This window comes from Streptomyces sp. NPDC058812, assembly GCF_042744565.1.
In the GTDB taxonomy this organism is placed as follows: domain Bacteria; phylum Actinomycetota; class Actinomycetes; order Streptomycetales; family Streptomycetaceae; genus Streptomyces; species Streptomyces thinghirensis.
This window is the reverse complement of the sequence record NZ_JBHYOB010000002.1, coordinates 225,822-280,027: the sequence shown is the minus strand read 5'-3', so window position 1 is coordinate 280,027 and position 54,206 is coordinate 225,822. Positions and strand designations below refer to the sequence as shown.

56 protein-coding genes and 2 pseudogenes (3 of these 58 running past the window's edge) are annotated in these 54,206 nt (G+C 73.0%); 29 read left to right on the top strand and 29 right to left on the bottom strand.

Annotation, left to right across the window (positions count from 1 at the left end; genetic code table 11):
* Positions 1 to 1,279: the 5' portion of a hypothetical protein gene (locus ACFW48_RS05365; protein WP_386310659.1), read on the bottom strand. The gene continues 1,121 nt to the left of window position 1, outside the view; only the first 1,279 of its 2,400 coding nucleotides appear in the window; the start codon lies at positions 1,277 to 1,279; its stop codon lies off the left edge, out of view.
* 285 nt (positions 1,280 to 1,564) lie between these two features.
* On the opposite strand from ACFW48_RS05365, the gene ACFW48_RS05360 reads away from it, so the two are divergent.
* Both ACFW48_RS05360 and ACFW48_RS05355 read left to right on the top strand, forming a co-directional pair.
* Positions 1,565 to 2,386 (top strand): DeoR/GlpR family DNA-binding transcription regulator, encoded by an 822-nt coding sequence (locus ACFW48_RS05360; protein WP_210959353.1) that lies wholly within the window; start codon positions 1,565 to 1,567, stop codon positions 2,384 to 2,386.
* 118 nt (positions 2,387 to 2,504) lie between these two features.
* Positions 2,505 to 2,978, top strand: coding sequence for an SRPBCC family protein (locus tag ACFW48_RS05355; RefSeq protein WP_386310657.1), 474 nt, complete (start codon positions 2,505 to 2,507; stop codon positions 2,976 to 2,978).
* 50 nt (positions 2,979 to 3,028) lie between these two features.
* Here the strand turns inward: ACFW48_RS05355 and ACFW48_RS05350 are convergent, their stop codons facing one another.
* A complete protein-coding gene (locus ACFW48_RS05350) occupies positions 3,029 to 4,168 on the bottom strand; it encodes a PLP-dependent cysteine synthase family protein (RefSeq protein ID WP_386310656.1) in 1,140 nt (379 codons plus the stop codon).
* 349 nt (positions 4,169 to 4,517) lie between these two features.
* Between ACFW48_RS05350 and ACFW48_RS05345 the strand changes: the two genes are divergently transcribed.
* Together ACFW48_RS05345 and ACFW48_RS05340 are read left to right on the top strand one after the other, a co-directional pair.
* Positions 4,518 to 4,841: a hypothetical protein gene (locus ACFW48_RS05345; protein WP_386310654.1), complete on the top strand. Its 324-nt coding sequence runs from the start codon at positions 4,518 to 4,520 to the stop codon at positions 4,839 to 4,841.
* A gap of 184 nt (positions 4,842 to 5,025) precedes the next feature.
* Positions 5,026 to 5,574, top strand: coding sequence for an ATP-binding protein (locus ACFW48_RS05340; protein ID WP_386310652.1), 549 nt, complete (start codon positions 5,026 to 5,028; stop codon positions 5,572 to 5,574).
* Between the two features lie 246 nt (positions 5,575 to 5,820).
* Here the strand turns inward: ACFW48_RS05340 and ACFW48_RS05335 are convergent.
* Positions 5,821 to 6,042, bottom strand: a pseudogene (locus ACFW48_RS05335) (ABC transporter ATP-binding protein); the annotation flags it as partial.
* Entirely contained in the window at positions 6,039 to 6,323 is a 285-nt protein-coding gene (locus ACFW48_RS05330; protein WP_386310650.1) for an SHOCT domain-containing protein, read from the bottom strand. The gene ACFW48_RS05330 and the pseudogene ACFW48_RS05335, both read right to left, overlap by 4 nt.
* A gap of 224 nt (positions 6,324 to 6,547) precedes the next feature.
* Between ACFW48_RS05330 and ACFW48_RS05325 the strand changes: the two genes are divergently transcribed.
* The 5 genes from ACFW48_RS05325 to ACFW48_RS05305 are packed head-to-tail and all read left to right on the top strand — an operon-like array spanning position 6,548 to position 9,482.
* The gene (locus ACFW48_RS05325) at positions 6,548 to 7,120 is read left to right on the top strand and encodes a TetR/AcrR family transcriptional regulator (RefSeq protein ID WP_386310648.1); all 573 of its coding nucleotides are present in this window, start codon (positions 6,548 to 6,550) and stop codon (positions 7,118 to 7,120) included.
* 31 nt (positions 7,121 to 7,151) lie between these two features.
* Positions 7,152 to 7,739 carry a DUF4865 family protein gene (locus ACFW48_RS05320; RefSeq protein ID WP_386310646.1) on the top strand — a complete coding sequence of 196 codons (588 nt, stop codon included), beginning with the start codon at positions 7,152 to 7,154 and terminating at the stop codon, positions 7,737 to 7,739.
* On the top strand, positions 7,736 to 8,644 hold the full coding sequence (locus ACFW48_RS05315; protein ID WP_386310645.1) for a phosphotriesterase: 909 nt from the start codon (positions 7,736 to 7,738) through the stop codon (positions 8,642 to 8,644). The genes ACFW48_RS05320 and ACFW48_RS05315 overlap by 4 nt, the downstream gene beginning before the upstream one ends.
* A gap of 50 nt (positions 8,645 to 8,694) precedes the next feature.
* Positions 8,695 to 9,090, top strand: coding sequence for a tautomerase family protein (locus tag ACFW48_RS05310; protein ID WP_386310643.1), 396 nt, complete (start codon positions 8,695 to 8,697; stop codon positions 9,088 to 9,090).
* Positions 9,084 to 9,482, top strand: a complete 399-nt coding sequence (locus ACFW48_RS05305) for a VOC family protein (RefSeq protein WP_386310641.1) — start codon at positions 9,084 to 9,086, stop codon at positions 9,480 to 9,482. Before ACFW48_RS05310 ends, ACFW48_RS05305 begins: the two co-directional genes overlap by 7 nt.
* 28 nt (positions 9,483 to 9,510) lie before the next feature.
* Here the strand turns inward: ACFW48_RS05305 and ACFW48_RS05300 are convergent, their stop codons facing one another.
* Positions 9,511 to 10,749 (bottom strand): ROK family protein, encoded by a 1,239-nt coding sequence (locus ACFW48_RS05300; protein ID WP_386310639.1) that lies wholly within the window; start codon positions 10,747 to 10,749, stop codon positions 9,511 to 9,513.
* 237 nt (positions 10,750 to 10,986) lie between these two features.
* A complete protein-coding gene (locus ACFW48_RS05295) occupies positions 10,987 to 11,637 on the bottom strand; it encodes an alpha-ketoglutarate-dependent dioxygenase AlkB family protein (RefSeq protein ID WP_386310637.1) in 651 nt (216 codons plus the stop codon).
* Between the two features lie 98 nt (positions 11,638 to 11,735).
* Here ACFW48_RS05295 and ACFW48_RS05290 point away from each other — a divergent pair, with 98 nt between their 5' ends.
* On the top strand, positions 11,736 to 12,869 hold the full coding sequence (locus ACFW48_RS05290; RefSeq protein WP_386311111.1) for a methyltransferase: 1,134 nt from the start codon (positions 11,736 to 11,738) through the stop codon (positions 12,867 to 12,869).
* Positions 12,870 to 12,946: 77 nt separating this feature from the next.
* Here ACFW48_RS05290 and ACFW48_RS05285 read toward each other — a convergent pair whose 3' ends face one another.
* Both ACFW48_RS05285 and ACFW48_RS05280 read right to left on the bottom strand, forming a co-directional pair.
* Positions 12,947 to 13,807, bottom strand: a complete 861-nt coding sequence (locus tag ACFW48_RS05285; RefSeq protein WP_386310635.1) for a ketose-bisphosphate aldolase — start codon at positions 13,805 to 13,807, stop codon at positions 12,947 to 12,949.
* A 102-nt stretch (positions 13,808 to 13,909) separates the two neighbouring features.
* Entirely contained in the window at positions 13,910 to 14,791 is an 882-nt protein-coding gene (locus ACFW48_RS05280; protein WP_386310633.1) for an SIS domain-containing protein, read from the bottom strand.
* Positions 14,792 to 14,955: 164 nt separating this feature from the next.
* On the opposite strand from ACFW48_RS05280, the gene ACFW48_RS05275 reads away from it, so the two are divergent.
* A complete protein-coding gene (locus ACFW48_RS05275) occupies positions 14,956 to 15,735 on the top strand; it encodes a DeoR/GlpR family DNA-binding transcription regulator (protein WP_210959367.1) in 780 nt (259 codons plus the stop codon).
* A 75-nt stretch (positions 15,736 to 15,810) separates the two neighbouring features.
* Here the strand turns inward: ACFW48_RS05275 and ACFW48_RS05270 are convergent, their stop codons facing one another.
* Positions 15,811 to 16,794 (bottom strand): hypothetical protein, encoded by a 984-nt coding sequence (locus ACFW48_RS05270; protein ID WP_386310631.1) that lies wholly within the window; start codon positions 16,792 to 16,794, stop codon positions 15,811 to 15,813.
* Positions 16,795 to 16,981: 187 nt separating this feature from the next.
* Between ACFW48_RS05270 and ACFW48_RS05265 the strand changes: the two genes are divergently transcribed.
* From ACFW48_RS05265 to ACFW48_RS05255, 3 genes are all read left to right on the top strand, one after another.
* Complete coding sequence (locus tag ACFW48_RS05265; protein ID WP_386310629.1) at positions 16,982 to 17,227, top strand: heavy-metal-associated domain-containing protein; 246 nt, start codon at positions 16,982 to 16,984, stop codon at positions 17,225 to 17,227.
* 76 nt (positions 17,228 to 17,303) lie between these two features.
* The gene (locus ACFW48_RS05260) at positions 17,304 to 19,568 is read left to right on the top strand and encodes a heavy metal translocating P-type ATPase (protein WP_386310628.1); all 2,265 of its coding nucleotides are present in this window, start codon (positions 17,304 to 17,306) and stop codon (positions 19,566 to 19,568) included.
* 550 nt (positions 19,569 to 20,118) lie between these two features.
* Positions 20,119 to 20,802, top strand: a complete 684-nt coding sequence (locus ACFW48_RS05255; protein WP_386310626.1) for a phosphatase PAP2 family protein — start codon at positions 20,119 to 20,121, stop codon at positions 20,800 to 20,802.
* A 19-nt stretch (positions 20,803 to 20,821) separates the two neighbouring features.
* On the opposite strand, the gene ACFW48_RS05250 is transcribed toward ACFW48_RS05255, so the two are convergent.
* From ACFW48_RS05250 to ACFW48_RS05215, 8 genes are all read right to left on the bottom strand, one after another.
* Complete coding sequence (locus ACFW48_RS05250; protein WP_386310624.1) at positions 20,822 to 21,274, bottom strand: phospholipase; 453 nt, start codon at positions 21,272 to 21,274, stop codon at positions 20,822 to 20,824.
* A 168-nt stretch (positions 21,275 to 21,442) separates the two neighbouring features.
* Entirely contained in the window at positions 21,443 to 22,036 is a 594-nt protein-coding gene (locus ACFW48_RS05245; RefSeq protein ID WP_386310622.1) for a hypothetical protein, read from the bottom strand.
* Between the two features lie 5 nt (positions 22,037 to 22,041).
* On the bottom strand, positions 22,042 to 22,902 hold the full coding sequence (locus ACFW48_RS05240) for a carbohydrate ABC transporter permease (RefSeq protein WP_386310620.1): 861 nt from the start codon (positions 22,900 to 22,902) through the stop codon (positions 22,042 to 22,044).
* Positions 22,899 to 23,846 carry a carbohydrate ABC transporter permease gene (locus ACFW48_RS05235; RefSeq protein ID WP_386310619.1) on the bottom strand — a complete coding sequence of 316 codons (948 nt, stop codon included), beginning with the start codon at positions 23,844 to 23,846 and terminating at the stop codon, positions 22,899 to 22,901. Before ACFW48_RS05235 ends, ACFW48_RS05240 begins: the two co-directional genes overlap by 4 nt.
* Entirely contained in the window at positions 23,843 to 25,126 is a 1,284-nt protein-coding gene (locus ACFW48_RS05230; protein ID WP_386310617.1) for an ABC transporter substrate-binding protein, read from the bottom strand. The genes ACFW48_RS05235 and ACFW48_RS05230 overlap by 4 nt, the downstream gene beginning before the upstream one ends.
* An 88-nt stretch (positions 25,127 to 25,214) precedes the next feature.
* The gene (locus ACFW48_RS05225) at positions 25,215 to 25,976 is read right to left on the bottom strand and encodes a cupin domain-containing protein (protein WP_386310615.1); all 762 of its coding nucleotides are present in this window, start codon (positions 25,974 to 25,976) and stop codon (positions 25,215 to 25,217) included.
* Positions 25,970 to 26,899, bottom strand: coding sequence for a PmoA family protein (locus ACFW48_RS05220; protein WP_386310613.1), 930 nt, complete (start codon positions 26,897 to 26,899; stop codon positions 25,970 to 25,972). The genes ACFW48_RS05225 and ACFW48_RS05220 overlap by 7 nt, the downstream gene beginning before the upstream one ends.
* Positions 26,896 to 28,011: a Gfo/Idh/MocA family protein gene (locus tag ACFW48_RS05215; RefSeq protein ID WP_386310611.1), complete on the bottom strand. Its 1,116-nt coding sequence runs from the start codon at positions 28,009 to 28,011 to the stop codon at positions 26,896 to 26,898. Before ACFW48_RS05215 ends, ACFW48_RS05220 begins: the two co-directional genes overlap by 4 nt.
* A 211-nt stretch (positions 28,012 to 28,222) precedes the next feature.
* Here ACFW48_RS05215 and ACFW48_RS05210 point away from each other — a divergent pair, with 211 nt between their 5' ends.
* The 3 genes from ACFW48_RS05210 to ACFW48_RS05200 all read left to right on the top strand — a co-directional run bounded on the left by ACFW48_RS05210 (position 28,223) and on the right by ACFW48_RS05200 (position 31,336).
* Positions 28,223 to 28,816, top strand: coding sequence for a Dps family protein (locus ACFW48_RS05210; RefSeq protein WP_121750497.1), 594 nt, complete (start codon positions 28,223 to 28,225; stop codon positions 28,814 to 28,816).
* Between the two features lie 114 nt (positions 28,817 to 28,930).
* Positions 28,931 to 29,995, top strand: coding sequence for an ABC transporter permease (locus tag ACFW48_RS05205; protein WP_386310609.1), 1,065 nt, complete (start codon positions 28,931 to 28,933; stop codon positions 29,993 to 29,995).
* 138 nt (positions 29,996 to 30,133) lie between these two features.
* The gene (locus tag ACFW48_RS05200) at positions 30,134 to 31,336 is read left to right on the top strand and encodes a cysteine desulfurase-like protein (RefSeq protein WP_386310608.1); all 1,203 of its coding nucleotides are present in this window, start codon (positions 30,134 to 30,136) and stop codon (positions 31,334 to 31,336) included.
* Between the two features lie 61 nt (positions 31,337 to 31,397).
* On the opposite strand, the gene yicI is transcribed toward ACFW48_RS05200, so the two are convergent.
* On the bottom strand, positions 31,398 to 33,668 hold the full coding sequence (gene yicI, locus ACFW48_RS05195) for an alpha-xylosidase (protein ID WP_386310606.1): 2,271 nt from the start codon (positions 33,666 to 33,668) through the stop codon (positions 31,398 to 31,400).
* Positions 33,669 to 33,951: 283 nt separating this feature from the next.
* On the opposite strand from yicI, the gene ACFW48_RS05190 reads away from it, so the two are divergent.
* Genes ACFW48_RS05190 through ACFW48_RS05175 form a run of 4 tightly spaced genes read left to right on the top strand, consistent with a single transcriptional unit; the run spans position 33,952 to position 38,448 of the window.
* Positions 33,952 to 35,238 carry an ABC transporter substrate-binding protein gene (locus tag ACFW48_RS05190; RefSeq protein WP_386310604.1) on the top strand — a complete coding sequence of 429 codons (1,287 nt, stop codon included), beginning with the start codon at positions 33,952 to 33,954 and terminating at the stop codon, positions 35,236 to 35,238.
* Between the two features lie 11 nt (positions 35,239 to 35,249).
* Positions 35,250 to 36,203, top strand: a complete 954-nt coding sequence (locus tag ACFW48_RS05185) for a carbohydrate ABC transporter permease (RefSeq protein WP_386310602.1) — start codon at positions 35,250 to 35,252, stop codon at positions 36,201 to 36,203.
* A gap of 6 nt (positions 36,204 to 36,209) precedes the next feature.
* Positions 36,210 to 37,037 (top strand): carbohydrate ABC transporter permease, encoded by an 828-nt coding sequence (locus tag ACFW48_RS05180; RefSeq protein ID WP_386310601.1) that lies wholly within the window; start codon positions 36,210 to 36,212, stop codon positions 37,035 to 37,037.
* Positions 37,038 to 37,068: 31 nt separating this feature from the next.
* Complete coding sequence (locus ACFW48_RS05175) at positions 37,069 to 38,448, top strand: GH1 family beta-glucosidase (RefSeq protein WP_386310599.1); 1,380 nt, start codon at positions 37,069 to 37,071, stop codon at positions 38,446 to 38,448.
* A 38-nt stretch (positions 38,449 to 38,486) separates the two neighbouring features.
* On the opposite strand, the gene ACFW48_RS05170 is transcribed toward ACFW48_RS05175, so the two are convergent.
* On the bottom strand, positions 38,487 to 39,728 hold the full coding sequence (locus ACFW48_RS05170) for an ROK family protein (RefSeq protein WP_386310597.1): 1,242 nt from the start codon (positions 39,726 to 39,728) through the stop codon (positions 38,487 to 38,489).
* 138 nt (positions 39,729 to 39,866) lie between these two features.
* Between ACFW48_RS05170 and ACFW48_RS05165 the strand changes: the two genes are divergently transcribed.
* The 4 genes from ACFW48_RS05165 to ACFW48_RS05150 all read left to right on the top strand — a co-directional run bounded on the left by ACFW48_RS05165 (position 39,867) and on the right by ACFW48_RS05150 (position 42,777).
* Positions 39,867 to 41,063 (top strand): MFS transporter, encoded by a 1,197-nt coding sequence (locus tag ACFW48_RS05165; protein WP_386310595.1) that lies wholly within the window; start codon positions 39,867 to 39,869, stop codon positions 41,061 to 41,063.
* Positions 41,064 to 41,139: 76 nt separating this feature from the next.
* Entirely contained in the window at positions 41,140 to 41,535 is a 396-nt protein-coding gene (locus ACFW48_RS05160; protein ID WP_386310593.1) for a VOC family protein, read from the top strand.
* Positions 41,536 to 41,644: 109 nt separating this feature from the next.
* Positions 41,645 to 42,385, top strand: coding sequence for a maleylpyruvate isomerase family mycothiol-dependent enzyme (locus ACFW48_RS05155; RefSeq protein ID WP_386310592.1), 741 nt, complete (start codon positions 41,645 to 41,647; stop codon positions 42,383 to 42,385).
* Between the two features lie 107 nt (positions 42,386 to 42,492).
* Positions 42,493 to 42,777 (top strand): DUF6332 family protein, encoded by a 285-nt coding sequence (locus tag ACFW48_RS05150; RefSeq protein ID WP_386310590.1) that lies wholly within the window; start codon positions 42,493 to 42,495, stop codon positions 42,775 to 42,777.
* On the opposite strand, the gene ACFW48_RS05145 is transcribed toward ACFW48_RS05150, so the two are convergent.
* The 6 genes and pseudogenes from ACFW48_RS05145 to ACFW48_RS05120 all read right to left on the bottom strand — a co-directional run bounded on the left by ACFW48_RS05145 (position 42,738) and on the right by ACFW48_RS05120 (position 47,005).
* Positions 42,738 to 43,403 carry a response regulator gene (locus ACFW48_RS05145; RefSeq protein ID WP_386310589.1) on the bottom strand — a complete coding sequence of 222 codons (666 nt, stop codon included), beginning with the start codon at positions 43,401 to 43,403 and terminating at the stop codon, positions 42,738 to 42,740. The two genes, ACFW48_RS05150 and ACFW48_RS05145, sit on opposite strands and share 40 nt — an antisense overlap.
* The gene (locus ACFW48_RS05140; protein ID WP_386310588.1) at positions 43,400 to 44,701 is read right to left on the bottom strand and encodes a histidine kinase; all 1,302 of its coding nucleotides are present in this window, start codon (positions 44,699 to 44,701) and stop codon (positions 43,400 to 43,402) included. Before ACFW48_RS05140 ends, ACFW48_RS05145 begins: the two co-directional genes overlap by 4 nt.
* A 53-nt stretch (positions 44,702 to 44,754) precedes the next feature.
* A complete protein-coding gene (locus ACFW48_RS05135; RefSeq protein WP_386310586.1) occupies positions 44,755 to 45,000 on the bottom strand; it encodes a hypothetical protein in 246 nt (81 codons plus the stop codon).
* On the bottom strand, positions 44,964 to 45,251 hold the full coding sequence (locus ACFW48_RS05130) for an MMPL family transporter (protein ID WP_386310584.1): 288 nt from the start codon (positions 45,249 to 45,251) through the stop codon (positions 44,964 to 44,966). Before ACFW48_RS05130 ends, ACFW48_RS05135 begins: the two co-directional genes overlap by 37 nt.
* Positions 45,230 to 45,666, bottom strand: a pseudogene (locus tag ACFW48_RS05125) (TetR-like C-terminal domain-containing protein); the annotation flags it as partial. The pseudogene ACFW48_RS05125 and the gene ACFW48_RS05130, both read right to left, overlap by 22 nt.
* 61 nt (positions 45,667 to 45,727) lie before the next feature.
* Positions 45,728 to 47,005, bottom strand: a complete 1,278-nt coding sequence (locus tag ACFW48_RS05120; protein WP_386310582.1) for a geranylgeranyl reductase family protein — start codon at positions 47,003 to 47,005, stop codon at positions 45,728 to 45,730.
* 163 nt (positions 47,006 to 47,168) lie between these two features.
* On the opposite strand from ACFW48_RS05120, the gene ACFW48_RS05115 reads away from it, so the two are divergent.
* Positions 47,169 to 48,524: a dipeptidase gene (locus tag ACFW48_RS05115; RefSeq protein ID WP_386310581.1), complete on the top strand. Its 1,356-nt coding sequence runs from the start codon at positions 47,169 to 47,171 to the stop codon at positions 48,522 to 48,524.
* A gap of 73 nt (positions 48,525 to 48,597) precedes the next feature.
* On the top strand, positions 48,598 to 49,305 hold the full coding sequence (locus ACFW48_RS05110; RefSeq protein WP_386310579.1) for an MBL fold metallo-hydrolase: 708 nt from the start codon (positions 48,598 to 48,600) through the stop codon (positions 49,303 to 49,305).
* A gap of 2 nt (positions 49,306 to 49,307) precedes the next feature.
* On the opposite strand, the gene ACFW48_RS05105 is transcribed toward ACFW48_RS05110, so the two are convergent.
* From ACFW48_RS05105 to ACFW48_RS05095, 3 genes are all read right to left on the bottom strand, one after another.
* Complete coding sequence (locus ACFW48_RS05105; RefSeq protein ID WP_386310577.1) at positions 49,308 to 50,351, bottom strand: NUDIX domain-containing protein; 1,044 nt, start codon at positions 50,349 to 50,351, stop codon at positions 49,308 to 49,310.
* Between the two features lie 156 nt (positions 50,352 to 50,507).
* Positions 50,508 to 50,702 (bottom strand): hypothetical protein, encoded by a 195-nt coding sequence (locus ACFW48_RS05100; RefSeq protein WP_386310575.1) that lies wholly within the window; start codon positions 50,700 to 50,702, stop codon positions 50,508 to 50,510.
* Between the two features lie 356 nt (positions 50,703 to 51,058).
* The gene (locus tag ACFW48_RS05095) at positions 51,059 to 52,012 is read right to left on the bottom strand and encodes an ROK family protein (RefSeq protein ID WP_386310573.1); all 954 of its coding nucleotides are present in this window, start codon (positions 52,010 to 52,012) and stop codon (positions 51,059 to 51,061) included.
* Positions 52,013 to 52,231: 219 nt separating this feature from the next.
* Here ACFW48_RS05095 and ACFW48_RS05090 point away from each other — a divergent pair, with 219 nt between their 5' ends.
* Positions 52,232 to 53,308 carry a LacI family DNA-binding transcriptional regulator gene (locus tag ACFW48_RS05090; protein ID WP_386310571.1) on the top strand — a complete coding sequence of 359 codons (1,077 nt, stop codon included), beginning with the start codon at positions 52,232 to 52,234 and terminating at the stop codon, positions 53,306 to 53,308.
* A 100-nt stretch (positions 53,309 to 53,408) separates the two neighbouring features.
* A protein-coding gene (locus tag ACFW48_RS05085) for a hypothetical protein (protein WP_386311110.1) crosses the window boundary here: on the top strand, positions 53,409 to 54,206 show its 5' portion. It continues 6 nt past the right edge of the window; only the first 798 of its 804 coding nucleotides appear in the window; its start codon is at positions 53,409 to 53,411; its stop codon lies off the right edge, out of view.
* Positions 54,193 to 54,206, bottom strand: the end of a protein-coding gene (locus ACFW48_RS05080) for a DUF6986 family protein (protein ID WP_386310569.1). Its footprint extends 1,285 nt past the window's final position; 14 of the gene's 1,299 nt are visible here — the last part of the coding sequence; the start codon falls outside the window, past its right edge — the gene reads right to left on this strand; it ends in the stop codon at positions 54,193 to 54,195. The two genes, ACFW48_RS05085 and ACFW48_RS05080, sit on opposite strands and share 20 nt — an antisense overlap.

Below are 54,206 nucleotides of genomic sequence, written 5' to 3'. Positions count from 1 at the left end.
CGCCGGACATGACGCCGCCCAGCGCGCAGGCCAGCATGGCGACGGCGGGGCCGCCGAGGCCGCCGATCGCGGCGCGGGCGTCGGGGAGGCCGCGGTGGAGGATGTGGGCGACCACGGCGAGGGCGATGACCAGCAGGCCCTGGACCAGGGCGATGCCGCCGAAGGTCATGTCCCCCGGCAGCCGGCCGGCCGACGTCCACCCCGGGCGGGTCCAGCCGCTGTACAGCAGGGCGAGGACGAACAGGACGAGGGCGGCGAGCGGCAGGCGTCGTACGAGGTGCTCGTCGAGTTTCCGGTCGAGGCGGTTCTCGCTGCGGCCCCGGCGGCAGACCACCGCGACCACGGCGACCGCGCCGGTGACGAGGGCCGCCTCCAGGAGCCAGCCCAGCGTGTCGAGCAGCGCGGGTCCGCCCGGCCGGCGGTCGAAGCGGGCCGCCGGCGCGCCGACCGCCGCGGCGACCGTCAGCAGGGCGGCGGCGGTGTGCGCGGCGCGCAGCCGGGCCACCAGGCGGCGCCCGTACCAGAACCCGGGCCGGCCGAGGGCGGTGCGGGCGGGGTCCTCCTCGGAGTCGGACTCGCGGTCCATCGGCTGCTGGGACTCGTACGCCCGCCAGGTGCGCAGCGACAGGTACCACAGCAGGCCGGTGAGCGCGGCGGGCACCGCGGCCGCGAGGGCGAGCCTGCGGCCGGGCGTGCTCCACCAGCCGCCGTCCGACATCACCGGCGACAGGAAGCCCAGCCAGGAGTGCCGCTCGGCGCACGCGCGCGTACCCGCGCACTGCCAGGCGACGAGGTCGAGGGCGACCTCGCAGGCCCCGGCGATCAGCAGCACCGTCAGGGTCAGACCCGCCAGCCGTACCAGCAGCCCGTACAGGCGGACCGTGCGGGTCCGGCCGTGCGCGGTGGGCCGCATCCAGTGGGCGAGGTTGACCACCATGAACGGCAGGAGCAGCAGCCACAGGGCGCGGGTGCCGTTGCCGGAGGTGAGGTTGCACCAGACGTACGCCTCCGGCACCGGCCGGCCCCGGTAGTCCTCGGGCCGGGACTCGGCGTCGGCGTCCTCGGTGCGGCGGAAGACGGCCGCGATGTGGTCGCCGGTGATCCGCACGGTCCGCGGGTCGTCCAGCATCTCGGCGGGTGTCGTGCCGCCCACTCCGTGGACCAGGAGCTCCAGGGCGGTGCCGGTTCTCGCGTCCGTCCCGTCCGCTCCGTCTGTTCCGTCGCGCGGTCCGGGGGCGTCCTGTCCGCCCGTCCCGGCCCGTTCCTGCGCCTGTTCCACTGTCCGCACTCCCCCGTGACGCGCCGTCGGCTCTGTCCGTGCGGGCACAAGGATCTCCGCTGAGCGGGCGGCGTACACCCCTCGGCACCGAATCTCCCCGAACCGTGTGACAGCTGATACCGGGATGGGGCGGAAGTGACATGTGCGCGGCGGACAGGTGGTGGCGCGGCCCATGGCGGGGCGTGCGAGGATGGGACGTCCACGCACCGGAGCGGGGGAACTCCTCGTCGGAGCAGGTGCGCCGGGCGTGTCGGGCGGTTTCGCGGCGAAAGGACCGAAGCGTACGTGAGTGAGAATCCGAACCTCCTCGCGGAGCAGCGGCGCGCCCTGATCCTCGACGAGGTGCGCCGCCGGGGCGGAGTCCGGGTCAACGAGCTGACCCGCAAGCTCGGCGTGTCGGACATGACGGTCCGCCGCGACCTCGACGCGCTGGCCCGGCAGGGTGTGCTGGAGAAGGTGCACGGCGGCGCGGTCCCGGTGGTCGAGGCGAGCACGCACGAGCCGGGGTTCGAGGCGAAGTCGGGTCTGGAGCCGACCGCCAAGGAGGACATCGCGCGGGCCGCGGCGGAACTGGTCGCGCCGGGCGCGGCGATCGCCCTGTCGGGCGGTACGACCACGTACGCGCTGGCGCACCGGCTGCTGGACGTGCCGGACCTGACGGTGGTCACCAACTCGGTGCGGGTGGCCGACGTGTTCCACGTGGCGCAGCGCACCTCGGGGGCGCGGCAGGGCGCGGCCACGGTGGTGCTCACGGGCGGTGTGCGCACTCCCTCGGACTCGCTGGTGGGCCCGGTCGCCGACCAGGCGATCGCGACGCTCCACTTCGACGTGCTGTTCCTCGGTGTGCACGGGATATCGGCCGAGGCCGGCCTGTCGACGCCGAACCTCGCGGAGGCCGAGACCAACCGGCGGCTGGTGCAGTCGGCGCGGCGTGTCGTGGTGGTCGCCGACCACACCAAGTGGGGTGTGGTGGGCTTGAGTTCGTTCGCGGCACTGGAGCAGGTGGACACTCTGGTGACCGACGCCGGCCTGCCGGCGGACGCCCGCGCGGAGATCTCGGAGCACCTGGGGCTGGTCGTGGCGGGCGAGCCGGAGACGGCCGACTGACCTCGGCGGACGCCGGCGCGCGCCCCTGGTCCCGCTGACACCCGGCGTACCTCCGGCTATCGTGGCGCCTCCTGGCCGATCGTCCGCATCCGCGGCTTCGCTCAAGGGGGTTGCGACCATGGCTCGCCGTCTGCGTCCGGTGGGTCTCGATTTCGTCGGGACGGCTCCGGTACGCCTGGTCTTCGCGCGGGAGATCTCCGCCGCCCCGGACGCGGTCTTCCGTGCGCTGGCCGAGGACGTACCGGGCTGGACCGCTTGGTTCTCGGCGGTGACGTTCGCCCGGCCCATCGGTGGGGGCGCGGGTCGCGAGATCCGGCTCAAGGGCGGTACACGCTTCGTGGAGGCGGTGCTGACCGCCGAGCGGCCCGAGGTGTACGCCTATCGCGTCGACGTCACCAACGCGCCCGGCGCCCGGGCCGTGGTCGAGGAGTGGCGGCTGGCGCCGGCCGGGACCGGTACGCGCGTGCAGTGGACGTTCGCCGCGGACGGTACGGTGCCGTTCCGGTTCGTGCTGAACCGCGCGCGTCCAGGTCTGGGGCGGGCCTTCCGGGACGCGGTCACCTCGCTGGACCGGCGGCTCACCCGCCCGTAGCGCGCGGCCGAACCGCTCGCTGCGCGCGGCCCACGCCTCGTCGCCCAGGGTCAGCCGGGCCAGTTGCCCGTGTGCAGCAGGGACTCGATCGCCGCCGTGTACGGGCCGATGTCGAGGCCCTGTTCGGCGAGCCAGCTGTCCGAGTAGTACTTGTCGAGGTACCGGTCCCCCGGGTCGCAGAGCAGCGTCACCACGCTGCCCCGGCGCCCCTCGGCCACCATCTCGGCGACGATCTTCAGCGCGCTCCACAGACCGGTGCCCGTCGAGCCGCCCGCCTTGCGGCCGATGGCCTGTTCCAGGGCGCGGACGGCCGCCACGCTCGCCGCGTCCGGCACCTTCATCATGCGGTCGATGGCGCCGGGCACGAAGCTGGGCTCCATCCGGGGCCTGCCGATGCCCTCGATCCGGGAGCCGCGGTCGCAGGCGACGTCCGGATCGCCGGTGGTCCAGCCCTCGAAGAAGCAGGAGTTCTCCGGGTCGGCGACGCAGACGCGGGTGTCGTGCTGCATGTAGTGGACGTAGCGCGCGAGGGTCGCCGAGGTGCCGCCGGTGCCGGCCGTGGCGACGATCCACGCCGGTTCGGGGAACCGCTCCAGCCGCAGCTGCCGGAAGATCGACTCGGCGATGTTGTTGTTGCCGCGCCAGTCCGTGGCACGTTCGGCGTAGGTGAACTGGTCCATGTAGTGGCCGCCGGTCTCGGCCGCGAGGCGTGCGGACTCCTCGTACATCCGGCGGGAGTCGTCCACGAAGTGGCAGCGTCCGCCGTGGAACTCGATCAGGCGGATCTTCTCGGCGCTGGTCGTGCGCGGCATGACGGCGATGAACGGGACGCCGATCAGCTTCGCGAAGTACGCCTCGGACACGGCCGTCGAGCCGCTGGACGCCTCGATCACCGGGCGGTCCGGCCGGATCCAGCCGTTGCACAGGCCGTAGAGGAAGAGTGAGCGGGCGAGGCGGTGTTTGAGGCTGCCGGTGGGGTGGGTGGACTCGTCCTTCAGATACAGGTCGATGCCCCACCGCTCGGGCAGCGGGAAGAGGAGCAGGTGGGTGTCGGCCGAGCGGTTGGCGTCGGCCTGGACCTTGCGCACGGCTTCTTTCAGCCAAGCGCGGTAGGCGGTGTCGCTGTGGTCGACGTCGAGGGTGGCGCCGGTGCGGGTGGCACCGGTGCGGGTCTGCTGGGGGGTGCTCACGACGGGGCTCCTTAAGGCTGCGCGCCGACGGCGCGTCGCGCGGCCGACGCCTCGATCATAAGCACCTTCCACACGCTTCTCACCTGCATAAACACACCTTTGGGGGGCCCAAAGACTCCCCTGGGGCCCGCTGCCCGGCCCGGCGGGGGGGCGCATTCGCGCGAGTGCTCCGGTCGCCACCGGAAAGGGGCGGCGCGTACTGGTGCTCGGCGCGTGGTGCGGGCAGACTGCCAGCGGGCGGGACCGGGTTCCCGCCGCGGGCGCACACTGGAGCACGACACGAGCCGGCCGGTACCGGGCCCAGCGAGGTGCACGGTCCGGCAACCGACGCGCACGAGGGGGCGACGGCATGGCGGAGCCGGAGTTCAGGGCCACGGGGGTGCGGATCGGCAAGCGGCTGCGTTCACTCACCCGGGCCGGAACGGTCCGGATCAGCGGTGGCCGGGTGGAGTTGCTCACCAGCTACGGCAGTGAGATCGACAGCGCTCCGGTGCAGGCGGTACGCGCCTCCAGGCCCTGGTTCGCCCCGGAGGACCGGGCCCTCGCCGACCTCAACGGCAAGCGGTACCTGCTGACGCTCAGCGAGCGCGACCCCGCGCCGGGCGAGCCGGGTCCGCCCGCGGCTCGCCGTTTCATCGAGGCGGTGCACAGGGCGGCCGGGCACCGCGGTTGAGATGTCCGTAAGTTGCGGTGCCTCACCCCTTGCGTCACGCTGGTCTCACGTCACTCTGGGTTTACCGGCGATAACGCTGCGAACCAGCCCGCCGGCCATGACAGCAGGCGGCGATGTGCCGCGTGCGCCCTGCTGGATCCGAACTCCGTGTTCTTCCGGACCTCTATGTCGGGGAGTCGCAGCCGTGATCAGTCACCCAAGCAGACACTGCACGGTGGAGCTCCAAGCCCTGCCGTCGCGGATCGGCCAGGTCCGCAGAATCGTATCTGCGCAATTGCGCTACTGGCATATGGATTCCCTGATCGACCGGGCCGCGCTCGGCGTGACGGAGTTGTTGACCAACGTCCACCTGCATGCCCGGCCCGACAAGACGTGCACCGTGGAGATAGAGCTGCTCCTTGACCGGCTCACGGTCTCCGTGCACGACCACGACCCGCGTCTGCCCGTGGTGGACGACGCCGAGCCGCTCGCGACCTGCGGACGCGGGCTCTCGATGGTGGCCGCGATGAGCGAGAGCTGGGGTGCCCGGCCGGACGGCGAGTCCGGCAAGGTCGTCTGGTTCACGCTCCCGACGGCCGTCACCGCCGCGCCGGTCACCGCGTCACCCGTCTCCGCGCGCCCGCCGCGACGCCTGGTCGAGGAGGTGCCGGCCGCCGCGTTCGCGGAGGTCGAGCACGCGGTCGACCTGGGCAGACCCCAACCCGCTCCCGCCCGGTCGGCCGTTGCCGGCTGACCGGGCGGTGACCCTTCGATGCCGCGGGCCGTGCGGTCGGGTACCGGCCGCCCTCGCCCGCCGGTTGGGCGGTCGACGGTCGTCGCCGCCCGATGGACGCACCCGGCGCCGGGTACCGGCCGTCGCCACCCGGTCACCTGACGCGCGGAACCCGACCGGGGCTCCGCGTCCGCCGCCGACCGGCCGACCGCAGACGGACGGCGGCGCCCGGAGCGCACCCGCGAGACCGTCGCAGTCCCGGTACCCGCCGATGCGGGCGGTACCCGAGGTGAGGGTGTCCAGTCCGGCGGTGCCAGTGCGTCAGGCTGGACTTGCCGGAGCCGAGGGCCTCACGACGGCGGTGAAGCGGCCGACCGGGAAGTCCACGCCGACCCCGTCCAGGGCGCGTACGGCGGCGTCGCCACCGCCGTACACCTTCACGGCGTCGACGACCCGGGCGGCGGCCCGGACGGCGGTCGTCGTGGTCATGCCGCACCGCCCTTGCCCGTACGGCCGAACTGCTCGTCCAGCACGGACAGCCGGCGCCAGTACTCGTCCTCGTCGATCTCGCCGGAGGCGAAGCGGCGGCCGAGGACGCTGATGGGTGAGTCGCCGCCGAAGGCTGCCGGGCGGCCGAGGCCGCGGCGGCCGCGCCAGACAGTGCGGCGCAGCAGGGTGACGCCGCCGGCGATGACCAGCGCCCAGATCAGCGGGAAGAACAGGATCCACGGGCCGGGCCCGCCGTCGCCGAAGTGTGCCAGGGTCTCCATGTCGTCCAACTCCTCGGTAGCGATGTCCTTGGTGACGTCCTTGGTGATGTGCTTGGTGACGTCCTGACGTCCTTGTTCGTCGCTTCCGAGCGTCCTCCCCGGGACGGGTCCGGGTCGTCGTACGGCCAGCGGCCGCGTGCGTACCTCGCGGGGAGTACGCGCACGTTCCGCTCCTGCTTCCTGCGCCCTCGACTTCTGTAACTACTAGTATGTACAGTGCTCTCATGAGCACCTCGGACCGACTGATCGAGTCCACCCGCGAGCTGCTGTGGGAGCGCGGGTACGTGGGCACCAGCCCGAAGGCGATCCTGGAGCGCGCGGGCGCCGGCCAGGGCAGCATGTACCACCACTTCAAAGGCAAGCCCGATCTCGCGCTGGCCGCGATCCGGCGGACCGCCGAGGAGACGCGGGCCACCGCCGAGAGAGTACTGACCGGTCCGGGGACGCCGTACGAGCGCATCGCGGCGTATCTGCGGCGCGAGCGCGACGTGCTGCGCGGCTGCCCGGTCGGGCGGCTGACGATGGACCCGGACGTGATCGCCGACGACGCCCTGCGCGCACCCGTCGACGAGACGCTCGACTGGCTCCGGGAACAGATCGCCCAGATCGTCGATGAGGGAAGGGAGCAGGGCGAGTTCGCCCCCTCGCTGGACGGCGAGGAGATCGCGGCGACCGTCGTCGCGACCGTGCAGGGCGGCTACGTCCTCGCCCGCGCGTCCGGATCGTCCGCCGCGTTCGACGCGGCGGCCCGGGGCCTGCTCGCACTGCTCGCGCCGCCGAACGCCCGCGCCCGGTAGAAGACTTCACGCCCGCCCGAGGAGACACCCCGTGCACGCCATGCAGTACGAGTTCACACTGCCCGCCGACTACCCGATGGACGTCATCCGGAAGCGGGTGGCCCGCACCGGGCACCTGCTGGACCGGTGGCCCGGTCTCGGGATCAAGGCGTACCTGATGCGCGAGCGCGGGGTGCACGGCTCTCCGGTCAACCAGTACGCGCCGTTCTATCTGTGGAACACCATGGAGGGCATGAACTCCTTCCTCTGGGAGGGCGCGTTCCAGCGGCCCACCGACGACTTCGGCCGGCCCTCGGTCCGGCAGTGGACGGGCCTGGCCTACGAGGAGGGCGCCGCCGTCCGCTCCCCCGCGCGGACGGCGGTCCGACAGCGGCAGCCGGTGCCGGACGGGGTACCGCTCTCGGAGGTGGCGGCGCAGGCGGTGCGGGAGACCGGACGGCCGGCGGCCGGGGACGGGACGCTGCTCGCGGCGGCGGCCGTGGACACCGGCCGCTGGGAACTCGTCCACTTCTCGCTCCACGCCCAGGACGCGCCGGACAAGGTGGCGGGCGAGGTCTTCCAGGTGCTGCACGTGTCGGCGCCGGAGCGGGACCGGCTGCCCCGGGGGCGTCAGTGGTGAGCACCGTCCGCACGGTCCTCGGAGACGTGTCTCCCGGGGAGTTGGGCATGTGCGATGCCCATGACCATCTGTTCCTCGCCAGCAGAAGGCTGCCCGGCGAGGAGTTGCGGAGCGTCGCGGCGGCGCGCGCGGAGCTCGCCGCGTTCCGGGAGCGGGGCGGTGGGACGGTGGTCCAGTGGACACCGTACGGACTGGGCCGGCGGGCCGCCGACCTGCCGGCGCTGTCCCGGGAGACCGGGGTGCACCTGGTGGCCGCGACGGGCCTGCACCAGGAGGTCCACTACGACGAGGCGACGCTCGCCGAGCTGCGGGGCCGGCCGGCCGACGTCTTCGTCGCCGAACTGACGGAGGGCATCGGCGCCTCGGGCGTCCGCGCGGGGCTCATCAAGGTCGCGGGCGGCTTCCACGCGCTCGACGCGCACGCGCGGTGGACCATGTCGGCAGCGGCCGAGGCGCACCACGCGACGGGGGCTCCCGTCGCCGTGCACCTGGAACTCGGTACCGGCGCCCTGGACGTACTGGAGCTGCTGTGCGGCGAACTGGGGGTGCCGTCGCACCGGGTGATCCTCGGTCACCTCAACCGCTCCCCCGATCCCGCGCTGCACCGGCAGGCCGCCCGGTCGGGGTGCTACCTGGCCTTCGACGGGCCGTCACGGGCCCACCACGCCACTGACTGGCGGATGCCGGACGCCGTGCGGGACCTCGCCGACGCGGGCCACGGCGACCGGCTGCTGCTCGGCGGTGACACGACGACGGCGGCCGCAAGGTCGGTCAACGGCGGCCCGGGGATGCCGTATCTGCTGCGCCGAGTGGTCCCCCGGCTGGCGCTCGCCGTGGGCGAGGAGCTGGCTCGGCGCATCCTCACCGCGAACCCGGCGCGAGCGTTCGCCGTGGAGTGGCGCTGACCGCTGACGTCCGGCCGCGCCGAAGACCTCACCCGACGGGAGACCTCACCATGCCCTTCGTCCGCATCGACGCCCACGGAACCGGCGCCGGCCGCCTCGACGCGCTCGGCCGTGCCGTCCACGAGGCGCTGGTCGACACGCTCGGCATCCCGCACGACGACCGCTTCCAGGTCCTGACCGGTCACGAACGCGCCCACGGCACACTGCGCTACGACGACCATCTCGGCGTACACCGGGACGAGGGCATCGTCTTCGTCGCGATCACGCTGCGGTCGGGGCGGACGACCGAGCGGAAGCAGGCGCTGTACCAGCGGATCGCCGAACTCGCCGAGGCCTACGCGGGCACCGACCCCCGCAACGTCTTCGTCACCCTGACCGAGAACACTTCCGCCGACTGGTCGCTGGGCCACGGGGTCGCCCAGTACGTAGGCTCGGGGCCATGCTGAGACTCGGTATCCCTGTCATCGGCGTCACGGACGTGCCCCGCGCGGTGGCGTTCTGGACGGCTGCTCTGAACCTGGTCGCCACCGAGGAGTGGGAGAGTGAGACGTGGCGCACGCTCGACCACGCCGACGGTTCCGGCCGCGCCCTCGGCCTGATGCGCAGCGAGTCACCGGCCGAGCCGCGCCCCCGTCTCCATCTCGACCTGTTCACGGACACGGCGGAGGAACAGCGGGCGGAGGTGCGGCGGCTGATGGGTCTCGGCGCGCGGGCCGTCGACTGGGACCTCTATCCGCCCGACCCCGACTTCGTCGTCCTGGCCGACCCGGACGGCAACATCTTCTGCGTCGTCGACCTCAGCAACGCGCCGAGCGGCGGCAACCGGCCGACGTCCTGACCCGGCCGGGCCGGACCGGGGGCCCGACTCAGGCCGGCGCCCCCAGCGGGTCGTCCAGGACCGGCTGCCAGGCCAACTCGGCCGCGCCGACCAGGCTGTTGTGGTCCAGGCTGCACGGCAGGATCGGCACGCCTCCGCTCTGGCCCCACAGGCTGCGGTCGGCGACGACCGCGCGCAGGCGCTCGGGGTCGGCGTCCAGGAGCGCGCGGTGGAGTCCGCCGAGGATGATGCGGTCCGGGTTGAGGATGTTGACCAGGCCGGCGAGGCCCAGGCCCAGGCGGTCGATGAGGGTCTGGGTCGCGGCGCGGACGGCCGGGTCGGTGTAGTGGCCGCGGATCAGGTCGATGGACTGCTGGAGCAGGGACACCTCGGGTCCGGGCTCGCGGCCGGCCGCGGTGAGGAAGGCCAGCGGGTCGGTCTCCACGTCCAGGCAGCCGTGGCCGCCGCAGTGGCAGGGGCGGCCCTCGGGGTTGACGGTGAGATGGCCGACCTCCAGGGCGAGACCCGAACTGCCCATGTGCAGGCGGCCGTCGAGGACCAGGGCACCGCCGACCCCGCGGTGGCCGGTGGCCACGCACAGCAGGTCGCGGGCTCCGCGCCCGGCCCCGTGGCGGTGCTCGGCGAGGGCGGCGAGGTTGACGTCGTTCGCGGCGAACGCGGGCCCCTCGATACCGGCGGCGCGCACCTGCTCCGCGAAGATCCGCCGCACGGGTGCGCCCGCCGGCCAGGCCAGGTGGAGCGGGTTCAGCGCCAGGCCCTCCGGTTCGGCCACGGCGGACGGTACGGCGAGGCCCGCGCCGACGCAGCGGCGGCCGGTCTCCCGGAGGAGTTCCGCGCCCGCCTCGACGACGGAGCCGAGCACCTTCGCCGGGTCGGCGTCGACGACCTCGCAGCCGGGCGCGGTGGCGACGATACGGCCGCCGAGGCCGACCAGGGCGGCACGGAATCCGTCGGCGTGGACCTGGGCGGCCAGCGCGACGGGCCCGTCCTCGGCGACCGCGAGGCGGTGCGAGGGGCGGCCCTGCGAACCGGCCGCGGCGCCGGGCCGGGCGTCCACGCGGATCAGGCCGAGCGCCTCCAGTTCGGCGGCGACCGCGCCGGCCGTGGCCCGGGTCACGCCGAGTTCCGCGGTGAGGACGGCCCTGGTGGGGGCGCGTCCGGTGTGCACGAGCTCCAACGCGGGTCCGAGCGCACCGCGCCCCCGGTCCAGCCGCGTCCTCGAGGTGGTCCCTTCCCCCGCCGCCCGGGGGTCCGCCTTGCCGCTCATGAGGGGGAGTCTCCCATGATCCGCGGGGCCGGGGGGCCTAGGGACTGTCTGACAATTCCCGCCTGCCTCGCGACGCCATGCACGCACTCTCGCCGCACCGGGCGCAGAGCCAAGTACATCCAGTACGAGGCTCTACGCCCGGCACTCCCCCAGCCTCCGGCCGGGGGGACCCCCAGAGCACGCACCTGACGCCGCGAGGCCGCCCTTCGGGCGACGACGCGAATTGTCAGACAGGCCCTAGAGGCCACTGACTCTCAGTGTGATGTTCAGTCGTCCGGTGAGCCCCAACTCGGGCGGTGCGGTGCCCGCGTGCACCCGGGGCACCCCGTGGTAGGCGAGCCGGGACGGCCCACCGAAGACGAACAGGTCGCCGCTGCGCAGCTCGACGTCGGTGTAGGGGCGGGCCCGGGTCCCGGGATTGCCGAAGCGGAAGACGCAGGTGTCGCCGAGGCTCAGGGACACCACGGGCGCGTCGGACTTCTCGTCGGCGTCGCGGTGCATGCCCATCCGGGCGTCGGAATCGTAGAAGTTGATCAGTGCGATGTCGTACGGCGCCTCCGCCACCGCTTCGTCGCCGAGCGCGTCGGTCACCGCCCGGCGGGCCAGGTCCCCGAGCCATGCCGGGAAGGGCTTCACCGGCGCGCCGTCACCGTCGACGACGGTGCGGGCGTAGGCGTACGGGTACCAGTGCCACCCGAGGCATACCTGCCTCGCGGTCATGGTTCCGCCGCCGGGAGTGCGGACCGTGCGCAGTCCGGCCGGTGGGCGGGCCCACTCGCGGCAGGCGTGCAGCAGCTCACGCTGCCGCCCGGTGTCCAGCCAGTCCGGCACGTGGACGGCGCCGGGCGCGGTCTCGGCAAGGGCCCTGGGGAACAGCTCGGCGTCCATGTCTCCCATCCTGCCCGCAGCCCCCTTCACTCCGCCCGGCACGGCCTGAGCTGCGGCTCGGCTAGCCTGGACGCACGATGAACGACCGCAGCGACCGTATGACGACTCCATGGGGCGAGCATGTGCCGGCCCGCTTCCCCGAGGACCCGCGCGACCGGCTCCGGGCCTGGGACGCCTCCGACGAGTATCTGCTCGGGCACCTCGCGGAGCAGGACGTCCCGCTGTCCGGCACGGTCGTGGTCGTCGGCGACCGCTGGGGAGCGCTCGTGACGGCGCTGGCGGCGCACCGGCCGGTGCAGATCACCGACTCGCACCTCACGCGGGAGGCGACGCGCGCCAACCTGGAGCGAGCCGGCGTCGAGCCGGGTTCCGTGCGCCTGCTGACCACGCAGGACCCGCCGCCGGACCGTGTCGACGTGCTGCTGGTGCGGGTGCCGAAGAGCCTGGCGCTGCTGGAGGACCAGTTGCTGCGGCTGGCGCCCGCGCTGCACGAGGGCACGGTCGTCGTCGGCACCGGCATGGTCAAGGAGATCCACACCTCGACGCTGAGGCTGTTCGAGCGCATCGTCGGGCCGACCCGGACCTCGTTGGCCGCGAAGAAGGCACGGCTCATCCTCGCCACGCCCGACCCCTCGCTGAAGCGGCCCGCCAACCCCTGGCCCCTCACCTACCGGCTCCCCGACGACGTCGGGCCGCTGTCGGGCCGGCCCGTCGTCAACCACGCCGGTGTCTTCTGCGCCGACCGGCTCGACATCGGCACCCGGTTCTTCCTCCAGCACCTGCCGGACGCCGGCGGCGCCCGTCGGGTGGTGGACCTGGGCTGCGGCAACGGTGTGGTCGGTACGGCGGTGGCGCTGGCCGACCCGGCGGCGGAGGTGCTGTTCACCGACGAGTCCTTCCAGGCGGTGGCCTCGGCGGAGGCGACGTACCAGGCGAACGGGGCGGTGGGACAGGCCGAGTTCCGGGTCGGTGACGGGCTGGCCGGGGTGCCGGACGGCAGCGTCGACCTGGTGCTCAACAACCCGCCCTTCCACTCCCACCAGGCGACGACCGACGCCACGGCGTGGCGGATGTTCACCGGGGCGCGGCGCGTGCTGCGCCCCGGCGGCGAGCTGTGGGTGGTCGGCAACCGGCACCTGGGCTACCACGTCAAGCTGCGGCGCCTGTTCGGCAACAGCCACCTGGTGGCGAGTGACCGGAAGTTCGTGGTGCTGAAGGCCGTCAGGAAGTAGTCCGGTGACGGTCGGCAAGTAGTTCGGTGACGGTCGGCAAGTAGTTCGGTGACGGTCGGCGAGTAGTCCGGTGACGGTCAGGGAGTCGTCCTGGCGACCACCTGGATGATCGTCGCCACCGTCCGCGCCATGGCTTCCCTCCCCACGGTGAGGTAGCCGCGCGAGTCGACCGCTTCGGGGCGGGCGGCGAGGTACTCCCTGATCGCGCCGGTCATGGCGATGTTGAGCGCGGTGCCGACGTTGACCTTGGAGATGCCGTTCGCGACCGCCGCGGCGAGTTCGCCGTCCGGGACTCCGGAGGAGCCGTGCAGGACGAGCGGCACGTCCAGCGCACCCGACAGTTCCTTGAGCAGGTCGTGGTCGAGGGCGGCGGTGCGCGTGGTCATGGCGTGGGAGCTGCCGACGGCGACGGCGAGGGCGTCCACGCCGGAATCGGCGACGAAGGCGCGCGCCTCGGCGGGGTCGGTGCGGGCTCCGGGCGCGTGGGCGTCGAGCGGTGGTGCGCCGTTCTTGCCGCCGACCTCCCCCAACTCCGCCTCGATCCAGAGCCCCTGGGCGTGCGCCCAGTCGGCGGCGGCCCGGGTCGCCGCGAGGTTCTCCGCGTACGGCAGCCGGGAGGCGTCGTACATCACCGAACTGAACCCGGCGTCCGGGGCCTGGCGCAGCAGGCTGTCGTTCTGGACATGGTCGAGGTGCAGGGCGACGGGCACGGCGGCGCCCTCGGCGGCGGCGACGGCCGCGCGGGCCAGCGGCAGCAGGCGGCCGTAACGGTACTTCACGGCGTTCTCGCTGACCTGGAGGACGACGGGCATGTGCACGGACTCGGCGCCCGCGACGACTGCCTCGACGTGTTCCAGGGTGATGACGTTGAAGGCGGCGACGGCGGAGCGCGCGGGCGCGGCGCGGCCGACCAGGTCGCCGGTGGTGGCGAGGGGCACGGTCTCTCCCTTCCCGCGCGTCGGAGCGCGGGTGTCGGGGGTCGGTGTCGGAGGTCGCTGTCGGGGGTCGCTGTCGGGGGTCGGTCGGTGTCGGGGCGGGCGTCAGGGTGCGAGGATCACCGAGCGGGTGAGGTGGCGGGGCCGGTCCGGGTCGAGGCCGCGGGCGGCGGCGACGGCGACCGCGAGGCGCTGGGCGCGGACCAGTTCGGCGAGCGGGTCGAGATCTCCGGGCACCCACAGGGCACCGGTGTCGCGGACCTGGTCGGCCAGCCCCTCCGGGGCCTCGCCGAACATCCAGGTCGCCGTGGAGGCGGTGCTGATGCTGATGGGGCCGTGTCGGTACTCCATGGCCGGGTATGCCTCGGTCCAGGACAGGGAGGCCTCACGCATCTTCAGACCGGCCTCGTTGGCCAGTCCGACGGTCCAGCCCCGGCCCAGGAAGGTGAACTGGTTGCACACGACGAGCCCTTCGGGCAGCTCGGCCGCGAGTGCGGTGCGCGCGTCGGCGACGACCGCGTCCGTGTGCAGGCCCAGGTGGGCGCGGAGCAGGGTGAGGGCGGTCGTCGCGAACCGGGTCTGCACGACCGACCGTTCGTCGGCGAAGTCGAGGACCACCACGTCGTCGGCGGCGGCCATGACGGGCGTGTCCGGGTCGGCGGTGAGCGCGGCGGTGCGCGTGCGGCCCCGCAACTCCGTGAGCAGTTCCAGTACTTCGGTGGTGGTGCCGGAACGGGTGAGGGCTACGACACGGTCGTACGCCCGGCCCCGCGGGAACTCGGAGGCGGCGAAGGCGTCCGTCTCGCCCTGGCCCGCGGCCTCACGCAGCGCCGCCGCCGCCTGGGCCATGAAGTACGAGGTGCCGCATCCGACGATCGCCACCCGCTCCCCCGGCGCCGGAAGCGCCGCCGTGTGCCGTGCCGCCTGCGCGGCGGCGCGCGTCCAGCACTCGGGCTGGCTGTTGAGCTCGTCCTCGACATACGTCATGCCGCACACTCCCCGATCGCTGACCCATGATCATCTGGGTTCGGCCCGATGGCCTTGCTGATTATTCCTGCAAGATATCGCTAGATTTCGAGCACAATCAAGCAATCCGAGGGGAAGAGTGCGGTGCGCTAGGGTCGGCGGAAGATCGAGGAACGGAGGCGCGGATGTCGCGCGACGCCCGCTGGAAGGCGCTGCTGGAGCTGCTCGTCGAGCGCGGCCGGCTGGACGTCGAGGAGGCGGCGACCGAGCTGGAGGTCTCGGCCGCGACGATCCGCCGCGACTTCGACCGGCTCGCCGAGCAGCAGATGCTGGTGCGCACGCGCGGTGGCGCGGTCGTGCACGGGGTGTCGTACGAACTGCCGCTGCGCTACAAGACGGCCCGCCGGGCATCGGAGAAGCAGCGCGTCGCACAGGCGGTCGCCGCCCTGGTGGCACCCGGCGAGGCGGTCGGGCTGACCGGGGGCACGACCACCACCGAGGTGGCGCGCGCCCTGGCCGTGCGCGCCGACCTGGCCTCCGGCACCCCCGCGCTGACCGTGGTCACCAACGCGCTCAACATCGCGAACGAACTGGCCGTCCGGCCGCAGTTCAAGATCGTGGTGACCGGCGGCGTGGCCCGGGCGCAGTCGTACGAGCTGATCGGGCCGCTCGCGGACGGGGTGCTGGGCCAGGTGACCCTCGACGTGGCGGTGCTGGGCGTCGTCGCCTTCGACGTCGCGCACGGCGCCGCGGCCCACGACGAGGCGGAGGCCGCGATCAACCGGCTGCTGTGCGAGCGCGCCGAGCGGGTGGTGGTGGCCGCCGACTCCAGCAAACTGGGCAGGCGGGCGTTCGCCCGGATCTGCGCGGCCGAGTCCGTGGACACGCTGGTCACGGACGGTGCGGCCGACCCGGACCTGGTACGGCAGTTCGAGGAGGCGGGGGTCCGGGTCGTCACGGCCTAGGGCGGACCACGGCCAACGGCCACGACCGCCGTCCGTGGCCGCCAGCGCCCGTGGCCAGTCAGTACCCGTGGCCAGTCAGTGCCCGTGGCCGCCAGTGCCCCGGCCGTCGGTGTGCTCGGTCGGAGCCGTCGGAGCCGAGTCCTGCGCCGCGGGTGCCGATCCGGCCCGTACGGTGAACGCCGCGGTGTGGACCTTGCCCTGGTGCTGGAAGTCCAGGAAGAGGCGGTAGGTGCCGTCGCTGGGCGCGGTGGCCGTGAAGGAGATCTCCGGGCCGGGCTTCGTGGTGCCGTCGCCGGGTTCGCCGTTCGGGTGGACGTGGAGGTAGGCGAGGTCGCCCGAGCGCAGGGCGACCAGGTGCCCGTAGGCACCCAGGTAGGGCTGGAGGTCGTTGACGGGCTCCCCGCCCCTCAAGACCTTCAGCTTCAGCTCGCTCGCCTTGCCGGGGCGCAGGGACCCGGCGAGTTCGACCTGGTAGCCGTCGGCCCGGGCGGTGTCGTCCGGGGCCGGCAGGTTCGCGGGCTCGTAGCGGCCGGAGGCGGCGAGGTCGGCGCCGAGGGTGAGGTTCTCCGCGTTCTTCTTCGCCGGGGTGAAGTCGGCGAAGACGCGGTAGCCGCCCGCGCGAGGCAGGTCGACGGGGGTGCTCCAGGTGCCGTCGGCGGCGCGCGTGGGGTGCAGGTGGCGGTAGGTGACCAGGTCGCGTGAGGCCAGGATGAGGTGGAGTTCCTTGTCGTGCTCGCGCTGGTACGCGGTGACGGCCTCGCCGCTGCCGTCCCGGACGGTGAAGCGCAGCTCGGCGCGCTGACCGGCGGTGACGCGTGGGGTGGCGAGGTCGAGGGAGTAGCCGCTCTCGGAGATCTGCAGCCCGCCGGGCGTGGTGTTCTCGTGCCCCCCGTGACCGCCGCCCTCCTTCGGTTCCGGCGATGGACGGCTGTGCTCGTCGTGGGTCGCGGGCGCCTTCTCCGCAACGACCGGGTCCACTGCCTTGCCGACGCCGTAGGCGGTGCCGAATGTGGCGGCCAGTGCGGCGGCGAACGCGGTGATCCTCACTCCGGTGTGCATGGCGGTCGTCTCCTCGGATTCCGGGTCTCCGGCTCGTGCGGAGGCCTCTCCATGCACTTCACCATACCCCTGGGGGGTACTAAGTCAAGATGAGTGAGGGAGTTGCCCTCGTTACCCCTGGGGGGTATACATGGAACCCGGCAGGGATACCCCAGCCCCGTATCTCCACGACATTCGGGAGGAACCCATGGCTTCGACCGTCACCACCCCCGTCACCCCGCCCGTCCGCACCACCTACGCCGTCGCCGGGATGAGCTGCGGTCACTGCAAGGCGACGCTCACCCGCGTGATCGGTGAGCTGGACGGTGTCACCGGTGTCGACGTCGAGCTCGACACGGGCCGGGTCACCGTCACCGGAACCGCCGAGCCGGACGACGCCGCGCTCGCCGAGGTCGTCGACGAGGCCGGCTACGAGCTGACCGGCCGCGTCTGACCGACCCGCACTCCCCCGCCGCACCGCCGGGACCCGCTCGCCGGGTCCCGGCCGACGCCCCCCATCAGGAGCAGCCATGACCACGAGTACGACCAGCGCACCGGCCGAGGTGGAACTCGCCATCGGCGGCATGACCTGCGCCTCGTGCGCCGCCCGGATCGAGAAGAAGCTCAACCGGATGGACGGGGTCACCGCCACCGTCAACTACGCGACGGAGAAGGCCAAGGTCCACTACGCCGGCGACGTCTCCGTCCCGGAGCTGATCGCCACGGTCGAGGCGACCGGGTACACCGCCCGCGAGCCCGAGCCGGTACGCGCCGAGCCCGCGCCCGGCGCGGAGAGCGCCGAGCCCGCCGACGACCTGCGGCCCCTGCGGGAGCGGCTGGTCACCGCCGTGGTGCTGGCCGTCCCGGTGATCGCGATGGCGATGGTGCCGGCGTTGCAGTTCGAGTACTGGCAGTGGCTGTCGCTGGCCCTGGCGGCGCCGGTGGTGACCTACGCCGCCTGGCCCTTCCACAAGGCCGCCTTCACCAACGCCCGGCACGGCGCGGCCACCATGGACACGCTGATCTCGGTCGGCACGTCGGCGGCGTTCCTGTGGTCGCTGTGGGCGCTGTTCTTCGGCACCGCGGGCACGCCGGGCATGACGCACCCGTTCGAGCTGACCATCGCCCGCACCGACGGCGCCGGGAACATCTATCTGGAGGCCGCCGCCGGGGTGACCGCGTTCATCCTGGCCGGCCGCTACTTCGAGGCCCGTTCCAAGCGCAAGGCCGGCGCCGCGCTCAAGGCCCTGCTGGAACTGGGCGCCAAGGACGTCACCGTACTCGACCCGGACGGCAGCGAACGGACGATTCCCACGGCCGAGTTGGCGGCGGGTGACCGCTTCCTGGTCCGCCCCGGTGAGAAGATCGCCACCGACGGGACGGTCGTGGAAGGCACCTCCGCGGTCGACGCCTCCATGCTCACCGGCGAGTCGGTGCCCGTCGAGGTCGGCGTGGGCGACGGGGTCACCGGCGCCACCCTGAACGCGGGCGGCCGGCTGGTGGTCGAGGCGACCCGGGTCGGCGCGGACACCCAGCTGGCGCGGATGGCGAAGCTGGTCGAGGACGCGCAGAACGGCAAGGCCCAGGCGCAGCGGCTCGCCGACCGCATCTCCGGCGTCTTCGTCCCGGTCGTCATCGCCCTGGCGCTGGCCACCCTCGGCTTCTGGGTCGGCAACGGCTCCGGACTGACCGCCGCGTTCACGGCCGCCGTCGCCGTACTGATCATCGCCTGCCCCTGCGCCCTGGGCCTCGCCACACCGACCGCGCTGATGGTCGGCACCGGGCGCGGCGCCCAGCTCGGCATCCTCATCAAGGGCCCCGAGGTCCTGGAGTCCACCCGCAAGGTCGACACCATCGTCCTCGACAAGACCGGCACCGTCACCACCGGCCGCATGACCCTGCTCGCCGTCCACACCGCCGACGGCACGGCGGAGGCCGAAGTGCTGCGGCTGGCGGGCGCGTTGGAGCACGCGTCGGAGCACCCGATCGCCCGAGCCGTCGCGGACGGAGCCCTGGAGAAGCTGGGCTCGCTGCCCGCCCCCGAGGACTTCGCAGGCGTCCCGGGGCTCGGCGTGCAGGGCGTCGTCGACGGCCACGCCGTCCTCGTCGGCCGCGAACAGCTGCTCGCCGAGTGGGCCATGGCCCTTCCGGAGGACCTGGCCCGGACCAAGGCCGAGGCGGAGACGGCCGGCCGGACCGCGATCGCCGTCGCCTGGGACGGCGAGGCGCGGGCGGTCCTGGAGGTCGCCGACGCGGTGAAGGAGACCAGCGCCGAAGCCATCACCCGGCTGCGTGCCCTGGGTCTGACCCCGGTGCTGCTGACCGGTGACAACCGGGCCGTGGCCGCCTCCGTCGCCCGCGAGGTCGGCATCGACCCCGAGCACGTCATCGCCGAGGTCATGCCCGAGGACAAGGTCGACGTCGTCAAGCGCCTCCAGGGCGAGGGCCGTTCGGTGGCGATGGTCGGTGACGGTGTCAACGACGCCGCCGCGCTCGCCCAGGCCGACCTGGGGCTGGCCATGGGCACGGGCACCGACGCCGCCATCGAGGCCGGCGACCTCACCCTGGTCCGCGGCGATCTGCGCGCCGCCGCCGACGCCATCCGGCTGGCCCGCAAGACGCTGGGCACCATCAAGTCCAACCTCTTCTGGGCCTTCGCCTACAACATCGCCGCCCTGCCGCTCGCCGCGGCCGGACTGCTCAACCCGATGATCGCCGGCGCGGCCATGGCCTTCTCCTCGGTCTTCGTCGTCGGCAACTCCCTGCGCCTGCGGTCCTTCCGCGCCGCGGGCTGACCCACCGCGCAACGCCACCGAGCCGCCGGCCGGCCCCTCCCGGGTCGGCCGGCGGCTCGCGCATGCCTTCGGCGGCTCACGCATGTCTTCAGCGGCTCGCTGGTCACACGGTGCATGCCGACGACGTCCGGCGCGGTCGCCCCCAGGGGCTCCCAGGAGGCTCCCAAGGGGCTGGAGCCGCACACGGTCCGCCCCTCCGCGGCCGGCCGCCGGAACAGACCGCGCACCCGCTTCACGCCCTCGGCCGGTCCGGCCGCCCATGCCTCCGCGTCGTCACCGCCAAGGCGTGTCCGGCCCGTCTGCCGGCCGAGCCGGACGCCCGGGACAGGGGCCGGCCGGTCATCCTCGCGTACGAGACGGGCCTGGCGTCGCCCTCCGGGTGAGTGGCGCCCGCGCTGTCCCCCGGACGGGCCCCGCAGACGCGCGGTGTGCCCGGCGTCGGACCAGGCTGGTGCGGCGACGGATCACGCGCGGTGCGCGGACGGGGGCCCACGGCGTTCCCGGCGCTCCGGGCGCCACCCGGCCCCATCGCCCCGCGGAGCAGGAGCCCATGACCGAACCGACCAACGCCGACGGCGACACCAGCGGGCCGCTCGCTCCGGATCCGGGCCCGGCGCGTCCGCGCGGGCGGGCCCTCACCGCCGTACTCGGTGATCTCCGTGCCGTGGACGGCGCGCTGTACGCGGCGGTGGCCGCCACGTCCACGCCCACGCTCGACCGGACGCTGCGCCGGCTGTCCCACGCCGCCGACCACTCGAAGGTCTCGCTCGGGATCGCCGCCGTGCTCGCCCTGAGTGGTGCGCGGCCGCGCCGGGCGGCCCTCGTCGGGGTGGGCGCGGTCGCCGTGGCCTCGGCCTCCGCGAACCTGCTGGGCAAGCGGCTGGTGCGCAGGGCGCGGCCCGACCGGGAGGCGGCGCGGGTCACGGTGGACCGGTACGTGCCCATGCCCGCCTCGGCGTCGTTCCCGTCCGGTCACACGGCCTCGGCGGTCGCGTTCGCCACGGCGGTCGGCGTGGTCCTGCCCGCGGCCGCCGTCCCGCTCGGCGCGCTGGCGAGCGCCGTCGGGTACGCCCGGGTCCACGTCGGCGTGCACTATCCCGGCGACGTGGCCGCGGGCGCCGTCCTGGGCATCGCCAGTGCGGCCGCCGCGCTCGCGGCAGCGGCGGCCGCTCCGGTACCGGGCCTGCGGTCGGTCTGCCCGGCGGCGCCGGAGTCGTCCTCCGCGCCCGGATAGCGGGCCGCCGCGCGGACCGTCAGCCGAAGGCCCTCACGGCCTGGTAGTACGTCCACGCCGTGCTGTTGCAGGCGGTCTTGGTGGCGCCGCCGTAGCGGGCGCAGACACGCTTGAGGTCCTCGTAGAAGGCGCTGTCGAGGCGGGACTTGTTGGCGCTGAAGGAGCCGGCGGCCTTGTAGTTGCGGTAGCCGAAGTCGTGGCGTGCGCAGGAGGTGCTGAACGGGAAGCCGAACGGGTTGTCCGGCGAGGAGGAGCAGTAGTCGGTGGTCCAGTCGAACCCGTAGGCGGCCCAGGCGGACTGGTTCGCCCGCGCGGCGGTCCAGGCGTTGTAGCTCGACGCGCTGGTCTGGGTCCAGCTCGCGAGTACCCGCGGTTTGTCGGCGGGAGCGGCTTCGGCGGTCGCGGCGGTGCCGAGGACGGCGGTCACGGCCAGGGCCGAGGTGGCGAGTCCGGTGGCGAGTCTGCGGTGCATTCCACACCTCCATGAGGCTGCGACCCGCCCCTCGGGCCGCAGGTTCATGTCAAAATGATGCGCATTTCGACCATCCCTTCACACATCCGTCGCCCTAATGGCCCATTAACTCTTCTGCCCGGCGGGAGATCAGGACGTGAACGCCCGACGCCCCGGTCTCCCCGCCGCTCAACTTCCCTGGGCGCGCCGCACGTCCACGGCCGTGAGCGCCAACGCCAGTGGTCCCGGGGCCAGGAACGCCAGCGGCAGCAGCATCCAGGCGCACAGGGCCGCGGTGGCCACCGCGAGCAGCACCAGGCCGCTGCCGCCCGCGTCCCGTACGGCGTCCCCGGCGGCGGCGCGCACGGCGGCCGGCCAGTCGGTGAGCGACTCGGGGCGGGCGCAGGCCCGCAGTCCCACCAGCGCGGCGCACGCGCCGATCGCGGCGGCCAGTACCGCGAACAGCCGCGCCCCCGGCAGTCCGGCGCCGGCCAGCGCCAGGTCGGCGGCGAACAGCAGCAGCCCGGCCAGGGCGACGGCGCCCGCCGCCAGGTCACCGGCCCGCGTCCGCCGCCGCAGCAGCGCGAAGTACCGCCCCGCGGTGGCGGGCCGGTCCTCCCCCGCGCCCCGCAGGACCGCGCACGCAGTCGACAGCGCGGCGGGCGCGGTCAGCAGGGGCAGACAGGCCACGGCGGTGGCGAGGCCGACGCTCAGCACGTCGGCGAACAGGGTCATGCGCGGGCCGAAGACGTCGCCCGGCTCGCGGGTGCGTGTGCCGCTCACGCCGTTCACCCCTTCAGTCCGGAGCTGGCCATGCCCTCCACCAGGAACCGCTGGAAGGCCAGGAAGAACAGCACGATCGGCAGCAGCGCGATCACCGACATGGCGAACATCGGGCCGAAGGCCGAGGTGCTGGAGGCGTCCACGAACGACCGCAGGGCGAGGGTGAGCGTGAACTTGTCCGGGTCGAACAGGTAGATGAGCTGGGTGAAGAAGTCGTTCCAGGTCCAGATGAAGGTGAAGATGGCCGTGGTGATGAGGGCCGGGCGGGTCAGCGGCAGGACGACGCTGAAGAAGCTCCGGAAGGGGCCGCAGCCGTCGATGCGGGCCGCTTCCTCCAGCTCGCGCGGCAGACCGCGCATGAACTGCACGATGAGGAAGACGAAGAACGCCTCCGTGGCGAGGAACTTGGGCAGGATCAGCGGCCAGTAGGTGTTCACCAGGCCGAGTTGGTTGAAGATGATGTACTGCGGGATCAGCACCGCGTGGTGCGGCAGCATGATCGTCGCGATCATGAAGGCGAACAGCGGGCCGCGCAGGCGGAACCTGAGTCGCGCGAAGGCGTAGGCGGCGAGCGAGCAGCTGAGGACGTTGCCGAGGACGGCGCCGCCCGCGATCAGCAGCGAGTTGCCGAGCAGCCGCCACACCGACACGTCGTTCACGCCCTCCAGGGCGGTGGAGTAGTTGGACCACTCCAGGCTGCCGGGCAGCAGGTCGAGGCTCGCGATGACCTCGTCGGCGGGCTTGAGCGAGGTGGCGAGCAGCCAGGCCAGCGGGTACAGCATGACCAGCAGGGCGGCCAGGCAGCCGGCGTGCAGCGCGACGCGGCGCCACCGGACGGGCTTGCGTGCGACGGTGAGCGAGGTCATCGGTCCCCCTCGGAGGCGTAGAAGACCCAGGAGCGCGACGTGCGGAACAGCACCGCCGTGACGGCGCCGATGGCGAGCAGCAGTACCCAGGCCATGGCGGAGGCGTAGCCCATGTGGGAGGCGACGAAGCCGCGGTCGTAGAGGTAGAGGGTGTAGACGAGGGTGGAGTCGGCGGGCCCGCCCTTGCCCGCGCTGACGGCGAAGGCGGGGGTGAAGACCTGGAAGGCCTGGATGGTCTGGAGCATGAGGTTGAAGAAGATCACCGGGGACAGCATCGGGAGCGTGACGGACACGAACTGCCGCCACTTCCCGGCCCCGTCCACGGCCGCCGCCTCGTACAGCTCGGCGGGGATCTGCTGGAGGCCGGCGAGGAAGATGACCATCGGGGCGCCGAACTGCCACACCGTCAGCAGGGCCACGGCCAGCAGCGACCAGCCGGGCCGGTTCACCCAGCCGCCGGTGCCGAGCAGGTTGTCCACCGTGCCGCCGTCGTTGAAGATCGCCCGCCAGACCAGGGCGATGGACATCGACGCGCCCAGCAGCGAGGGCGCGTAGAAGGCGGAGCGGTAGAAGGCCTTGCCGCGCTTGACGGACTTCAGCGCGAGGGCGACGAGGAGGGCGAGGGCGAGTTGCAGGGGGACGGCGAGGGCGACGTAGAGCAGGGTCGTGCGGACCGAGCGCCAGTAGCGCGGGTCCTCGGTGAACATCTGCGTGTAGTTGCGCAGGCCCACCCAGCGCGGTGGGTCGAAGAGGTTGTAATCGGTGAAGGACAGGTACAGGGAGACCGCCATGGGCAGCAGCGTGAGGACGATCGCGCCGAGCACCCAGGGTGAGAGGAACACCCAGGCGGCGCCCTCGCGCCGACCCCTGCGGCGGCGCCTGGGGGCGGTCTCGGCGGAGCGGGCTCGGCGGGTGGTGGCCGCGGGGACGTCGGTGGTGGTCATGACCTCAGCTCCGCCTTCGCCTCGGTGAGGTAGTTCTCCGCCGCCTCGCGCGGCGACATGCGTTCGTAGGAGACCTGGTCGTAGTCGCGCGCGAAGGTGGTCTGCAGGGCGTTGTCCCCCGACGGCGGGGCCTGCGGCGGGTCCCCCAGCGAGCCCTCCAGGGAGTCCTGGAAGTCGGCGATCGTGCGGTCGAAGCCGGTCAGCCGCGGCCCGGTCCGCGCGCGGACGGCCTCGTTGACCGGGATGCCGCGGGTGGCTCCGAGAATGTCCCCCGCCCCGGGGTCGTTGATCATGAAGTCGACGAGCCGGGCCGCCGCCTCGGCGTGCGGGGTGTTGGCGGAGACGCCGAGGAACATCGACGGCTTGAAGTACTGGCCGGGTGTGCCGTCCTCGCCGGAGGGCATCGGGGCCAGCGCGATGCCGCTCTCCACGAGCGCGGTGTAACCGCTGGCCGGGGCGTCCCAGTTGAAGTCGGAGACGGCCTTGCCGCGTCCGAGCGGGGTGTTCTCGACGGCGCCGTCGAGCTGGGTGGTCTGTTCGGCGGGCGAGACGGCGCCCTCGCGGCGCAGGGTGTCGGTGAAGGTCCACCAGCGGGTCAGGTCGTCGGCCGTGAAGCCCAGGCCGCCGTCCTCGGTGTAGAGGGACTTGCCCTGTCCGCGCAGCCAGACCTCGAAGGCGTCCTCGCTCTGGCCCGGGTCGCCCGCGCCGGGTCTGCCGGTCCGCTCGGCCAGCGCCCGCATGGCGTCGGCCCACTCGCTCCAGGTCCATCCCTCGCGCGGCAGCGGCACCCCTGACGCCTTCCACGCGGCGACGTCGTGGACGAGCGTCTCGGTGCCGCGGCCCTGCGGTATCGCGTACTGGGTGCCGTCCACCCGGCCGGTGGCGAGCAGCCCTCCGTCGATGCCGGAGGTGCGCAGGGTGTCCCGCTGTTCCGCGAGGTCGAGCAGGACGCCGCCGGAGGCGTACTGGTCGATCTGGCGGTAGTCGAGCTGCATCACGTCGGGGGCGTCGCCGCCGGCGGCCTGGGTGGCGAGCTTCTGCTTGTAGGCGTCGTAGCCGGAGAACGACGTCCGCACCTGGATGTCCGGGTGCCGTTCCTCGAACAGGGCGACGGCCCGCTCGGTGCGTTCCGCGCGGTCGGGGTTGCCCCACCATGTGTAGCGCAGCACGACCTTGCCGCCGTCGGCCGACTCTCCCGAGCCCCCGCAGCCGGCCAGCAGCGCGCACAGCGCGAGCGCCGCGGCCGACAGGCGGAATCCTCTCGTCCGGTGTCCGGGCATGCCGAGGTCACCTCTTCCTCTCCTCGGTCCGTTGCGTGCCCCCCTGCCTCCCCTTGCCCCCCTGCCCCCTGCTGCCTCGCTGCGTGCGCTACTCCCCCTGGTACGGCAGCGTCGTCCCCGGCAGCGCGTACTCGTCGCGCCGGCCGCACATGCCGTAACCGCCGTGCCGGGTGGGCGCGGCCCCGTACGCGGTGGCGTCGGCGAGGTACGCCGGACCGCCGTCGATGAGCGCGTCGAGCTGGGCGCCGGTGCGCTCGGCGGTGGCCAGCGCGCCGGCCCGCCACAGCTCCCGCCAGCCGGGCACCTTGTCGCGCACCAGGTGGGCGGCGGCCCGCTGGAACTCCCGGTACGGGCCGGCGTCGCCGGCGACGAGGGCCTCGCGCAGGACGAGGTAACCCTCGACGGCGAGGTCCCTGCGGCGCCGCGCCGCGGCCTCCGTCTCCGGCCCGGCGCCGGGCGGAAGCGCGGCCGCGGCGGCGTACGCGTCGGGGTCGGCCAGTACCTCGGGCGGGAAGGTGAAGACGGCGTCGCCGGCCTCGGGCAGGCCGCTGTTCTGCATCAGCACCGTGATGCGCAGGTCACCGCCCTGCACCATGCGGTGCACGGTGCCCGGCGTGAACCAGGCGAGTGAGCCGGGCTCCAGCGGAATGTCCCGGTAGCCGTCGGGACTCAGCGTCTGCACCGCGCCGCGCCCGCCGGTGACGACGTACGCCTCCGTGCACACCAGGTGCAGATGCGGGCTGCCGCCGCACACGCCGTCGGCGGCGGCCCAGTCGTAGGCGCTCAGGTGGGACAGGCCCACCGCGCCGGGCAGGGGGTGGGGAAGTACGGGCTTGGAGTCGATCACCACGGCAGCCCCTTCAGGTACGTCCCGACGCGGTCTCCGTCCCAGGCGCCGTCGGCGACCACGATGCGGTAGCGGTAGGCGAAGGACTCGCCCCCGGGCAGCTCGAACTCCTCGAAGAACGCCCAGGAGAACGCCACCGTCGGGATCGGCTCGGCCCGCACGAACCAGTGGGAGGGATGGACGGCGGTCCTCTCGTCGAGGTTCTCGGGCGCGTGCGCGAAGACGAGTGTGGAGTGGGCGTCGACGTCGTCGTGCTCGGTGGTGAAGGCGAGCCACGGGCCCTGGGTGCCCATCAGCCCGGCGGCGTCCGCGTCGGTGCCCGGCGCGAAGGCGGTGCCGCCGGTGAAGTCGCGGGGGCCGCGCCACTGGAGGCCGGTGTAGCCGGCCATCTCGCGGCCGGCGGTGGTCGGGGAGCCGAACGCCAGCGGCTCGGCGCGGGTGTTGGTGAGGCGGATCGACCAGTCCAGGACCCAGGCGCCCGCCGCCTCGTCGACCGAGTGGACGGTCAGTCCGCGCTCCTCGCGGGCCCACTCGGCGCCGCCGTTCTCGATCCAGGTGAGGTTCTCGGTGATCGTGAGCCGGTCGTCCTCGACCCCGAAGCCGGGGAAGCCGTCGTGCCGCATCGAGCCGACGCGCTCGGGCAGGGGCAGGTAGCCCTCGCCGTGGACGTAGCAGTTGCCGCCCCAGAAGTTCTGGCCGGAGAGGTGACTCGCCGTCATCTGCAGGCCCTTGTGCCAGCGGTGGTCGCTGGGGCGGTACCCGGTCACCGGGCGACCGGCGAGGGTGCGCACCGGGTGGGCGTAGGGCTTGCGGGACTCGAAGGCCTCGGGGTCGGGGCGGTAGACGTAGCGGAGGATCTCGGTGCCGTTCGCCGCGGTGACGGCGACGTGGTCGCCGTGGGTGTGGCTGACGCTCAGGGTGCTCATGCGCGCTCCTCGGGTGCCCAGTCGGGGTGGTCGCCGTGCATGGCCGAGTGGAAGGGGTCGCCGGGTACGATCTCGCCCGCGACGACGGGCCGTCCGGTGAACGCCGCCTTGTACAGGGCGGCGGCGAACTCCAGCGTGGCGCGCGCGTCCCGACCACTGCCGGGGGGCCGCTCGCCCGCGTCCCAGGCGTCCAGCACCGCGCCGAGCTGCGCGGTGTGGGAGCTGGGCACGTCCGCCGCCGGAGAGCGCCAGGCGGCGACCCGTTCCGGGGCGACGTGCCGGGCCGGGGTGTAGGTCCAGTCGTCGTTGCGGTGCCCGTAGAGGTGGGTCAGCTCCACGGTCGCGTCGGCGCAGTCGACGCGGACGCGGCTCACCTCGTCCGGGGAGAGCACGCTGTTGACGACGGTGGCGAGGGCACCGTTCTCGAACCGCACCAGGGCGGTGGAGACGTCCTCGCTCTCGGTGTCGTGGACCAGGCGCGTCGCCATGGCACGCACCTCCGCCCAGGGGCCGAGCAGGTGCAGCAGCAGGTCGTACTGGTGGATGCCGTGGCCCATGGTCGGGCCGCCGCCCTCGGTGGACCAGCGTCCGCGCCACGGCACCGCGTAGTAGGCGGCGTCGCGGTGCCAGGTGGTCTGGCAGTGGGCGACCAGCGGGGCACCCAGCTCGCCGCTCGCGATCAGGTCGCGGGCGTGCGCGGCGCCGGAGCCGTGCCGGTGCTGGAAGACCACGGAGGCGTACGCGCCGGACGCCTCCTCGGCGGCGGCGATGTCGTCGTACTCGGCGAGGGAGAGGCACAGCGGCTTCTCGCACAGCACCCAGGCGCCGGCCTTGAGCGCGGCGACCGTCTGCTCCCGGTGCAGGGACGGCGGCGTACCGATGAGCACCAGGTCGGGGCGTACGGCGTCCAGCATGGCGCCCGTCGACGTGTACCCGGCGACGTCGCCGCCCGCCTGAGCCCGGAAGGCGTCGAGCCGGGCCGGGTCCACGTCCACGGCGGCCACCAGTTCCGCGCGGTCGGCGTGGGCTCTGAGGGCGGGCAGGTGGCTGCCGGTGACGATGGCACCGGTACCGACCACGGCGACCCGGCGGCGGGCGGGACGTGGGGACATGCGGTCCTCCTCGGACGCCGGCGCACGACAGGCACGCGCGCGCCGTTAGAAAGCGCTTGCACTGCGGCAGACCCTAAGCGGAAGGCGAATGTCCGGACAACCCCCCAGCGTTTGCGGCCTCGGCACCCGGCTGGTCGACTGTCGCGGGGGGTCCGGAGCCGGTCGCACCGCGCCGGCACGGTCTTCAGTCCTCTCCCGAAGGAGTTCAGGCGTGAGCAACCCGAAGTCGTCGTCCGTGGAGCACCGGTCCGACGGCAGCCAGCCCTGGCTGCACCAGAAGGGCCGCACCATCCAGGAGTTCGGCACCGTCAAGCAGTTTCCCGTGGCGCTGACCATGGAGACCCGCCTCTACTCCTGTCAGCGGCTCAACAAGGTCCTGGCGGACACCCGGATCCTGCACGACCTGTACAAGAAGTACCACTGGCTCATGCGCGGGGCGACGTTCTACCAACTGCACCTGCTGCTGGACAAGCACGCGGGCGAGCAGCTGGAGCTGATCGACACCATCGCCGAGCGCGTCCAGACGCTCGGCGGCGTCGCGATCGGCGACCCCCGGCACGTCGCCGAGATCACCACCGTGCCGCGTCCGCCGGACGGGGTGGAGGAGGTGCCGTCGATGCTCTCGCGGCTCCTGGAGGCGCACGAACTGATCCTGGCCGACTGCCACGACGCCGCCGGCCGCACTCAGGAACTCGGCGACGACGGCACCAACGACCTCCTCGTCTCCGAGGTCGTGCGCACCAACGAACTGCAGGCGTGGTTCGTGGCGGAGCATCTGGTGGACACCCCGCTGGTGCACGCCTGAGCCCGTTCCACGCGACCTCCGCGGCCCCACGAGGGGGCGCCGTCACGCTCCGTGCACCCCCGGGCGACGGCGCTCTTGATGCCCCTTCGTCCCGGCTGTGAAAGCGTCCGGGACATGGCCCACATGTCCCACGGCGCCCACGCCCAGCCTCCGACGCGCGGTCAGCGGTGGTCCACGTTCCGGCAGTCGCCGTTCTGGCCGGCCACCGTACTTGTGCTGATCCTCGCGGCGGCGGCGGGCCTCTTCGCGGGTTCGTACACCTACTCGATGGCGGACCCGACGCCGCACTCGATCCCCACGGCAGTGGTCGGTTCGTACGAGGAGGCCCGTGGCCAGACCTTTCTGGACGGCCTGGAGAAGGCGCTGAACGCCTCGGTCAAGGTCCACCCCTACGGGAGCGAGGCCGAGGCCCGGGAGGCGATGCAGGACCAAGAGGTCTTCGCGATCTTCGAGCTGCGCGACGACGGACGGACCGCCGTGCTCGACCTCTCCAGCGCGTCGGGGGCCTCCGTCGCGCAGGTGCTGGGCGACACGGCACCGGTCGTGGGGCAGAAGACCGGCGTCGAGGTCACCGTCCGTGACGTCAACCCCCTCCAGGAGGGCGACCCGCGCGGACTGGCGATCTTCTACATCTCCCTGGCCGCGGTGATCATCGGCTTCGTCGGGGCGATCCAGCTGAGCGTGCACGCGCGCTCACTGACTCCCTTCGAACGCATCCTCTTCACGGCCGCCTACGCGCTGCTGGGCGGGTTCGCCATCGCCGCGACGGTGGACTGGCTGCTGGACGCGCTCGACCTGCCGTTCGTCGAGTCGTGGCTGATCCTCGCCCTCACGATGTTCGCGTCCGGCATGGTCTTCACCATGTTCAACACCCTGTTCGGACGTTGGGCGATGCTGCCGACCTGGGGCCTGATGGTGCTCCTCGGCAATCCCTCCTCCGGCGGGGCGGTGTCCTGGCCGCTGCTGCCGTCCCCGCTGGGGGCGATCGGCCAGTGGCTGCCGCCGGGGGCCTCGGTCAACGCCCAGCACACGGCGGTGTACTTCCAGGGCCACCAGCACGCGTTCCCGTTCCTGGTGCTGGGCGGGTGGGCGCTGCTGTCCTGCGCGGTCTTCTGGATCTGGCGGCACCGTCACCCCGGCGGCCGTGAGAAGCAGCCGGCGCACGCCGCGGACTCCTGAGCCGCCCGGGCCCGTTCGTACCCGTCCGCACCCACCCGTACCCGTCACCGCCGCCCCCCGTCCGTCACGCGCGCCTGTTCCGATCGCCGGCCTGATGCGATCATGTGGCGGGAGTTTCCGCCTTCGGTTGGAGTGCACATGGCCCTCGACGTCGACGCGATCCGCGCGCAGATACCCGCCCTGAAGTCCGGCTCCGCCCGCTTCGACGCCCCGGGCGGCACCCAGACCCCGCAGCCCGTCATCGACGCCATCGGCGAGGCGCTGGCCAATCCGCTGGCCAACCGGGGCCGGACGACCGAGGGCGAGCGCAACGCGGACGGCATCGTCGCGGACGCCCGGAGCGCACTGGCCGACCTGCTGGGCACCGAGCCGCGGGGCGTCGTCCTCGGCCGCAGCGCCACACAGCTCGCCTACGACCTGTCCCGGACGCTCGCCAAGACGTGGGGTCCTGGCGACGAGGTGGTCGTCACCCGCCTCGACCACGACTCCAACATCCGGCCCTGGGCACAGGCTGCCGAGGCGGCCGGCGCGAGCGTGCGCTGGGCGGACTTCGACCCGGCCACCGGGGAACTGCTTCCCGAGCACATCGAGGCGGTGCTCTCCCCGCGCACCCGGCTGGTCGCGGTGACGGCCGCGTCCAACCTCATCGGCACCATGCCCGACCTGCCGGCCGTCGCCCGCCTCGTGCACGGCGTCGGTGCGCTGCTCCACGTCGACGCGGTGCACTACGCCTCGCACGCCGTCGTCGACCCGGCGGCACTCGGCGCGGACACGCTGGTGTGCTCGCCGTACAAGTTCCTGGGTCCGCACCTGGGGGTGCTGGCGGCCCGGCCCGAGTTCCTGGAGACTCTGCGCCCGGACAAGCTGCTGCCCTCCAGCGACGCCGTCCCCGAGCGCTTCGAGCTGGGGACGCTGCCGTACGAGCTGCTGGCCGGTGCCCGGGCCGCGGTGGACTTCCTCGCGGGCCTGGAGCCGGACGCGCGGGGCAGCCGCCGGGACCGGCTCGTCGCCTCCTTCGCGGCGCTGGAGGCCCACGAGGACGCGCTGCGCGAGCGGATCGAGCGCGGGCTGGCGGACGTCGACGGGATCACCGTGTACTCGCGGGCCGCGCGGCGCACGCCGACCCTGCTGTTCACCGTGGCGGGCCTGCGCCCGGCCGACGTCTACCGGCAGTTGGCCGAGCGGATGGTGGACGCGCCCGCCGGCTCCTTCTACGCGGTGGAGGCCTCGCGCAGGCTGAGGCTGGGTGACGAGGGCGGCGTACGGGTCGGGCTCGCGCCGTACAGCAGCGCGGACGACGTGGACCGGCTGCTGACGGCACTGGCCGGCCTCGACCGCTGACTGCCTCGGCCACTCATTGCCTCGGCCGGCCTCGACCGCTGACGGCGCTGGCCGGCGGGCCTCACCCCAGCGGCACGCTCACCTCCCCGGTGCCCTCCGCGCTCGCCCCGCCGGCGACGCGCACGGTGAACGGGCGGTCGGTGCCGCTCGCGGTGACCCGCAGGACGTCCCCGTCGCGCCGCACGCGGAACGTCGCGGCGGGCGTGCCCAGCAGGTCGGGCACGGTGACCTCGGCCGCGTAGTCGGGCCCGGCGGGCGGGTGGACCAGCAGGGCCGGGGTGTCCAGCCAGTCACCGTCGGGGCGGCGGTCGTCGGAGGCCAGCGGCAGGACGGCGCCCTCGCGGACGTACAGCGGCAGGCTGTCGTAGCCGTGCCGTTCGGTGCGCCAGGCGGGGCCGGTGACGCGCTCGCCGCTCAGGAGGTGGGTCCAGGTGCCCTCGGGGAGGTACACCTCGACCTCGCCGTCCTCGGTGAAGACCGGGGCGACCAGGAGGTCGGGGCCGAGCATGTACTGGCGGTCCAGCGGGCGGCAGCCCGGGTCGTGCGGGTACTCCAGGACCATCGGCCGCATCATCGGCACGCCGGTGCGGTGGGCCTCGGCGGCGACGCCGTACAGGTAGGGCATCAGGCGGTGCTTGAGGAGGGTGAAGCTCCGGGCGACGTCGACCGCCTCGTCGCCGAACTCCCACGGCACCCGGTACGACGAGGAGCCGTGCAGGCGGCTGTGCGAGGAGAGCAGGCCGAAGGCCAGCCAGCGCTTGAAGACGGCCGGGTCGGGGGTGCCCTCGAAGCCGCCGATGTCGTGGCTCCAGAAGCCGAAGCCGCTCAGGGACAGGGACAGGCCGCCCCGGAGCGACTCGGCCATCGCCTCGAAGGACGACCAGCAGTCGCCGCCCCAGTGGACGGGGTACTGCTGGCCGCCCGCGGTCGCGGAGCGGGCGAAGAGGACGGCCTCACCCTGTCCGCGCTCCTTTTCGAGGAGTTCGAAGACGGTCCGGTTGAACAGGTGCGTGTAGTAGTTGTGCATGCGCTCCGGGTCGGAGCCGTCGTGCCAGACGACGTCGGTGGGGACGCGCTCGCCGAAGTCGGTCTTGAAGCAGTCCACGCCCTGGTCGAGCAGCGGCTTGAGCTTTCCGGCGTACCAGTCGCAAGCGGCGGGGCTGGTGAAGTCGACCAGGCCCATGCCCGCCTGCCACAGGTCCCACTGCCAGATGTCGCCGTCCGGCCGGCGCACCAGGTGGCCGAGGGCGGCGGCCTCGTCGAAGAGGGGGGACTTCTGGGCGATGTAGGGGTTGATCCAGGCGCTGACCTTCAGCCCCTTGGCCTTGAGCCGGGCGAGCATGCCGTCCGGGTCGGGGAAGACGTCCGGGTCCCACTGGAAGTCGCACCACTGGTACTCGCGCATCCAGAAGCAGTCGAAGTGGAAGACGGACAGCGGGATGCCCCGCTCGGCCATGCCGTCGACGAACCTCGTCACCGTCTCCTCGTCGTAGGACGTGGTGAAGGACGTGGTGAGCCACAGGCCGAAGGACCAGGCGGGTGGGAGGGCGGGGCGGCCGGTGAGGGCGGTGTAGCGGGTGAGGACGTCCTTGGGGGTGGGGCCGGCGACGACGTAGTACTCCAGCGTCTGGTCCTCGACGCTGAACTGCACCTGGCCGACGGACTCGGAACCGACCTCGAAGGAGACGGCGCCGGGGTGGTTGACGAAGACGCCGTAGCCGCGTGAGGAGAGGTAGAACGGGATGTTCTTGTAGGCCTGTTCGCTGCTGGTGCCGCCGTCGGCCTGCCACATGTCGACGACCTGGCCGTTCTTCACGAACGGGGTGAAGCGCTCGCCGAGGCCGTAGATCTGCTCACCGACTCCGAGCGCGAGCCGGCCCAGCATGTGGTGGCCGCCGTCGCCGGTGGTGGCGAACGCGGTGCTCTTGGCGTCGGCGCGGGTCAGTTCGCGTCCGTCCGCGTCGTGGAAGGTGAGGCCCCAGGGGCCCTCGCGGTCCAGGCGGAGGGACAGCGGGCCGCTGGTCAGCTCGGTGACCGTGCCGTCCTGGTGTACCGCGCCGGCGTCGTCCGCCGCGCCCGTGAGGGCGAAGTCGGGGCCAGGCCGGCGCTTTCCGGCGTGGTGGGTGACACGGACGCCGATGACGCCCTCGGCGGGAGAGAAGCACTCGACCGTGAGGAGCGGCGCGTTGAGCGTGTCACCCCTCCGCGTCACCTTCTTCACGGCGGCATGCGAGGTGAAGCGCTTCGATTCGGGACGCACATCGCGTACTTCAGTGGCGTACGAGAGATGCACGCCCTCGCGGATGAGCCAGAAGCCGTCGGTGAACTTCATGATCTTCCTCGGGTGGGGCGGGAGCTGTCGGATGGGAGCACGGGGGCCGTCTCACAGCATTTTGATCGTACACAAAACAAATCCGCGCACGGAGACCCTCGAACCGGGATCTACGGATTGACCAGGCATGATTACCCACCAGAGCAGCCCACTCACCCCACGAATTGGCGAGACCGAGGCCACTTTGCTCTAGCGCGACAGCACGCCCTTGACGTATTAGTCATCACATCAAACAAAACGGTCCGGCAGGGAAGCCGGACGGTACGACAGCAAGGGCCGCACCATGTCGAAGCGCTTCACCTCGCTCGCCTTGACAGCACACCCGCCGGCTGCCACGCGCCGCGGGCGAGGACGATCACGCCGAGCCGTCGCCCCGTTCGCCGCCGTCTCCGTCCTGGTCGCCGGGGCGGCGCTCACGGGCTGCGGACAGCAGCGCGACGCCGACGTGTACACCGTGATGAACTCCTCGACCGACGAGTCGTACCACCGCTGGGACGCGGAGGCGATGGCCCGCTGCGGCAAGCAACTGGGCATCACCATCGAGCAGCAGAGCGTTCCGGCGTCACAGGTGATGACGAAGGCACTGCGCATGGCATCGTCCAAGTCACTGCCGGACATCGTGCAGTTCGACGCGTCCGAGATGCCGACCTTCGCCGACGCCGGCGGCCTGGTCGACCTCCGGACCCTCGGACTGAGCACCGAGGACATCCCCGAGGGCATCGTCGACTTCGGCTCGTACCAGGGGACGTACTACGGCGCGGCCCGGTCCGTGAACACACTCGCGCTCTTCTACAACAAGGACGTCCTCGGCAAGGCGGGCGTCGAGGTGCCCACCACCTGGGCCCAGTTGCGCGAGAGCGCCGAAAAACTCACCCAGGGCAGGCGGTACGGGCTGGCGCTCAGCGCGGGTGGCGCGGAGGACGGCGTCTTCCAGTTCATGCCGTTCATGTGGTCCAACGGCGGTGACGAGACCGACCTCGACAGCCCGCGGGTAGTCGAGGCCCTCGACTACTGGAAGGGCCTGCTCAAGGACAGCTCGCTGTCGAAGTCGACGGTCAACTGGACGCAGGCGGACGTCAACGACCAGTTCATGGCCGGCAACGCGGCGATGATGATCAACGGGCCGTGGCAGGTGGAGACCCTCAACACCGACAAGTCGCTGCACTGGGGCATCGCGCCGATCCCGGTGCCCGAGGCCGGCGACGACTCCGTGGGCCCGCTCGGCGGCGCGGTGCTCACCGTGCCCAACACCGGGGACGAGGCACGGGAGAAGACGGCCGGGAGGATCGTCGCGTGCCTGGCGAGCGAGAAGGAGCAGCTGACCTACGCGCTCAACAGCTGGATGGTCCCGGCCAACGCCGAGGCCGCCGCCGTCTGGCGCGAACGGGTGCCCGAGCTGGACTCCCTCGCCGACCAGGTGGCCGTAGCCCGGTCCCGGACCGCGAAGCTCGGCGCCGGCTGGTCGAGCGTGTCGCTCGCCCTGCAGAGCGCCTTCCAGTCCGCCCTGACCGGCCAGTCCAGTGAGACCGCCCTGAAGCGCGCCCAGCAGCGGGCCACGAGCGGGAACTGAGGTACGCGCCCATGACCACGTCCACCGTCACCGCACAGACGCCGGCCAAGGCGTCCAAGACGGCCGCCGCGCCGGACCCGGCCCGGCTCAGGCGCCGGCGCCGGCTCGCGCAGTGGGGGTTCGTCGCCCCCGCCGTCGTCTTCATGCTGCTGTTCTTCGGCTACCCGCTCGTCCGCAACGTCGTGATGAGCTTTCAGCACTACACACCGAAGACGTTCTTCACCGGTGAGGCGCCCTTCAACGGCACCGACAACTGGTCCAACGTGTTCCAGGACGCCCTGTTCGGCAAGGCGCTGTGGCACACCCTCGTCTTCACCGCGGGCTCGCTGCTGGGGCAGTTCTGCATCGGCCTGGCGCTCGCGGTGTTCTTCAGCCGCCGCTTCCCGCTGAACGGTGTGCTGCGCTCGCTGATCCTGCTGCCCTGGCTGGTGCCCATGGTGGTGTCCGGCATCGTCTGGCGGCGCATCCTCGACCAGGACACGGGCGTGCTGAACTCCTTCCTGGACACCCTCGGCATCGCCGGCAGCACACCCTGGCTGACCAGCCCGGAGATGGCCCTCGTGTCGGTCGTCCTGGTCAACATCTGGATCGGCGTCCCGTTCAACATGGTCATCCTGTACGGCGGTCTCCAGGAGATCCCGAGGGAACTGCACGAGGCGGCCGCCCTGGACGGGGCATCGGCCTGGCGGACCTTCCGCTCCGTCACCCTGCCGTTGCTCAAGCCCGTCGTCACGGTCGTGCTCGTCCTCGGCTTCATGTCGACGGTCAAGATCCTCGACCTGATCCTCGCCCTCACCGACGGCGGGCCCGCCGACGCCACCCAGACGCTCGGCACGCTGACGTACCAGAACTCCTTCGTGCAGCTGGACTTCGGCGCGGGAGCCGTCGTCGGCAACGTACTCATCCTGATCTCCGCCGTGTTCGCGGTGTTCTACCTGCGGGCCAACCGCACCGAGGGGAAGTGACCGACGATGGCAACCCACACGCCCACCGCGTCCCGGCGCCGCTGGGGCTCCACCGTCGCCGGTGTGCTCGTCCTCGCCGTGATGCTGTTCCCGCTGTACTGGATGCTCAACACCGCGCTCCAGCCCGAGTCGGGGCTGCTCCAGGTCGACCCGGTGCCGGGCAGCCTGGACCTGTCCGGCTTCTCCAAGGCCGTCGGCGACCAGGGCGGGCACCTGCTGACCTCACTCGCCGTCTCGCTCGGCGCGGTCGCCATCTGCCTGGCGATCTCGGCGCCGGCGGCGTACGGGCTGGCGCGGTTCGGGCTGCGCGGCTCGCGCACCATCGTGTTCGGCACACTGATCACCCAGATGGTGCCGGGCATCGTCATCGCCAACGCGCTCTACAACTCGTACGTCGACCTGGGCCTGGTCAACTCCTACTTCGGCCTGATGCTGGCGGACGCGTCGCTGGGCATCCCGTTCTCCATCGTGCTGATGCGGTCCTTCATGGTGTCGATCCCGGGCGAGGTGATCGAGGCCGCGCAGATCGACGGTGCCGGACCGGTGCGGACGTTCGTGCGGGTGGTGCTGCCGATGAGCCGCAACTCACTGATCACGTCGGGGCTGTTCGCGTTCCTGTTCTCGTGGAGCGACTTCATGTTCGCGCTGACCCTGAACACGACCGACGACGTCAAGCCCATCACCCTGGGTATCTACCAGTACATCGGCGCGCACGTCGGCGACTGGGGCTCGGTGATGGCCGCCTCCGTGCTCTCCGCGGTGCCGGCGGCGATCCTGCTCGTCCTCGCCCAGAAGTACATCGCCGCCGGGATCACCGGCGGATCCGTCAAGTGACCCGCGTATACATGGAGATGAGCTGCACAGCATGAGCGACTACCCCAGCTTCCCGCCCGGCTTCGTCCTGGGCGCCGCGACCGCCTCGTACCAGATCGAGGGCGCGGCACGGGAGGACGGCCGCGGTCCGTCGATCTGGGACACGTACAGCCACACCCCCGGCCTGGTGGTGAACGGCGACACCGGTGACGTGGCCTGCGACCACTACCACCGCTACCCCGAGGACGTGGCACTGCTGCGCGACCTGGGCGTGGACTCGTACCGCTTCTCGATCGCCTGGCCGCGCATCGTGCCGGAGGGCTCGGGCACGGTGAACCCGAAGGGTCTGGACTTCTACTCCCGCCTGGTCGACGAACTGCTCGCGGCGGGCATCGAGCCGGCCGCCACCCTCTACCACTGGGACCTGCCGCAGGCGCTGGAAGACCGGGGCGGCTGGCGGGTGCGGGAGACGGCGGAGCGGTTCGCCGAGTACACGGCCGTGGTCGCGGAGCACCTGGGCGACCGGGTGCCGCGCTGGATCACCCTCAACGAGCCGTGGTGCAGCTCCTTCCTCGGCTACTCCATCGGCCGGCACGCACCCGGCGCCAAGGAGGGCCGGGGCGCCCTGGCCGCCGCCCACCACCTGCTGGTCGGCCACGGTCTGGCGATGTCGGCGCTGCGGGCGGCCGGGGTGCGCGAGGCGGGCATCACGCTCAACCTGGACCGCAACCTGCCGGCCACCGACTCCCCCGCCGACCTGGCGGCCGTGGTCCGCGCGGACACCCAGCACAACCTGGTGTGGACCGAGCCGATCCTCGCGGGCCGCTACCCGGCCACCGAGGAGGAGACCTGGGGCGAGCTGATCACCGGGGAGGACTTCCGGCGGGACGGCGACCTGGAACTGATCTCCCAGCCACTGGACTTCCTGGGCGTCAACTACTACCGGCCGATCGTGGTCGCCGACGCCCCGCACCGCGAGAGCGACCCGGCGCGGCGCGTGGCGACCGACAACCGCTACGAGGAGGTACGGCTCCCCGGCGTCCGGCACACCGCGATGAACTGGCCGGTCGTCCCTGACTCCTTCACCGACCTGCTCGTCCAGCTGAAGAAGCAGTACGGTGACGCGCTTCCGCCGATCCACATCACGGAGAACGGCTCGGCGGAGGACGACGCGCCCGCCGCCGACGGCACGGTGCACGACGCCGACCGCGTCGCCTACCTGCGCGACCACCTCGGCGCGCTGCGGGCGGCGATGGACGCGGGCGTGGACGTACGCGGCTACTACGTGTGGTCGCTGCTGGACAACTTCGAGTGGGCGTACGGCTACGACAAGCGGTTCGGCATCGTCCGGGTCGACTACGACACGCAGGAGCGCACACCGAAGGACAGCTATCGCTGGTACCGGGAGATGATCGCCGCGAACCGCACCTGACGTGGAGCGTGGGGGGCTCGGCCGAGCGACCCCCCACGTCAGCTCTGCTCGCGCTCGGCGCACGCCGCCGGGTCGGCCAGCACCTCGCGGACGATCACGCCGGCCGCGCCCCGGGCCGCGTCACCGAGGGAGGACGACGCGCGCAGCCGCTTCCCGTCCTCGCCCCACAGCCCCGAGACGACGCGGAGCGCGAGCTCGCGGGCGACGGCGGGGGCCAGCCAGTCCATCAGCTCGCGGTAGACACCGCCGAGCATCACCGCGTCGGGGTCGAAGAGGTTCACCGCGCCCGACACCACGACGCCCAACTGCCGCCCGGCGCGCCCGATCGCCGACAGGGCGGCCGGGTCGCCCCGCCGGGCGCGGCGTTCGAGCTCGGCGACGCCCTGCACGCCCGCGTCCGCGTCGATGCCCGCGGCCCCCAGCAGCGCGGCCTGACCGGCGTACTGCTCCAGGCAGCCGCGCGCCCCGCACCGGCACAGCGGTCCGTCCGGATCGACGACCATGTGCCCGATCTCACCGGCGAACCCGTGCGCGCCGCGCAGTAGTTCGCCCTCCAGCACCAGGGCGCCGCCGATGCCGATCTCACCGGTCAGGTACAGGAAGCTGCGTACGCCCTCGGTGCCCGCGCCGAACCACAGCTCGGCGAGTGCGGCGGTGTTGGCCTCGTTGTCGGAGCTGACCGGCAGGGGGCGGTGGGCGGGGCGCAGGGCGAGGAGCGCCTGGGCGAACAGCCCCTCCACCGCCACCCGTTGCCACCCCAGGTTGGGGGCCTGGCGCACGGTGCCGCCGGCCACCAGGCCCGGCAGCGCGACGTGGACGCCGGCCGGTGCGAGGCCCTGTTCGGCCGCCGAACCGATGGCGCGGGCCGCCAGCCGGGCCGCACGGGCCAGCACCTCGGAGGGCTGGACCCCGCGGTTGTCGAAGTGCTCCACGAGCCGGACCCGGTCGGTGCCGGCGAGGTCGACGACGCACACGGTGACGTAGTCGATGTTGATCTCGACGCCCAGGCCCGCCGGGCCCGACCGGGACACCTTCAGGACGGTGCCGGGCCGCCCCGCCTGACCGCTGCTGGTCTTGCCCCACTCGGAGACGAAGCCGTACTCCAGCAACTGCTCGACCAGGGACGACACCGCCGCCCGGGTCAGTCCGACATGCGTGGCGATACCGGCCCGGGTCGCCTCCCCCGCGTCGTGCACGGCTCTCAGGACCAGGCTGAGGTTGTGCCGTCTGACCGTGGCCTTGTCGGCCTTCGGCTCCAGGGGGGTGAGGTTGTTCTTCATGGTGGTGTCGAGCGTATGCGACGTCGGGGGCGCCGCCCCGCGCGCCCGGCGCCCGGCCGGGACGCCCTTGCCCCGACCCCGCCGCACCCCTAGCCTGACTTTGTGCCGCAAATAAACAAAACCCGATCGCACAACGCCGTGCCGGGCCCCAGCGACAACCTCACCCGCCTCCGCATCGCCCTGACCGCCTTCTTCGCGCTCGACGGCTTCATATTCGCCGGGTGGGTCGTGCGGATCCCCGCCATCAAGGAGCAGACCGGCGCCTCCGCCAGCGCCCTGGGGATGGCGCTGCTCGGTGTCTCGGCGGGTGCCGTCGTCACCATGACGCTCACCGGACGGCTGGTCCGCCGCTACGGCAGCCACCCCGTCACCGTCGCCTGCGCGGTCCTGCTCTGCCTCAGCGTCGCCCTGCCCCCGCTCACCCACTCCGCGCTCGCTCTCGGCGCCGTACTGCTGCTGTTCGGCAGCGCGTACGGCGGGATCAACGTCGCCTTCAACAGCGCCGCCGTCGACCTGGTGGCCGTACTGCGGCGCCCGATCATGCCCAGTTTCCACGCGGCGTTCAGCCTGGGCGGCATGATCGGCGCCGGGCTCGGCGGGCTCGTCGCCGGGTCCCTGTCGCCGGTGCGGCACCTGCTCGGTCTCACCGTGATCGGACTGCTCGTCACCCTGGTCGCGGGCCGCGCCCTGCTGCGCTGCGAACCCGCCGCGCCGCCCGACCGTACCGACCGGGCCGACCGCGCCCCGCGCCGGCTCGACCGCCGCACGCGCCGCCTCGTCATCACCTTCGGCCTGATCGCCCTGTGCACGGCGTACGGCGAGGGCGCCATGGCCGACTGGGGTGCCCTGCACCTGGAGCAGGACCTCGACGCGTCGCCGGGCATGGCGGCGGCGGGCTACTCCTGTTTCGCGCTCGCCATGACCGTCGGCCGGCTGACCGGCACGACGCTGCTGGAGCGCCTCGGCCGGACGACCACGGTGGTGGCCGGCGGCTCGACCGCCGTGGCCGGCATGCTGCTCGGCTCACTCGCCCCCTCCGTGTGGGCGGCGCTGTTCGGCTTCGCGATCACCGGGCTCGGGCTCGCCAACATCTTCCCGGTCGCGGTCGAACGGGCCGGCGCCCTGGGCGGCCCCAGTGGCGTCGCGACCGCGTCCACCCTGGGTTACGGCGGCATGCTGCTCGGGCCGCCCGCCATCGGCTTCATGGCCGACTGGTTCTCCCTGCCCGCCGCGCTCACCAGCGTGGCGGCGCTGGCGGCGGTGGCGGTACTCGTCGCGATCGCGACCCGGCGCGCGGCGGGTGCCACGGAAGCCGCAGCCGGTACTCCGCGGTAGCCGGAGTCGGTACTCTGCGGTGGCGTGTGGCCTGTGGCCTGTGGCGGACCCCGCTACCCGACTGGGAGGATCCCACATGACCAGTAAGTTCACCGAGCTTGCGATCGACTGTGCCGATCCCGGTGGTCTCGCCCGGTTCTGGTGCTCGGTCCTCGACTACGAGGTCCAGGAGGAGGACGAGGACGACGGAGTCGTCTCCATTGGCTCCCCCATGGTGCCCGAAGGCAAGGACCGTCTCGGCCCCGTGCCACCGACGCTGACATTCGCGCGCGTTCCCGAGGGCAAGACCGTCAAGAACAGGCTCCACATCGACGTCAACCCCACCGACCGGGAACAGGACGAAGAGGTCCGTCGCCTGCTCGGCCTGGGCGCCCGACACGCCGACGTCGGCCGGACGGGCGACGAGAGCTGGGTCACGCTCGCCGACCCGGAGGGGAACGAGTTCTGCGTCCTGGCGGGCCGCCACCCCTGACCGGAGGCCGCACACCGCGCCGGAGTTGTTTCCGGTCGCCCGCCCACGTTCACACGGACACGATCCGAACCTTGTCCTCGAGCCCGCTCCATCCGGCACACTCCCTGCCATGGAGACTGCCACGTTCGTCGAAATCCTGTACCGCGAGGGTGTGTTGCTCGCCTTGGCCGCCGAGGCGGCGGGCGTCGACGCCAAGGTGCCGACCTGCCCCGGCTGGCAGGTGCGGGACCTGCTGCGGCACACGGGGATGGTGCACCGCTGGGCTGCGGCGATCGTCGCCGAGGGGCACACCGGCCCCCGCCCCGACGGCGGCCTGCCCGACCTCGACGGCTCCGCGCTCCTGACCTGGTTCCGCGCGGGCCACGGGCAGCTCGTCGACACTCTCGCCGGCGCCTCGCCCGACGTGCGCTGCTGGCACTTCCTGCCCGCGCCGTCGCCCCTGGCCTTCTGGGCCCGACGGCAGGCGCACGAGACGACCGTGCACCGGATCGACGCCGAGTCGGCCAGGGGCGGCGCCCCCACCGGCATCGGCGTGGACTTCGCGGTGGACGGCATCGACGAGTTGCTGTGCGCCTTCCACGCCCGTCCGAAGAGCGCGGTTCGCACCGAGGAGCCCCGCACACTGCGGGTGCGGGCGACGGACGTGCCCGGCGCCGTGTGGACCGTGCGGCTGTCGGCACGGCCACCGGAGACCGGGCGCGGCGACGCCGGGGACACCGACTGCGAGCTGACCGGACCCGCCGCGCGGCTGTACCCGGCGCTGTGGAACCGCCTCCCGTTCCCGCAAGTGACCGGCGACGCCTCCCTCGCCGCGTTGTGGCGTGAGAAGTCGGGCGTCACCTGGAACTGAGCCGGACCGCGCGCACCGGGTGCGGATGTGGCGGTTGTGGTCGACGTCGCGCCGCTGTGGTCGACGTCGCACTGCCGATTCGGCGCATGTCTGGGAGGCTTACCGGCATGAACACCTACGGGGGACGGCGTACACAGGGTGAGCGGGACGCGATCACGGTCGAGATCGGGTACGCGCTGTGCAGCGCGGCGTTCGCGGCGGCCGTCCTGTTCGGGGCCGTGGCGGGGCCGGCGTACCTCTTCGGCCTGCCGCCCGGCGTGCGGGACGTGCTCGTCGGCTCGGGCGCGGTGCTGGCCGTGGTGGTGTTCTTCGTCCGTGTGGTGAGCGTGCTGGTCCGGTTCGCGCGCGGCGTTCAGCCCAGCCAGCCCGGCCGTACCAACCCCGACTCGTAGGCCAGCACGACCAGTTGGGCCCGGTCGCGGGCGCCCAGCTTCACCATCGTGCGGCTGACGTGGGTCTTGGCGGTGAGCGGGCTGACGACCAGACGCCGGGCGATCTCCTCGTTGGACAGGCCGATGCCGACCAGGGCCATCACCTCCCGTTCCCGCTCGGTCAGCCGGGCCAGTTCGCCGGCCGCCGCGGGCTCCTTGGAGCGGGCCGCGAACTCGGCGATCAGGCGGCGCGTCACCCCCGGCGAGAGCAGCGCGTCACCGTCGACCACCGCCCGTACGGCGCGCAGGAGTTCCTCGGGTTCGGTGTCCTTGACCAGAAAGCCGGAGGCACCGGAACGGATCGCCTCGAAGACGTACTCGTCGAGTTCGAAGGTGGTCAGCATGACGACCTTCACGTCCCGCAGGCCGGCGTCCCCGGTGATCCGGCGGGTCGCGGCCAGGCCGTCGAGGAGGGGCATGCGGATGTCCATCAGGACGACGTCGGGGCGCAGTTCGCGGATCGCGCGCACCGCCTCCTCGCCGTCGGCGGCCTCTGCGGCCACCTCGATGTCCGGCTGCGCGTCCAGCAGCGCCCGGAAGCCGGCCCGTACCAGTGACTGGTCGTCGGCAAGCAGTACGCGGATCACCGGTCCTCCTCCTTGGCGTCCTTGACGGCTCTGGCGTCCTGCACGGCTCTGGCGTCCTGGACGTCCGTGACTTCTCCGGCGTGCTTCACGTCGATCGGCAGGGCCGCGAGCACCCGGAAGCCGCCGTCGGGGCGCGGGCCCGCCTCGATGGTGCCACCCAGCGCCGCCGCCCGCTCCCGCATCCCGGCCAGCCCGTTGCCGCTGCCGCCCGCCTCGGCGCCGGTCGCGGGACCGTCGTCGTCGACGCGCAGCCGCAGCGTGCCGCCGTCCCGGCCGAGGTGCACGCGCGCGTGCCGCGAACCCGAGTGCCGTACGACGTTGGTGAGGGCCTCCTGGACGATACGGAACGCGGCCAGGTCGGCACCGGGCGACAGCCGCGGCGGCTCCCCTGCCACCTCGACGGTGAGACCCGCGCTCGCCGCCTGTTCGACCAGTTCGGGAAGCCGGTCCAGCCCGGGGGCCGGCGCGCGGGGCGCGTCCCCGGGGGTGCGGAGCGTGTCGAGAACCTGGCGCACCTCGCCGAGCGCCTCCTTGCTCTTGGCCTTGATGGTGGTGAGCGCGGAGCGGGCCTGCTCCGGATCCGTGTCGAGGAGGGCGAGACCGACGCCGGCCTGCACATTGATGACGGAGATGCTGTGGGCGAGGACGTCGTGCAGTTCGCGGGCGATCCGCAGCCGCTCCTCGTCCGCGCGCCGCTTGGCCGCCTGGGCCCGTTCGGCCCGCTCCCGCGCCCACTGCTCGCGTCGGGTCCGGGTCAGCTCCGACAGGGCCACGATGGCCACCACCCAGGTGGCGATCACGATCTCCTGGCCCCAGGACGCGGCCGAGTCCCCGGACGGCGGCAGCCACTGGTAGAGCCAGTGCGTCAGCAGGGCCAGCCCGGCCCACATCGTCCCCATCGCCGCCCACGCGGCTCTGCGGTGCCCGGCGACGACGGCGCTGAAGCAGGCCACCGCGACTGCCACGAACACCGGCCCGTACGGGTATCCGACGAAGAGGTAGACGAGGGTGGTGACCGCCGTGCCGAACACCACGGGCACCGGGCACCGCCGCCGCCACAGCAGCGCTGCTCCCGTCAGGAACAGCAGCACGCGCGCGAAGGGGTCCAGCGGGACCCGCTCACTCTCCTGGGCATGGGCGGCGAAGTTGGAGCCGACCAGCACGAACGCCGTGGTCAGCGCCGTGGAGCGCCAGGGCCACCGGGCGGAGTGCTCCTCCTCGCCCCGGTGGTTCCACCACGGGGGCCCGTGCCGCCACCACTGCGGCGGCCCGCTCCCGTGCTCGCGCTGTCCGTCCATGACCGCCACGCTAGACGCCGCGTGCCGCGGGCGGCGTCACCCGCGCGTGGTGATCACACGTACTCCCGGCGAAGTACGTCCTCCCCGCCCCGGCCGTCCGCCCTGTCGGCACCGTCCACCCTGTCCGCCGGGGACCGCGCCGGCGCCTCCTTCACCCGGAAGCGGCGCAGCGGTCGCGGCGCCCACCAGTTCGCGCGCCCCGCGAGCCGCATCGTCACCGGCAGCAGCACCACCCGGACGAGGGTGGCGTCGACGACGACGGTCAGCGCGGTGCCGATCCCCAGTTCCCCCAGGAACACGACGCCGCTGGTGGCGTACGACAGGAAGGAGGCGCGAGGATGCCGGCCGCGGCGGTGATCAGCGGGGCGCTGCGCCTGATGCCCTCGCCGACCGCCCGTACGGTGTCCCCGGTGCGCTGGTGCTCCTCCGTGACGCGCGCCGGCAGGAAGACCTCGTGGTCCATGGACAGGCCGTACGCCACGCAGGACATCAGCACCGGGCTGCTGGGCTCGATGGAACCGGTCGGGGTCAAGCCGAGCAGCCCGGCCACCAGCACGATCCCGACGGCCCCCGGGACCCCGTCCCGCCCCGCTGAGGGAAGACCAGGCCCACCCCGTGGGCGAGCCGCTCCGCCGCGTGGCGGAAGAACGTCTCCCCGTCCTCCACGACCCGGTCGAACTGCCCGAACAGCTCGAACCCGACCAGCCCGAACAGCTCGGCCCAGGCGGTCACGAACGCCGCCACCGTCTCCAGTGGCAGGTCGAGGGCGAAATCCGCCGCCATCCGGTGGGCCTCGGGTCGCAGTTCGGCGGGCAACGGCGGCTTGCCGAGGCCCGGGCCTGGTGCGCGTCGCGCACGATGCCGGTGAACACGTAGGCCACCCGGGCGGCGGCCGGGACGGTGTCGTCGGGCGCGGTGTAGCCGGGCACCGGCGAACCGTAGATCAGCGCGTACTCGTGGACTCCTCCGAGACGGAGCTGCGCCGCATCGCACCGGACCACCCGGTGTTCCGGATCGTGACCGAGATCAAGAGGTGATCTCGTCACCAGCGGGGTTCGCGGTGCCCGGCGCTCCCGCCGAGCCCTCCGCGCCCGCGGGCCGGCGGTCGATCGCCGCAAGTGCCCGCTGCGCCAGCGGATGGCCGCGAACCAGCTCACCCAGCGAGGTCGATCCCTGCGTGATGTCCTTGAACGCCTTCCAGGCCGGACGGAATCCGGTCAGGGCCGCGTGGAAGAGCCCCGGCCGGCGTTCGAACACCGCCAGCATCCGCTTGCCGACGCTCATCTCCACACCCAGCCCGGCCTTGATGGCGAAGGCGTAGTTCAGGGCCTGCTTGCGCGCGTCCACGGCGTCGTGCGCCTCGGAGATCCGCACCGCCCACTCCCCCGCGAGCCTCCCCGAGCGCAGCGCGAAGGAGATCCCCTCGCGCGTCCACGGCTCCAGGAGCCCCGCCGCGTCCCCGCAGACCAGCACCCGGCCGCGCGACAGCGGCGAGTCGTCGGCACGGCAGCGCGTCAGGTGGCCGGAGAAGACGCTCGGTTCGAAGCCGGCGAGGCCGAGCCGGCCGACGAAGTCCTCCAGGTACCGCTTGGTCGCCGCGCCCTCGCCGCGCGCCGAGATCACACCCACGGTCAGCGTGTCGCCCTTGGGGAAGACCCAGCCGTAGCTGCCGGGCATCGGCCCCCAGTCGATGAGGGCCCGCCCCTTCCAGTCCTCGGCGACCGTCTCCGGCACCGGGATCTCCGCCTCCAGGCCGAGGTCGACCTGGTCGAGCTTGACCCCGACGTGCGCCCCTATCCGGCTGGCGCTGCCGTCCGCGCCGACGACGGCCCGCGCGAGTACCGTCTCTCCACCCTGAAGGACGACGGCGACCGTGCGCCGGTCCGGCACCGCGGACCCGTGCTGCTCCACCCGCGTCACCGTCGCCCCGGTGCGCAGTTCGGCGCCCGCCTTCTGGGCGTGCTCGACGAGTTGCTGGTCGAACTCGGGCCGGTTGATCAGCCCGAACAGCATCTGCCGGGAGCGCCTGGTCCGGGTGAACCGCCCGTTGTTCGAGAACGTCACCGCGTGCACACGGTCCCGGAAGGGCAGTTCGAAACCGGGCGGGAGGGTGTCGCGCGAGGGACCGATGATGCCACCGCCGCACGTTTTGTAGCGGGGCAGGTCCGCCTTCTCCAGCAACAGCACGCGCCGCCCCGCGACCGCCGCCGCATAGGCGGCCGAGGCCCCCGCGGGTCCCGCGCCCACCACGACCACGTCCCAGACCTGACGCGCGTCGTCCGCCGAAGAGTTCTCGCTGCTCACGATGGTCTACTGCTCCCAACAAACCGCATGCCGCACCTGACCCCCGCATCCTACGGCGGGCATCGCCGCAGGCCACTGTGGGAGGATCGGGCCTACCAATCCCAGTACACGTCGTACTCCGCGTACTCCTCGGTACAACGTCGCACCCACAAGGAGCGTGCCCATGTCGTCGAATCCGGTCGCCGAGACCGTCTCCTCCCTGATGCCCAGGGCCAAGGAGGAGCTCACCGCACTGGTGGCCTTCAAATCGGTGGCGGACTTCGACCAGTTCCCGCGCGGTGAGAGCGTGGGCGCGGCCAACTGGATAGCGGCCGCGCTGCGCGCCGAGGGCTTCCAGGACGTGGACCTGCTCGACACACCGGACGGCACCCAGTCGGTGTACGGGTACCTGCCCGGGCCCGAGGGTGCCAAGACGGTGCTGCTCTACGCCCACTACGACGTGCAGCCGCCGTTGGACGAGGCCGGCTGGGTCACCCCGCCGTTCGAGCTGACCGAGCGCGACGGCCGCTGGTACGGGCGCGGCGCGGCCGACTGCAAGGGCGGCATGCTCATGCACCTGCTCGCGCTGCGCGCGCTGAAGGCGAACGGCGGCGTCCCGGTGCACGTCAAGGTGATCGCCGAGGGTTCGGAGGAGCAGGGCACGGGCGGCCTGGAGCGGTACGCCGAGCAGCACCCCGACCTGCTCGCCGCCGACACCATCGTCATCGGCGACGCGGGCAACTTCCGGGTCGGGCTGCCGACGGTCACCTCGACGCTGCGCGGCATGACCCTCGTCCGCGTCCGGGTCGACACGCTCGAGGGCAATCTGCACTCGGGCCAGTTCGGCGGCGCGGCCCCCGACGCGCTGGCCGCCCTGATCCGCGTACTGGACTCGCTGCGCGCCGAGGACGGTTCCACGGCCGTCGACGGACTGGCGGCGGACAGCCGGTGGGACGGCCTGGCGTACGACGAGGAGCAGTTCCGCCGGGACGCCCGGGTGCTGGACGGCGTGGAGCTGATCGGTTCCGGCTCGGTCGCCGACCGGATCTGGGCACGCCCGGCCGTCACGGTGCTCGGCATCGACTGCCCGCCGGTCGTCGGCGCGACCCCGTCGGTGCAGGCGGGCGCCCGCGCGCTGATCAGTCTGCGGGTGCCGCCGGGCGTGGACGCCGCCGAGGCCACCAAGCTGCTCCAGGCCCACCTGGAGGCGCGTACTCCGTGGGGTGCCCGGATCGGCGTCGAGCAGATCGGTCAGGGCCAGGCGTTCCGTGCCGACACCACCAGTCCGGCGTACCAGGCCATGGCGGACGCGATGGCGATGGCGTATCCCGGCGAGGAGATGCAGTACGCCGGTCAGGGCGGCTCCATCCCGCTGTGCAACACCCTGGCCGCGCTGTACCCGCGGGCGGAGATCCTGCTGATCGGCCTGAGCGAGCCGGAGGCGCAGATCCACGCCGTGAACGAGAGCGTGTCGCCCGAGGAGCTTGAGCGGCTGTCGGTGGCGGAGGCGCTGTTCCTGCGCAACTACGCCGCGAGCTGAACCCGGCGGGCTCCGGTTCTGCCGTCGGCAGAGGAGCCTCGCCACCCGGCGGGGCCCTGCCTACGGTCGTTCCATGGACGTCATCGAACTCCTCCCCCGCCTGCACCTGCTCCGCTTCCCGGTCGGCCAGGCCTACCTCTGGCGCGACGGCGACGACGACCTGACGCTGATCGACGCCGGGCCGGCCGGGTCGGGCGAGCGCATCGCCGCCTCGGCCGCGGCTCTCGGTCGCGTACGGCGTGTCGTCCTGACCCACTTCCACGAGGATCACGTGGGCGGGGCGCGGGAGGTCGCCGCGCTCACCGGGGCGGAGGTGGTGGCCCACGCCTTGGAGGCGCCGGTGGTGCGGGGCGAGGTGCCGGGCCCGCCGCCCGTGTTCGAGGACTGGGAGCGCCCGTTGCACGCGGACGCCGTCCGACGGCTTCCGCAGGGCGGATTCGACCGGCCGGCGCGGGTGACCGAGGTGTCCGACGGCGATGTCCTGGACTTCGGCGGCGGGGCGCGCGTCGTCCACGCCCCGGGTCACACGGACGGCAGTATCGGGCTGCATCTCCCGCGGCACGGCGTGCTGTTCACGGGGGACGCCGTCGCCGCGTCGCCGGTCGACGGCAGCGTCATGCTCGGTGTGTTCAACGTCGACCGGGACCGGTCCGTCGGCTCCTTCGGGCGGTTGGCCGACCTCGACACGGACGTGGCCTGCTTCGGTCACGGCGATCCGGTGACCGGCGGGGCCGGGGAGGCGCTGCGGGCCTCGGCGCGGACCTACGGGGCGGTCGGCTGACGTCAGCCGACCGGGGTGCCCGCCTCCAGGTACAGTGCCGCGCCGCGTTCCCGGGCCCGCAGGGCCCAGCGCAGCCGCTCGTAGCGGACCGGGGGCAGCAGGCCGGCGGCCTCGTCCTCGCTGACGAAGCGCCAGTCGCGCAGTTCGGGGCCGGGCAGCAGCACGCGGGCGGCGTCGGCGGAGCCGAGCCGGCCGCCGTCGAAGAGGAGCCGCAGTCCGCCGTAGCCGGGGGGCACGGGCGATTCCCAGTCGACGACCAGCAGGGCGGGTACGTCGTCGAGGCGGATCCCGGTCTCCTCGGCGACCTCGCGCATCCCGGCGCGGGCGGGGGCCTCGCCGGGTTCGACCACGCCGCCGGGGAACTCCCAGCCGGGCTTGTAGGTGGGGTCGACGAGCAGCACCCGGTCCTGCTCGTCGAAGAGCAGGACGCCGGCGGCGAGGGTCTCGGCGGTGGGCTCGGGCGTCTGCACGATGTCACAGGCCGGTACGGCGCCGGTGCCGACGGCCTCGGCGATCCGGGCGGCGGCCTCGTACGGGGAGAGCGCGCCGGTGTCGATCGGGTGGGCGTCGGCGGTCAGCCAGGAGGCGAGGGCGGCACGGTACGGATCGATGTGGTCGTAGGACCACTGCCGCACGCGTATCTCGCCGTCGGGCAGGTCCTCCGGTATCTCGCGGCCGGCTATACGCTCCCGCAGGATCGTTTCGGCCGGAGCGAGCAGGACGTGCCGGACCGCGATCCGGCGGGCGGCGAGGCCGCCGAAGATCTCGTCGCGGTACTCCTGCCGCAGCAGTGTCATGGGGACCACGAGGGTCCCACCGAGCTCCGCGAGCATCGCGGCCGCCGTGTCGGTCACCAGACGGCGCCAGATCGGCAGGTCCTGGAAGTCCCCGACCTCGGCGAGGCGTTTGGGCGGCAGCAGGTGTGCGAGTGCGCCGCCGATGACCTCGGGGTCGAAGAGTGTGCTGTTCGGGATCAGTTCGATCAGTTCCCGGGCGGTGGTGGTCTTCCCCGCACCGAACGCGCCGTTGATCCAGACGACGGTCACAGGTCCCCCTCTTCTGTTGGCCCCCTGTGGCTTGCCCGCTCCACCCTGCCACGGAAACCAGGCCCAGTTGAGGGCGTACGACAGCGGCGCCGGCGCCCCCCGGGGGAGGGACACCGGCGCCGTGTGGGCCGGGTGGTGCGTGACGGGCGGTGTGCGTCAGCCCAGCTGCCCGAGGGCGTCGTCGTCCACGTCCAGGCTGTCGACGGCGACGGTGTCCTGGACGGTGCTGACGGTGTCCTGCACGTCGAGGTTGAGCGGGAGGTCGCTCGGGGCGGCGTGAGAGGGGCTGACGGCCGCGACGACGAAACCGGTGGCGAGGGACGCGATGGCGAGCATGCTGCGCTTCTTCATGCCTGCTTCAACTGCGCGACGGCGTCGGGGTCACGGGTGCGGGCCCGGGAGCGGCGGAATCGACCCCGGGCTCCCCGCTCGGGGCCCCGGGCCCGGCCGGCCTCCGTCTGCCGCCCTTCCGCCTGCCGGGCCCGGGTGTCCCGCGCTCGTACTCCCGCGCTCGGGCTGCCGGCCACTCATCGGCGCGCCCCGCGCACCCGCCCGCCCACGCCCGCGCGCACACGAACACGCATCGGTTCGAGGTCGGCCCGATGCCGACGCGCGGGCACCACCCGACACACAGGCACCACCCGACATGCAGACACCACTGACACGCAGGCACCACCCGGTGCTCGCGGCACCACCCCGTGTTCGGTTCAGACCCGCGCCGGAGTGGCGCCCGCCGTCATCGTGAGTGCCGCCGCGGCCGCCCCCACCAGCCCCGCGTCCGTGCCCATCTGGGCGGGCACGACGGCCAGGCGCTGCACGAAGGACAGGGTCGCGTAGTCGGTCAGGGCCTTGCGCAGGGGAGCGAAGAGCACGTCGCCCGCCTTGCCGACGCCTCCGCCGACCACGGCGATGTCGATCTCGACGAGGGTCGCGGTGGCGGCGATGCCGGCGGCCAGTGCCTGCGCGGCCCGTTCGAAGGAGGCCACGGCGACGGGGTCGCCCAGGCGGGCGGCGGCGGCGACCGCGGCGGCGGAGGTGTCGCCGTCCGGTCCGGGGCGCCAGCCGGCGTCGAGGGCGCGCCGCGCGATGTTGGGGCCGCTCGCTATGCGCTCCACGCAGCCGCGCGCACCGCACGGGCACGGATCGCCGTCCAGGTCCACACTGATGTGGCCGATGTGGCCCGCGTTGCCGGTCGGGCCGGGGTGCAGCCGGCCGCCCAGGACCAGACCGCCGCCGACGCCCGTAGAGACCACCATGCACAGCGCGTTGTCGTGGCCGCGGGCGGCGCCCTGCCAGTGTTCGGCCGCCGTGATGGCCACGCCGTCGCCGATCAACTCGACCGGCAGGTCACCGGCGGCGGCGCGGACCCGCCGGACGAGCGGGTAGTCACGCCAGCCGGGCACGTTCACCGGGCTGACCGTGCCGGCGGAGGCGTCCACCGGGCCGGCGCTGCCGATGCCGACGGCCGTCACCCGGCCCCACAGCGGCGACGCGGTCAGTTCCCCGAGCACCGCCTCGACGGCCCGCATCACGGTGTCGCCGTCCTCCCGGGCGGGCGTGGCACGCTGCGCGCGCGCCTGGATGCGGCCGTGGCCGTCCACCAGCGCCCCGGCGATCTTGGTGCCGCCGATGTCCAGCGCTGCCACGAGGTCGGTGTGCATCAGAGTCGGATCTCCCCGTCGGACCGAAAAAAGCAAAAAATGACGAACACAAGAGCGCGCAGCGGTCCGGCCCCACGGTGGGGACGAGGGCCGGAGAGTGCGATGGACAGTGTCTCCCGCATCTGACAACGTTGTCCAGGCTCTATGCTCGACGCCACATCCTCATACAAACGCATGACCGACACATCCCCCGTGGACGACAGGAGCCGACGCACTCCCGTGGACGACAGGACAGGACACCGCATCGTGCCCGACGCGACCCGCCGCGCAGACCGCCTCCCCGGGAACCGTTACGGCAACCGCCCGACCATGAAGGACGTCGCCGCCCGGGCCGGGGTCGGTCTCAAGACCGTCTCCCGGGTGGTCAACGGGGAGCCGGGCGTCACCCCGGAGACCGAGCGCCGCGTCCAGGAGGCCATCGACGCGCTCGGCTTCCGCCGCAACGACAGCGCGCGAGTGCTCCGCAAGGGCCGCACCGCCAGCATCGGCCTGGTCCTGGAGGACCTGGCCGATCCCTTCTACGGGCCGCTCAGCCGTGCCGTGGAGGAGGTGGCCCGCGCCCACGGCGCCCTGCTGATCAACGGGTCCAGCGCGGAGGACCCGGACCGCGAGCAGGAGCTGGTGCTGGCGCTGTGCGCGCGGCGCGTGGACGGGCTGGTGGTGATTCCCGCCGGGGACGACCACCGGTATCTGGAGCCGGAGCTGAAGGCGGGCGTCGCCACGGTGTTCGTGGACCGTCCGGCGGGGCAGATCGACGCGGACGTGGTGGTGTCCGACAACTTCGGCGGCGCCCGCGACGGCGTGGCGCACCTCATCGCTCACGGACACCGCAGGATCGGCTTCATCGGCGACATGCCCCGCATCCACACCGCCGCCGAGCGGCTGCGCGGCTACCGGGCCGCCATGGAGGACGCCGGCATACCGGTGAAGGACTCCTGGATGTCGCTGGGCGTCACCGACCCCGTGCGGGTACGCCGGGCGGCCGAGGAGATGCTCACCGACCCGCACCCGGTCACCGCGATCTTCACCGGCAACAACCGGGTGACGGTGACCGTGATCCGCGTCCTCGCCGAGCACGCGCGCGGCGTCGCCCTGGTCGGCTTCGACGACATCGAGCTGGCCGACCTGCTCCAGCCGGGCGTCACCGTGGTCGCCCAGGACGCGGCGGCCCTCGGCCGCACCGCCGCCGAGCGGCTCTTCCGGCAGCTGGACGGCACCCTGATCGCGCCCGATCGCATCGAACTGCCGACCAGGCTGGTCACCCGGGGCTCGGGCGAGCTGCCACCGGCGGACTGAGCGGCCCGTGTCGAAACCACTGAGCGGGGGCCCTGCCCAGCCGCCCCGGCCCCCGCGGAGCGGCCGCGCGCCCGCACGCCCCACCGGCGAGGACCGGACGCTGCGGGCGCTCGGCCTGGCCGGCGTGCCGCGGGAGGAGCCGCTGCTGTACCCGGGCGCGTGGCCCCGGGAGTCGGGGCTGCTGGACGGGGACCGGCTGCTGCCGCTGGACGGGCCGGTCCACGAGGACCGGGACGGCAGGGTTCCCGTGCTCGCGATCGGCTCCAACGCCAGCCCGGGCCAGCTGCGGCACAAGATGGCCGAGTTCGGGATCGACTCGCCGATCCCGATGGTCAGGACGCGGGTCACCGGCGTCGACATCGGAGTGTCCGCCCATGTGAGCCGCATGGGCTACGTGTCCGCCTCGCCGGTGGGCGCCCCGGGCGTCGTACGGGAGCTGTTCGTCCTCTGGCTCGACGCCGAGCAGCTGGCCGTGATCGACGCGAGCGAGGGCGTGCCGATGGCGTCCGGCAACTTCGACCGCGTCTGGCTCCCGGCACCCGACGTGCGTGTCGAGCCGGCGGACTGGGACGGCACGGTGCTGCGCGGCGCGTACGCCTACGTCAACCGCCACGGCGTCCTGCACGACGGCGCCGGAGAACCACGCCGGCACCCGGGCGATCAGCGCGTCCTGATCACCGAGCTGCTGCGGGGGTCGGCCCGGCTGCGGGAGCTGTTCGGGACGACGCCCGAGGAGTTCTGCGCGCGGGCGCGGGCCGACCGGCGGCTGTGTGCGCGGGGGACGCGGCTGTTCGCCGAGGAGAAGCGGGTGACCGCGTCCGGCCTGGAGCGGTACGTGCGCTCCGGCCGGACCGGCGAGCCCCTCCCCCGCACCCAGCCGCCGCCTACTGCGCCGATG

What these genes read in the sequence shown, in the direction of transcription:
- ACFW48_RS05355 (WP_386310657.1), top strand. Translation starts at nt 2,505, where the DNA reads ATGGCTCGCCGTCTGCGTCCGGTGGGTCTCGATTTCGTCGGGACGGCT.
- ACFW48_RS05345 (WP_386310654.1), top strand. Translation starts at nt 4,518, where the DNA reads ATGGCGGAGCCGGAGTTCAGGGCCACGGGGGTGCGGATCGGCAAGCGG.
- ACFW48_RS05330 (WP_386310650.1), bottom strand. Translation starts at nt 6,323, where the DNA reads ATGGAGACCCTGGCACACTTCGGCGACGGCGGGCCCGGCCCGTGGATC.
- ACFW48_RS05325 (WP_386310648.1), top strand. Translation starts at nt 6,548, where the DNA reads ATGAGCACCTCGGACCGACTGATCGAGTCCACCCGCGAGCTGCTGTGG.
- ACFW48_RS05310 (WP_386310643.1), top strand. Translation starts at nt 8,695, where the DNA reads ATGCCCTTCGTCCGCATCGACGCCCACGGAACCGGCGCCGGCCGCCTC.
- ACFW48_RS05305 (WP_386310641.1), top strand. Translation starts at nt 9,084, where the DNA reads ATGCTGAGACTCGGTATCCCTGTCATCGGCGTCACGGACGTGCCCCGC.
- ACFW48_RS05300 (WP_386310639.1), bottom strand. Translation starts at nt 10,749, where the DNA reads ATGAGCGGCAAGGCGGACCCCCGGGCGGCGGGGGAAGGGACCACCTCG.
- ACFW48_RS05295 (WP_386310637.1), bottom strand. Translation starts at nt 11,637, where the DNA reads ATGGACGCCGAGCTGTTCCCCAGGGCCCTTGCCGAGACCGCGCCCGGC.
- ACFW48_RS05290 (WP_386311111.1), top strand. Translation starts at nt 11,736, where the DNA reads ATGACGACTCCATGGGGCGAGCATGTGCCGGCCCGCTTCCCCGAGGAC.
- ACFW48_RS05280 (WP_386310633.1), bottom strand. Translation starts at nt 14,791, where the DNA reads ATGACGTATGTCGAGGACGAGCTCAACAGCCAGCCCGAGTGCTGGACG.
- ACFW48_RS05275 (WP_210959367.1), top strand. Translation starts at nt 14,956, where the DNA reads ATGTCGCGCGACGCCCGCTGGAAGGCGCTGCTGGAGCTGCTCGTCGAG.
- ACFW48_RS05270 (WP_386310631.1), bottom strand. Translation starts at nt 16,794, where the DNA reads ATGCACACCGGAGTGAGGATCACCGCGTTCGCCGCCGCACTGGCCGCC.
- ACFW48_RS05265 (WP_386310629.1), top strand. Translation starts at nt 16,982, where the DNA reads ATGGCTTCGACCGTCACCACCCCCGTCACCCCGCCCGTCCGCACCACC.
- ACFW48_RS05260 (WP_386310628.1), top strand. Translation starts at nt 17,304, where the DNA reads ATGACCACGAGTACGACCAGCGCACCGGCCGAGGTGGAACTCGCCATC.
- ACFW48_RS05255 (WP_386310626.1), top strand. Translation starts at nt 20,119, where the DNA reads ATGACCGAACCGACCAACGCCGACGGCGACACCAGCGGGCCGCTCGCT.
- ACFW48_RS05250 (WP_386310624.1), bottom strand. Translation starts at nt 21,274, where the DNA reads ATGCACCGCAGACTCGCCACCGGACTCGCCACCTCGGCCCTGGCCGTG.
- ACFW48_RS05240 (WP_386310620.1), bottom strand. Translation starts at nt 22,902, where the DNA reads ATGACCTCGCTCACCGTCGCACGCAAGCCCGTCCGGTGGCGCCGCGTC.
- ACFW48_RS05235 (WP_386310619.1), bottom strand. Translation starts at nt 23,846, where the DNA reads ATGACCACCACCGACGTCCCCGCGGCCACCACCCGCCGAGCCCGCTCC.
- ACFW48_RS05230 (WP_386310617.1), bottom strand. Translation starts at nt 25,126, where the DNA reads ATGCCCGGACACCGGACGAGAGGATTCCGCCTGTCGGCCGCGGCGCTC.
- ACFW48_RS05220 (WP_386310613.1), bottom strand. Translation starts at nt 26,899, where the DNA reads ATGAGCACCCTGAGCGTCAGCCACACCCACGGCGACCACGTCGCCGTC.
- ACFW48_RS05215 (WP_386310611.1), bottom strand. Translation starts at nt 28,011, where the DNA reads ATGTCCCCACGTCCCGCCCGCCGCCGGGTCGCCGTGGTCGGTACCGGT.
- ACFW48_RS05205 (WP_386310609.1), top strand. Translation starts at nt 28,931, where the DNA reads ATGGCCCACATGTCCCACGGCGCCCACGCCCAGCCTCCGACGCGCGGT.
- ACFW48_RS05200 (WP_386310608.1), top strand. Translation starts at nt 30,134, where the DNA reads ATGGCCCTCGACGTCGACGCGATCCGCGCGCAGATACCCGCCCTGAAG.
- yicI (WP_386310606.1), bottom strand. Translation starts at nt 33,668, where the DNA reads ATGAAGTTCACCGACGGCTTCTGGCTCATCCGCGAGGGCGTGCATCTC.
- ACFW48_RS05190 (WP_386310604.1), top strand. Translation starts at nt 33,952, where the DNA reads ATGTCGAAGCGCTTCACCTCGCTCGCCTTGACAGCACACCCGCCGGCT.
- ACFW48_RS05185 (WP_386310602.1), top strand. Translation starts at nt 35,250, where the DNA reads ATGACCACGTCCACCGTCACCGCACAGACGCCGGCCAAGGCGTCCAAG.
- ACFW48_RS05180 (WP_386310601.1), top strand. Translation starts at nt 36,210, where the DNA reads ATGGCAACCCACACGCCCACCGCGTCCCGGCGCCGCTGGGGCTCCACC.
- ACFW48_RS05175 (WP_386310599.1), top strand. Translation starts at nt 37,069, where the DNA reads ATGAGCGACTACCCCAGCTTCCCGCCCGGCTTCGTCCTGGGCGCCGCG.
- ACFW48_RS05170 (WP_386310597.1), bottom strand. Translation starts at nt 39,728, where the DNA reads ATGAAGAACAACCTCACCCCCCTGGAGCCGAAGGCCGACAAGGCCACG.
- ACFW48_RS05160 (WP_386310593.1), top strand. Translation starts at nt 41,140, where the DNA reads ATGACCAGTAAGTTCACCGAGCTTGCGATCGACTGTGCCGATCCCGGT.
- ACFW48_RS05155 (WP_386310592.1), top strand. Translation starts at nt 41,645, where the DNA reads ATGGAGACTGCCACGTTCGTCGAAATCCTGTACCGCGAGGGTGTGTTG.
- ACFW48_RS05150 (WP_386310590.1), top strand. Translation starts at nt 42,493, where the DNA reads ATGAACACCTACGGGGGACGGCGTACACAGGGTGAGCGGGACGCGATC.
- ACFW48_RS05140 (WP_386310588.1), bottom strand. Translation starts at nt 44,701, where the DNA reads ATGGACGGACAGCGCGAGCACGGGAGCGGGCCGCCGCAGTGGTGGCGG.
- ACFW48_RS05115 (WP_386310581.1), top strand. Translation starts at nt 47,169, where the DNA reads ATGTCGTCGAATCCGGTCGCCGAGACCGTCTCCTCCCTGATGCCCAGG.
- ACFW48_RS05110 (WP_386310579.1), top strand. Translation starts at nt 48,598, where the DNA reads ATGGACGTCATCGAACTCCTCCCCCGCCTGCACCTGCTCCGCTTCCCG.
- ACFW48_RS05100 (WP_386310575.1), bottom strand. Translation starts at nt 50,702, where the DNA reads ATGAAGAAGCGCAGCATGCTCGCCATCGCGTCCCTCGCCACCGGTTTC.
- ACFW48_RS05095 (WP_386310573.1), bottom strand. Translation starts at nt 52,012, where the DNA reads ATGCACACCGACCTCGTGGCAGCGCTGGACATCGGCGGCACCAAGATC.